Genomic DNA, 55,687 nt, shown 5'->3' with positions numbered 1-55,687 from the left:
CTTGATTGTGTTGTGATAGGTGACGAAGCCGGCGTGGAAGGCCGCGGAGGAGCCCGGCACCTGGGTCAGCAGGCTGGCGATCCGGCCGCCGGTACAGGATTCCGCCGTGGTCAGGGTCTCGCCGCGGCCGGCCAGGAGTTCCAGCACCCGGCTCGCCAGGCTGGCGTCCCCCTCGCCGATGATGTGATCGCCGAACAGGCTTTCGAGCTGCTCGAGGCAGCGCTGGCGCAGGGGCAGATACTCCGAGCGGTCTACCGCCAGCTTGAGCTCCAGCTGCGGCGCGCCGGCGCGAAATCCCAGTTCCACTTCCGGGGGCCAGTCGGGGCAGGCATCCGCGATCATTTGCTGGGCCGTGGATTCGCCCAGGCCGAAGGTTTGCAGGCGCAGTATGTGGCGTTTGCCCTGGAGCCCCCAGCGCTGCTGCAGGTCCACCAGAATGTCGTCGAGCATGGCGGTGAGCTCACCCGGCACACCGGGTGTGCAGACCACTCGGCAGCTGCCCAGGGACAGGGCGAAACCCACGGCGCTGCCGATGGGGTTGGCCACCACATCGGCGCCCGCGGGCAGCATGGCCTGCTTGCGATTGGCGTGGTTGAGGGGCAGCTGGCGCCGCTGGCACCAGGTTTCGAGGTGCGCCAGCGCTTCCGGATGCTCACTCAGGGGCACGCCGGCCGCCCGCGCCAGTATCTCGGCGGTGAGGTCGTCCACGGTGGGACCGAGGCCACCGTTGACCAGCAGAAAATCGGCGTTGTTCGCCATCTCCCGCAGCTCGCGTTCGAGAGCGCCGGCGTCGTCCCCGAGGGTGACCTTGCGGGCGACGGGCAGGCCGAGTTCGCCCAGGCGCCGGGCGATCAGGGCGGAGTTGGAATCGATGGTGTCGCCGCTCATCAGTTCGTTGCCGGTCAGGAGTAGCTGGATGCGGGGGAGGCGGTGGCTCATGGGCGTTCCTTGCGGGTTGGAGGCCACAGGATAGCGCCAATGCTTTTGAAACGGCAAAATGCTATGTTCATTCAGTCAGTCGGCGCGCAGGGAGAGCCAGGCGCTTGAAAACCAGGTATTGTCCGGAGTGCGGCGCGACTCTGAAGCGCCATGTCGTGGGTGGGGAGGTGCGCAACCACTGGCAGTGTACCCGCTGCGGCCGCCTGCACCACGATTTTCCCATGGTCGTGGTTACCTGTTTTGTCGCCTGTGGCCAGCGCCTGCTTTGGGTGCAGCGCGCGCTGCCGCCGAAGCGGGGGCACTGGGCCATTCCCGGCGGTTTCCTGGAGCAGGGAGAGACACTGGCCGAAGGTGCCGCGCGGGAGTTGCGCGAGGAGAGCGGCGTCGCCCTGCCGGCCTCACAGCTGCAGCTCTACATGACCGGCACCATCACCTTCATCAATCAGGTCTACGTCGCCTTCCGGGCGGCGGTGGATACCGAGTTCGTGCTGCCGGGTGTGGAATCCCTGGACTGCGGCTTCTTTTCCCGGGAGGAGTGTCCCTGGGACCGGGTGGCCTATCCGGAGGTGAACGACGTCATTGTGCGTGCCTACGACGATCTGGCATCGGGGGAATTCGAGGTCTGGCACACGGAAATGACCGAGCACACTTATCTCAGCCGCCGGGTTTCACCTGGCCAGCCCGGCGAGCCCCGCGGATGAGCCGCGAGACATCGGGAGGCAAGGCATGAATGCGACCGTTCTGATGCCCGGTCTGCTGCATATCGGCGGCGGTTGCCGCGAGCGTCTGCTGGAGACGTTGAGCCAGCTGGGGCTGCACCGGCCGCTGCTGGTGACCGATCCTTTCCTCGCCGCGCAGGGTCTGCACGAGCCCCTGTTGCGCGCCCTGGGGGAGGCGCAGGTGCCCTGTGGCGTGTTTGCCGACTGTGTCCCGGACCCGACCACTGACAGCGTCGGCGCGGGGCTGGCGGTCTGCGCGGAAGGAGATTACGACTGCCTGGTCGCGCTCGGCGGCGGCAGCGCCATCGACACCGCCAAGGCGATTGCCGTGCTCGCCCGCCACGGCGGCGAGATGCGAGACTACCGGGTGCCCGCCAGCGTGCCGCCGGGGCTGCCGGTGATTGCCGTCCCCACCACCGCGGGTACCGGTTCAGAGGTGACGCGAGCCGCCGTGATCACGGATTCCCGGGATGGCGAGAAAATGCTCTGCATGGGGCCGGGCCTGGTGCCTGCGGCGGCGCTGGTGGACTACGAACTGTCCCTGAGCATGCCGCCGCGCCTTACCGCCGATACCGGGCTGGACGCGCTGTGCCACGCCCTGGAGGCCTATGTCAGTCGCAAGGCCAACCCCTTTACCGACAGCCTGGCGCTGGCGGCCCTGACCGCCATCGGTCGGTACCTGGAGACCGCCTGGCGGGAGCCCGGCAACTGCGCCGCACGGGAGGCCATGATGCTGGCCGCGACGCAGGCCGGCATCGCCTTTGCCAATGCCTCGGTGACCCTGATCCACGGCATGAGCCGACCCTTGGGGGCGCATTTCCACGTGCCCCACGGCCTGGGCAATGCCATGTTGCTGGCCGAGGTCACCGCCTGGTCGGTGCCTGCGGCGCCAGGGCGCTACGCCGACTGCGCCCGGGCACTGGGCCTGGCGGCACCGGGTGAGTGTGACGAGCGGGCCGTGGAGCGGCTGGTCAGCGGCCTGCGGGCCCTCACCGTCAGGCTGGAGGTCCCCGGCCCCGAGGCCTGGGGCATTGCCGAAGCTGACTGGCGGGAGGCACTGCCCTTGATGGCCGAGCAGGCCCTGGCATCCGGCTCCCCGGCCAATAACCCGCGGCTGGCCAGCGCGGCGGAGATCGAGGCTCTTTACCGCCGACTCTGGGCCTGAATCCGGGTGCCTATTCAAGCCCCTGGCCATTGGCTACACTGATCAGCCCTGTGACAGGTGGAGGTCTCCGCATGAAACGCGTGGTATTCAACCAGAAAGGTGGCGTGGGCAAGACCAGCATCACCTGCAATCTCGCCGCGATCAGCGCCGCCCGCGGCCTGCGCACCCTGGTGGTGGACCTGGATGTGCAGGGCAATACCACGCACTACCTGGTGGGCGAGATCGACGCCGAGGCTTTTCCCGCCGAGGCCCAGGGTGCGGCCGGGTTGTTCAAGCAGACGGTGGGCTCCAAGCGCATGCGCAAGAACCCCGATGCCTTTGTCTGGGAGACGCCCTGGGAAAATCTCTACCTGCTGCCCTCCAGCCCCTATCTCACACAACTGGAGCGCGAGCTGGAGGCCCGCTACAAGATCTACAAGCTGCGCGACGCCCTGGAAAAGCTGGATGAGGTCTACGATCGCATCTATATCGACACCCCGCCGAACTTCAACTTCTTCTCCAAATCGGCGCTGATTGCCGCCGATGCGGTACTGATTCCCTTTGATTGCGACAGCTTTGCACGCCAGAGCCTGTATGCGCTGATGGACAACATCGCCGAGCTGCAGGAGGACCACAATCCGGACCTGGAGGTGGAGGGCATCCTGATCAACCAGTTCAACAGCCAGGCGCGCTTGCCGGGGGAGCTGGTGGCCGAGCTCGAGGAGGAGGGCTACCCGGTGTGTGCCACCTACCTGAGTGCCTCGGTGAAAATGCGCGAATCCCACCGGGAGCACCGCCCGCTGATCGACCTGGCGCCCAGCCACAAGCTGACCGGGCAGTTCCTCGACCTCTACGACGAACTGGAGTCGCGCTGAATTCCGCACCGGGCGCGGCCCCGCTGGCCGGCCCGGCAGGCTGCCAAGGCCTGTCTACACCTCCGGCAGCAGGCTGCCCGCCTTGCCCACTGCCTCGACGTACTCGTCGAGGAGGCGGAACATCACCTGGCGTACGGATTCCACTTCGTTGATCTGGCCGATCACCTGACCGCAGGGGTTGAAGGCCACCTTCTGGCAGTCGCCGTGGCTGGCGTAGACCGCGGTGCGTCGAATGCCGTCCGAGGTCACCATGCCCTGCAGGGGCATGCCCAGCGGTTCCGGCGTGTCCGCGCGCTCCCAGGCCTCGGTCCACTCGTTGCGCAGCATGCGGCAGGGCTTGCCGGTCCACGAGCGCGAGCGCACGGTGTCTTCGCTGGTGGCCTTGAGCAGGGTGGCCTTCTGCGCCGGTTCCATGTGGGCCTCCTCCACGGTCAGCCAGAGTGAGCCGGTCCACACGCCGGCGGCCCCCAGGGCCATGGCCGCCGCGACCTGCCGGCCATTGCCAATGCCCCCGGCGGCCAGCATCGGCAGGTCGCCGATGGCATCGACGATCTGCGGCCACAACACCATCGAGCCGACGTCGCCGGTGTGCCCGCCGCCTTCACCGCCCTGGGCCACCACGAAATCGAGCCCGGCCTCCTTGTGGGCCACGGCCTGCTTGACCCGGCCGCAGAGTGCGCCGATCAGGCGGCCCGATTCCTGTACCCGGCGAATCTTGTCCGCGGGCGGGGTGCCCAGCGCGTTGGCGATCAGACGGCATTTGGGCCGCTTCAGCGCCTCTTCCAGCAGCGGCGTGGCGGTGGCTTCGGTCCAGCCCAGCAGACCCATGCTCTTGCTGCCGTCGGGCCATTCCGGCACGCCGGCGTCGGCGAGCAGTTTCTGGGCGAAGTCGATATGTTCCGGGGGAATCATTTTCCACAGCTGGGCTTCCAGTTCCTCCGGGCTCATGTCCCCCATGCCCTCGTACTTCTGGGGGATCACGATATCCACGCCGTAGGGGCGGTCGCCGATGTGCTCGTCGATCCAGTCCAGCTCTTCCTTCAGCTGCTCGGGCGTGAAGCCCACTGCGCCGAGTACGCCGATACCGCCGGCCTTGCTGACGGCGACAACCACGTCGCGGCAGTGGGTGAATGCGAAGATGGGGTAGTCGATACCCAGGCGTTCGGACAGGGTCTGCGTCATGGTGTGCTCCCGGACTGACAGTGGATTGCCGCAGTATTGGCGCGCCCGGGGCGCGCTGCAATGGTGCCGGGGTGTCAGGGCGATTGGCCGATCCGCTCAAAGCCCCTGATGTCGGTGCACCGGGGGCCGGGGGGCTGCATAACGATATGCAAGTAAGTTATTTGGCAAGGCTGTTTTGATTCTTTAAAGTGCCTCGCTCATCCTGTTCTGTGTGACGCGATCTGTAGTGGATATTGATATTGCCAAGGCCAACGCCGCGCTCCGCCACGCCAGTGCCGGCGAGGTGGTTAGCTGGGCCCTGGCCCAGGGCCGCCGCACCATTGCCACCACCAGCATGGGGCGCAATGCCGCCGTGATGCTGCATCTGGTCAGCCAGGTGGATCCCTCCGTGCCGACGATTTGGGTGGATACCGGTTACAACCTGCGGGATACCTACGTGGTGGCCGAGCGTCTGATCCAGGATCTGGCGCTCAACATCCATGTCTACTCACCGCTGATGACCTCCGAACGCCGCAATGCAATCATGGGCGGCATCCCCACGGTGGACGACGAAGAGCGCCACCGGGAGTTTACCCGGCAGGTCAAGCTCGAGCCCTTTTCGCGGGCGCTGGCGGAGTTCCAGCCGGAGATCTGGCTCACCGGTATCCGCCGGGAAGAGACCGAACACCGCAAGACCCTGGACGTCGTGTCACTGGATGACCGCGGCATTCTCAAGGTGGCGCCCTTGTTCTACTGGTCGGAGGCCGACGTGGAGGCCTACATGGCCGAGCACCACCTTCCCACCTGCCGTCACTATTTCGATCCCACCAAGGTGCACGACGGCCGCGAGTGCGGGCTGCATACGGCGGCCTGAACTCAGCCCATTACCAGGCCGATCACCACCGCCATGACCGCGGTCGCCACCAGAAAGCCCGCGGTGACTGCCGCCAGGCGCTTGAGTGTGCGTTCGTCTTCCCGGGTGTCTTCCGGGCGCATGTGTTGGGTCATGTCAAACCTCCCTGATTCGGGTTGCCGATACTTCCCAGTGTGGAAAAGCCGCGGCCTTTCCGCCTTGATGCGGGTCAAGAAAACCGCGATCCCGGCGCTGAACGACGCTGGCCGGGCGACGGCAGATCGCCGCTGAACGGTCTATACTTTGACCAACGCTAAAGGGAGAGGGGCCGGTATGACAAGCCCGTTCCGCGGTATCCGGGTCGCAAGGCTGATCATCACCCTGGCGCTGATCACGGTGGTGGGCTGCAGCCACGCGCCACGCTTTGCCGATGCCGTGCGTGACCTGCCGCCCCTGCCGGGCATTGAGGCATCTGCCGCAGCGGATGAACCGGCTGCCGACCTGCTGGGGCTGGATGAGGCGATGCGCCGGTTTCTGGTCCATTACGCCCCCCGGGACGCGCATCCCCAGCGTCGTCTGACCAGCCTGCACGAGGCGCTGCGCGGCGCGGGAACCCTCGGCCTCCAGTACGACCCCTTTGCCGACGGCAGTGCCCGCGAGGTGTTCCACCGCGGCACTGCCAATTGCCTCGGATACGCCAACCTGTTCGTGGCCCTGGCCCGCGAAGCGGGCCTGGATGCGCGCTTCCAGTGGCTCGAGGTCCGTCCCCAGTGGTCACATCTGGGCGATCGGGTTGCCCGCGGGCTGCATGTGAACGTGGTGGTGCGGCTGCCGGATGGCAATCGCTACATGGTCGATATCGACCCCTTGCAGCCCGGGGACGTGGCCGGTACCCACCTGCTGCGCGACTACCAGGCGGCGGCGCTGCACTACAACAACCTGGCCGTGGAGGCCATGGAAGCCGGCGATATGGGCTTGGCCTGGCGGGAATCCCTGCGTGCCCTGCGCCTTGCGCCGGACATGGCGCAGCTGTGGGTGAATGTCGGGGTGCTTTACCGGCACGCGGAGCGGGAGGATATTGCCGAGGAGGCCTGGTTGCGCGCCCTTGAGCTGGATTCCCGTGAGCGCTCCGCGATGAACAACCTGGTGTTGCTCTACAGTCGGCAGGGGCGGGACAGCGAACGCCAGCGCTGGGAGTACGCCTTGAGGCAGCACCGGGACAGCAGCCCCTGGTATCACGCCTCACTGGCCCAGCACGCGGGGGCACAGGAAAACTGGACGGCTGCCCTTGTCCATTACCAGCGGGCACTGAAACTGCTCCCGGATGACAGTCAGTTGCTCAAGGAGGCCGCTCTGGTGGAGCTGCGCCTGGGGCACAACCGCCGCGCCGAGGCACTGCTGGAGCGCGCCCTGGCGGCCGCCAGCCTGGACAGTGATGTGCGCGCCCTGGAAGGAAAGCTGCGGGTACTGCAGCAGGCCCGGGCTCAGCCCCCCGAACGCGGCAGTACGCGGATGTAGGCGCGCTGCTTGAGCCGGCCGCTCAGCCGTGACAGGAAGTTGATGAGGCGCATCTGCCAGCCATACTTGTGTTGCAGGGCCTCGAGCGCGCTGCGTATTTCGGCGGGGTCCTCGATCAGCTGTGCTTTGGCTTCCACCCAGCCATCGGTCAGCTTGCCGGTGACTGTGCAGGGGGCAATACGGGCATCGCTGAAGTTGCGCAGGCGCTTGACCTTGCCTGCATCGCCCGAGGAAAACACATAGTAGGCTCCACCCTGCGGCGCAAACCACACCGGTGTGGGTACAAATTTGCCGTTGCGGCGGCGGGTGGCCAGACTGATGTACTGCGCCGTGTCGATCTGTGCCATCAGTTCCCTGTTCATTGGCCTTCCGGTAGAGTCGTGTTCCGGTGCGGAGTGCGGGCGAAGACGCGCGCCCCGCGTGCCGTGCATGATAACAGCTACAGGAGCGAATGAATGGCCTTCGAAACGACGACCGATGAAGTGCTGCAGGGCGTTTCCCTGGCGGGGAAGGTGGCGGTAGTGACGGGGGCCTCGGCGGGGCTGGGTGTGGAGACCGTGCGCAGCCTGGCCGCCGCGGGTGCCGAGGTGGTGATGCTGGCCAGGGACACGGCAAAGCTGGAAACGGTGCGTGAGCGTCTGGCCAATGAGGTGCCCGCGGAGCGGCTGCACAGTGTCCGGCTGGATCTGGCTGATCTCGACCAGATTCGCCAGGCTGCCCAGGGTATCCTGCACGACTGGCCCCGCATTGATCTGCTGATCAACAATGCGGGAGTCATGGCGACTCCGCTCGGCCATACCCGGCAGGGCTTCGAGATGCAGCTGGGTACCAATCACGTTGGCCATTTCCTGCTTACGGTGCTGCTCGCACCCGCTCTGCAGGCCGCCGCAGAGCCGGGAAGGGCGGCGCGGGTGGTCAACCTGAGTTCTGCCGGTCATCGCATGGGCGGCATGCACTTCGATGACCCCAACTACCGGCAGCGGGCCTACGACAAGTGGGACGCCTACGGGCAGTCGAAGACCGCCAATGTCCTGTTCACGGTGGCCCTGGACGCCCGCCTGCGCGAGCGCGGCGTGCGCGCTTTTGCGGTACACCCGGGTGCCATCAATACCGAGCTGGGCCGCCACATGGATGCTGACGACATGCGCGCCATGACCCGCAACTTGCCCGAGGGCACCCGGCTGCAGTTCAAGACCCCGGCCCAGGGGGCGGCGACGTCGGTCTGGGCGGCCACGGCGCCTGATCTCGAGGGCTGCGGGGGCTTGTATCTGGAGGACTGCCATGTGGCGGCCGCGGCGGGCCCGGACGACTTCGAGGGCGTGCAGTCCCACGCCACCGATCCACAGGCCGCCGAACAATTGTGGGCGCTGTCGGTGGAGTGGACCGGGGTGGATCTGACGTGAGCGCCTGGCGCCGGCTCACGGGTCTGTGGTGCCTCCTCTGCCTGCTGTCGGTGGCAAGCGGATCAATCCGGGCCGAGTCTCCGCCGCGGGTGGATACCCTGGAGCAACGGGCCAGTCGCGTGCTGGACCGGGTCACACACGGTTCTCCCGACCTGGCCCGCCTGATTGACAGCGCCCGGGCGGTGCTGGTGTTTCCCGAGGTGGTGCCGATGACCTTCGGCGAGGGCGGCCAGTACGGTGAAGGGGCTCTGCTGGTTGCCGGCGCGGTGGTGGCCCACTACGCCTCCACCAGCGCCGAGCCTCCCCTGTTGCCCCCGGGGGTCGCACACCGCACGGATGTGTTGTTGTTCATGACCGATGAAGCGCTGTGGGACTTCCGCAACCGCCCGGTCTGGCGGCTGGGCCTGGACGGACGTGTCAGTGTTCTCGAGCACAGGCGCCCCCCGCGCTGGTCGGCTGCGGGTGGGCAGTCGCCGGTGCTGGGCTTCAGCCTGGCGGGCCCGGCGCTGCGAGAGCCCCTGCGGCTGGCCAACAATACCCTCAGCCGCATTCGCTGAGGCTGGCCGAGCCCGGCGGCTTTTGGGTATCCTGCGGGTCTTTCCGACTCAGGCCCAGGGAGTTCATCCATGCCCCGTTCCACCCCCGTCGCGCACATCCTGTCAGGCGCCCTCGCCATTGGCAGCCAGGTCACCGTCAGTGGCTGGCTGCGCAGCAAGCGTGACTCCAAGGCCGGCATCTCTTTCCTCGCCGTGCACGATGGCTCCGCCTTTGATGCCCTGCAGGCGGTGGTGCCCAGTGAGCTGGAGAATTACCACAGCGAGGTCCTGCACCTGTCCACTGGCTGTGCGGTGACCGTGCACGGGGAGCTGGTGGCCTCCCAGGGCAAAGGGCAGAGCGTGGAAATCCAGGCCAGTTCGGTCGAGGTCCACGGCTGGGTCGAGGACCCCGAGTCCTACCCCATCGCGAAAAAGCGGCACAGCTTCGAGTACCTGCGCACCCAGGCGCATCTGCGCCCGCGCACCAACACCTTCGGGGCGATTACCCGGGTCCGCGCGACCCTGGCCAACGCCATTCACAATTACTTCCATCAGCACGGCTTCTACTGGGTCAATACACCGATCATTACCGGCAGTGACTGCGAGGGTGCGGGGGAGCTGTTCCGGGTCAGCACCCTGGATTTCGCCAACCTGCCGCGCACGCCGGCCGGCGCCGTGGATTTTGCTCAGGACTTCTTCGATGGCGAGGCCTTCCTGACCGTGTCCGGCCAGCTGGAGGTGGAGTCCTACTGCCTGGCGATGAGTAAGGTGTACACCTTCGGCCCCACCTTCCGCGCGGAAAACTCCAATACCAGCCGTCATCTGGCGGAGTTCTGGATGGTGGAGCCCGAGGTGGCCTTTGCCGACCTGCAGGACAATGCCGACCTGGCCGAGGGCCTGCTCAAGCACCTGCTCACCCGGGTTCTTGAAGAACGCGAGGACGACATGGCGTTCTTCCAGCAGCGTATCGACAGCGGCGTTATCGAGCGCCTGCGCGGCGTGATTGAACAGCCTTTCGAGCGCATGGAGTACGCCGAGGCGGTCCGTATCCTGGAAAACTGTGGTGAAAGCTTTGAATTCCCGGTGGCCTGGGGTACGGACCTGGCTTCCGAGCACGAGCGCTACCTGGCCGAAAAACACGTCGGCAGGCCCGTGGTCCTGATGAATTACCCGAAGGATATCAAGGCCTTCTACATGCGCCTGAATGACGACGAGCAGACCGTGGCCGCAATGGACGTTCTGGCGCCGGGTATTGGAGAAATCATCGGCGGCAGCCAGCGGGAGGAGCGCCTGGAGGTGCTCGACCAGCGCATGGACCCCGGCCTGCGTGACGAGCTCTGGTGGTACCGCGACCTGCGCCGTTACGGCAGCGTCCCCCACGCGGGGTTTGGCCTGGGGTTTGAGCGTCTGCTCAATTATGTCACGGGCATGGAGAATGTCCGCGACGCGATCCCGTTCCCACGCACGCCGGGCAACGCGCACTTCTAGCGCACTGCCGGTACAGCGGGCTGGCGGGGAGGGGCGAGGGCATCCGCCATCAGGCGGGCGTAGTCGGCGAATGCGGCTTCAATGTCGCGCTTTTTGTCGTGTTCTCCGAAGGCCCGGTAGAGGCCGGTCGAAAGGGCCGACCACAGCATGTCGGCGAGGATGTCGCTGGCGATGTCGGATCTGACATCGCCCTGGTCCCGCCCGATTTGCAGCAGCTCGGTGAAGGCCTCCCGGTAGGCGTCCGTCACCTGCCGATTGCTCCGGTCCCGGCCGCCGCGTATGCGGGTCAGCTCGGGGTAGATAACCGCGTTGAGTGCGCGATGTCGGGTGAAGTAGTGAGCTGCCTCCCGAAAAATGTCGGTGAGGCGCTCGCGGGTGCTGGCCGGTGAGTGGCAGCTGGCGCGGATGCGCTCCGGGAACTGTTGCTCGAAGCTGCTGGCCATCGCCAGCACGATATCGTCCTTGCTGGGAAAGTAATTGAACAGGGTGGTGCGCGACACGCCGGCATCCCGGGCAATATCGTCCATGCGTGTGCCCTCGAAACCCCGATCACTAAACCGCTGAGCGCTGGCGTGCAGGATCTGTTGACGGGTGTGCCGTTTTTTTTCTTCCCGCAAGCCCATAAGACGTCACTTCCTCTTTTGCTTCACCCCCGGCGGCATGAAGGGGTTCTGTTTCATAAAAGTGAATTCTAGTTCAAAAATGATGTTGAGTACATAATTCTTCTGTGCTCTACTGCCTGGAGACAGGCTGCCCGGGGCAGCGTGCTGTTGCGCCAGTTGGCGTGCCGGGCGGCGAGCCCCTTGAGTCTGGGTTGGTGACGGGAGAATAACGATGGATTTCAGTATTGCGGCATCCGTGCAGGAAGAGCTGGATTGGATGCGACGTTTCGTGGACGAGGAAGTCATCCCGCTGGAGCTGCTGCTGGAGGATCTCAACCAGCAACAGATGGATGCGATGTTTGCCCCGCTCAAGCAGCAGGTCCGGGAGCGCGGCCTGTGGGCGGCCCACCTGCCGCCCGAGGACGGCGGCCAGGGGCGCGGGCAGGTACACCTGGCGCTGATGCACGAGGTGCTGGGGCGCACGGATCTGGCGCCCGAAGTGTTCGGCTGCCAGGCCCCCGACTCCGGCAATGCCGAGCTGATTGCCGCCGGAGCCAATACGGCACAGCGCGAGCGTTGGCTCGCGCCGCTGCTGCGGGGCGAGCAGCGCTCCGCCTTCTCGCTCACCGAGTTCGAGAATTCCGGCTCCGACCCCACCGGCATCGAGACCCGCTGTGTCCGCGACGGCGACCACTGGGTCCTGAACGGGCACAAGTGGTTCACCTCCAATGCCTCGGTGGCGGACTTCCTGGTGGCCATGGTGGTGACGGATCCGGAGGCGCCTCCGCATCGGCGTGCCAGTATGGTGATCGTGCCCCGGGGCACCCCCGGTCTGCGGCTGATCCGCGATATCGGCACCATGGCCCATCCTGCCTACACGGAGGCGGGGGACCTGGCCAGTCGCATTGGCGGCCATACCGAGCTGCGCTTCGAGGACTGTCGGGTGCCCCTGGACCACATGATCGGGGAGCCCGGGGATGGTTTCATCCTGGCGCAGAAGCGCCTGGGTGGCGGTCGCATTCATCACGCCATGCGCATGATCGGCCAGTGCAACCGCGCTTTCGAAATGATGCAGGAGCGGGCGGTCTCCCGGGTCAGCAAGGGCAAGCCCCTGGGAAGGCACCAGATGGTGCAGGCGATGATTGCCGACAGCTACGTGGAGATCGAAATGGCCCGTCTGCTGGTGCTCAAGGCGGCCTGGACCATGGACAGCAGTGGGCCCCACAGTCCCCAGGCGCAGAAGGATATCGCGGCGGCCAAGTTTGCCCTGCCGAACATCATGCTCGGCGTCATCGACCGCGCGATACAGGTGCACGGCTCTCTCGGCTACTCCTGCGATATGCCGCTGGAGAAAATGTACCGCGCGGGGCGCGGGCTTCGGGTCGCCGATGGCGCCGACGAGGTGCACCGGCAGACCGTGGCGCGCCTGGTGCTGAAAGGACTGACGCCCCGGGAGGGCAAACCGCGGGAGTACATTCCGGAGCAGCGGGCGCGGGCCATGGCCCGCTATGGCGAACAACTGGCAAGGGTGCGCAGGGAGTCGGCGGATGGCTGAGGTGAAGGGCATTAATCGAGAGCCGCTGAGCGGCTGGCTGGCGCAGGCACTGCCGGGGCATCCGCCCCCCTACCACTTCGAACTGGTGGCGGCCGGCGGTTCAAACCTGACCTACATTGTCAGCGACGCTGGCGGCGGCGCCTTCGTGCTGCGTCGCCCGCCGGTGCGGGCGCGGATCGCCACCGCCCACGACATGCGGCGGGAGCACCGCATCATGCGTGCGCTGTCGGGGTCCGGGGTGCCAGTGCCCGAGATGCTGGCCTGGTGCGATGACCCGGCGGTCAACGGCGCCGAGTTCTACTGCATGGAAAAGGTCGAAGGGCACATCCTGCGGGACCTCGCCGCTACCGGGACGATGTCCGCCGCCGCCTGCGAGCGCGCCTCAGACAGCCTGATCGAAGGGCAGGTGCGACTGCACCAGGTGGACCTCGAGGCGGCGGGACTGGCGGACCTGGCACGGCACGAGCACTACCTGGAGCGCCAGCTCAAGCGCTGGGCGACGCAAGTGGAGGCGGGCGCCACGCGCGATCTGCCGCTGCTCAATCGCCTGCACCGGGCACTGGCAGCGAGCGTGCCGGAGCCGCAGACGGCACCCGGTCTGGTGCACGGCGACTACCGCTTCGACAACGTGGTGCTGGATGGCGACTGGAACCTGGCTGCCGTGCTGGATTGGGAGCTGTGCACGATTGGCGACCCTGTCGCCGACTTTGTCTGGTCACTGTGTTATTGGGCGGAACCGGAGGACAGCCTGACCTGGCTGATGGATCCACCGACGCGCAACCCAAACTTCCCGCGGCGTCAGGCGGTCCTGGAGACCTACCAGGCCCGAGCAGGCCTGACACTGCGGCACCTGGACTGGTACCTCGCCTTCAGCTGGTGGAAGCAGGCCTGCATCGTCGAAGGGGTCTATGCGAGGCTGCAGAAGGGCGCCGGAGGCGGCATGAAAGTGGAGTCGCTGGAGCGGATTGCCGCCCGCGTCGAGCGCTACCTGCAGCGGGCGGACAGCATCCTGCAGGCCGCCTGATTGGGGCCTGTAGTGCCCCCGCTGATGGCGTGACCCGGCGGGGGAGGAGGGCTCAGGCCGGCGGCCCGTTTGGCGGCGCGGCCTGATCGGTGTGCTCCGCGGGGCCTTTCGGTGGCTTGAGCCCCTCTCCCGCGCGCAGGCCGAACTGCGCCTGGTGCTGGTTTTCGCCATCGGCGCCCTGGTAGTCCACCCGCACCGCCTGGTGCAGCTGGAAGCGACGGGTGGTGCTGGTCAAGCTGGCGGTCCACTTGTCGTAACTGAACTTCTCCGGGTCCTTGCGCAGGTCCACAAAGCCCTCCAGCCCGTAGTCGTCCAGTCGCACGGTAAATCCGGAACTGTTGACGTGGGTAATGTGGGCGGGGAAGCCCTCGCTGTTGTCTTTGGCCAGGCGGGCCAGGTAGCGGCTTGCCAGCCAGCGCTCGGCCTCCAGGGTGGCGGCACGTACATTGAGCAGGCGAGCCTGCAGGCGGGCCAGCATGTCGGCATCGACGCGGTCCGCGGGCTCTCCTCGCAGCACAGCCTTGATCTGCTGGTGTGCCAGAAAGTCCACGTACTTGCGCAGGGGCGAGGTGCAGTTGGTGTAGGACTCCAGGGACATGCCCATGTGCAGTCCCGCCTCGGTGGTGATCTCCGCCCGCGTCAGCAGACGGTTTACCATGGCGCGCAGGGGCAGATCGCCGCCGTCTTCTGAAAGGGCGCGCATGATGTCGCGGTAGCCCTCGCGGCTGGCCAGGTCCAGGGCCTCGGTGGCGGGGGCGTGCAGGGCGAGGAACTGACGCGCCTCGTCGAGGCGGTCGTTGCGAAAGCCGGGGTGGACCACGAAGGGGCCCTTCGCCTGGTGGCGCTGGAGAAAGCTGGCGGCACAGCGGTTGGCGGCGATCATGCATTCCTCCACCAGGCGCTGGGAAAGCAGCTTCTCGTGGGGCTCGATATGATCGATCTGCTTGCGGTCGTTGAGAATCCAGCGGAACTCCTGGCGATCCTCCATCACCAGCTCGCGCGCCTCGCGGCGCCCGCGCAGCGCACGGTAGAGCTGGTACAGGGCCTCCAGGGGCGTGGCGTGGCTCATCAGCTCGTCGGCGTGGCCGTTCAGATAGCGATCCACTGCCACATAGGAGAGCTTGGCGCGGGAGCGGATCGTGGCCTCGATAAACTCGAACTCGCCCAGTTCACCCTCATTGTTCACGCTGAGCTTGCAGACCAGGGCGGGGCGGTCCTCGCCCTCTGCCAGGGCGCAGTGCACCTGGGCCAGTTCCTCCGGCAGCATGGGCAGTACGTCACCGTGGAAATACACCGATGTCGCCCGTGCCGCGATGTCTTCCTCCAAGCGCGAGCCGCGGGGAATCCACGCCGTGGGGTCGGCAATCGCGACATACAGGGTCCAGCCTTCGCTGCTGCTGTCGGCGTAGAGAGCGTCATCGATGTCCAGGGTGCGGCTGGCGTCAATGGAGACAAACTCCAGCCCGGTCAGGTCTTTCCGCGCGCTGTCCTGGAGTGGGCTGCACTGGGTCAGCTGCGTCTGCAGTTCGCCGCGGGCGGGCCCGCTCCAGTCGACCGGCAGCCGGTACTTGCCCATGCAGTAACTGTTTTCGATGCCCGGGGTCTCGTCGTTGCCGTAGACCTGCAGCACCTTGGCCTGGGGTTTGCCGTCGCGGATCGGGTGACGGAGGATCGCGGCGCGGAGATAGTCGCCCTCCTTGACGCCGTTGCGTGCGTGCGGCGGTATGAACAGCCAGCGCTTGAGCCAGGGCAGGTCGGGCTGGACGAAGATGGCCTTGCCCTTGCGCACGCAGCGTCCGGTGAAGTCGGCCAGGGGGCTGTCGAGCAGCTTTTCGATATCGGCGACGGTGCGGTTGTCCTTGCCCGGCCGCACACACACGCGCACCCGGTCGTCGGGAAACACCTTGAGCATTTCGTCGGGTGGAATAAAAACTTCCCGGCCATCGTCAAGCACCGCGAAACCGTAGCGGGACTGGGTCCCCTTGACGGTGGCGTCGGCGCGCTCTTTTTCAGCCTCCATCTGGGATTTGAGGCCTTTCAGCCTGGAGAGCGAGTCGCTGTCTAACATGGTGAACAGGGTCCTTTCAGCAATCCGGCATCGTAGCCGAATTCACCGCGCCTGTCAGGCTCGCCGGGCGTCGCGCTGACGGTAGCAGGAGGGACAGTGCCCCTTCCGGGACCGTCGGAGGCATGGATGCCGACGCCGAGCGTACAAGGATGTACTCGCAGCGTGTCCCGGAAGGGGCACTGTCCCTCCTGCGGGCCGACATCGTGCCAGCATTGACTTTGTGTCCGCCCGGGTGTTCACTCGAAGGCAAGTTGTGGTGTATCCCGATGCGGGTAAGTGCCCTTGAGACGACCGCCGACGCGAGACTGTCCTCCTGCCCACCTCCGTTCCCCCGGAGCCTGGAGGTGCCGCTCGCCGATTCGTCAACACCCCCTCCCGCCCCCTGATTCTCTTCTCCTGTTTTCCGCTACGCCCCTGCCCCAACCCACGAGGACTGCTGTATGGACTCAGGCACTTCCCTGCGCATCGAAAAGACCGCACTGAAAGCGGTCGTCAAGAAAACCTACGTCCTGGACACCAATGTCCTGCTTCACGACCCCACCGCCATTACTGCTTTCAACGAACACCATGTGGTCATTCCCATGACCGTGCTGGAGGAGCTGGACCACATCAAGGACCGCCACGAGAAGACCGTCAGTCGCGAGGCGCGGATAGCCATCAACATGATCGACAAAGTGGTGGACGGCGCTTCGCCGCAGTCCATACAGGCGGGGGTGGACGTCCCGGGCAGCGCGGTCGAGGGGCCTCTGGGAACGCTGGCCATCTACCCCGACCAGCTGCTCACCGATGCCGGCGATGTGCCCTACCTGGATGTCACCCAGGACCAGGCCAATGACAACCGCATCATCAACGTCGCCCTGCGCCTGCAGGCGGAACAGCCCGGGGCCTTTGTCTGCCTGGTGACCAAGGACATCAACATGCGCATCAAGGCCAAGGGCTCGGGCCTGATGCATGTGGAGGACTACCGCCGGGACCGCATCCTCGACGATATCGACCTGCTGGCCAAGGGCTACCAGGTGGTGGAAGGGGATTTCTGGTCGCGTATTCCGGAGGTGGACACCTTGCGCGAGGAGGCGGTGACCCTGCACCGCGTACCCCGGCGCTACTTGCCCGAGGCCTATCCGCGCCTGTTCTACCTCGACGAACGCGACCTGGTGGCGGTGGTGCAGCGCATCGACAGCGACTATGTCTACCTGCGCTGCGACAGTCGGGACAGCCTGATGCACCGGCGCTTCTGGGGCATGTCACCGCGCAACATGGAGCAGGCCATGGCCATGGCGCTGCTAGCCGACGAGAATGTCGACATGACGGTGATGACCGGTCCCGCCGGGTCGGGCAAGACGCTGCTGGCGCTCGCCTATGGCCTGCATGCGATCCTCGAGCAGAAACGTTTCAGCAAATTGATCGTGGCGCGGTCCACGCCACCGATCGCCGAGGATATCGGTTTCCTGCCGGGAACCGAGGAGGAGAAGATGGCCCCCTGGCTGGCTGCTTTCGACGACAACCTGGAAATTCTCCACGGTGCCGACGAGTCCTGCGGTGGCAGTATCGCCTACGTCAAGGAGCGCGCGAATATCCAGTTCAAGTCGCTCAATTTCATGCGCGGGCGCTCCTTCAACAACGCCTACATCATCATCGACGAGGCCCAGGGACTGACCCAGTTCCAGCTCAAGTCGGTGATCAGCCGGGTCGGGGCGGATTCTCGCATCGTGGTGCTGGGCAACCTGGCGCAGATCGACAACAAGTACATCTCCCCCCTCACCTCGGGGCTGACCTACCTGGTGGAGAAGGCCAAGGCCTATCCCCACGCGGGCATCATGCACGTCAACGGGATTGTCCGCTCGCGTCTCGCCGCTTTTGCCGAGGAGCAGCTGTAGAGGGCCGTCAGGTGGGCGGCCGGGTCCGGTCGCTCACCCCGATGCCGGCAGTTCTGGTAAGGTGTGCGCCTGTTTACTGGCCGCTGTTGACCCCTGACGAGTCCCGCCCCCATGAAAGCCCTGTTCATCGCCCTGCAATACCTCCTGCCCCAGCACCTGCTCTCCCGTTCGGTGGGCTGGCTGGCCGGCCTGTACCGCCCCGTGTGGCTGAAAAATGCCCTGATCCAGCTGTTCATTCGCGCCTTCAAGGTCGACATGAGCGAGGCGGAAGAGCCCGACCCGACGGCCTACCCGACCTTCAATGCCTTTTTTACCCGGGCCCTGCGGCCGGGTGCACGCCCCTTGGCGGAGGAGGGCATCCTGTGTCCGGCGGATGGCACCATCAGCCAGATTGGGCGGATTCAGGAGCACAGTCTGATCCAGGCCAAGGGGCGCCGTTATTCCTCCTGGTCGCTGCTGGGCGGTGACGACGAGCGGGCCGCCTGGTACCGCAATGGTCACTTCGCCACCATTTACCTCTCGCCGCGGGATTACCACCGGGTGCACATGCCGGTCGACGGCAAGCTGGTGGCGACACGCTATGTGCCCGGCCAGCTGTTCTCGGTCAACCAGGTGACGGCAGACGGTGTAGAGGCCCTGTTTGCGCGCAACGAGCGCCTGGTCTGCCATTTCGAGACGCCCGCGGGCCCCATGGCCATGGTGCTGGTCGGTGCCATGATCGTGGCGGGCATCGAAACGGTTTGGGCGGGGCAGGTGGCGCCGCCACCGCGGCAGGTGGAGGAGCGGGATTATCTGCAGCTCCCCGAGGCGGTTGACCTAGCGCGTGGCGCCGAGATGGGCCGCTTTCAGCTCGGCTCCACGGTCATACTGCTGTTCCCGGAAGGTCGCGTCGACTGGGGCCCTGGGCTGACTGCCGGCGGTGGTGTCCGTCTGGGGCAGGCGCTCGGTCGGGTGGCCGGCTGAGCGCCCGGCGCCGTCAGCGGTAACCGGCTTCCTCCGGGGTGTTCAGGGAGGCGATGATGTGCCGGTAGCTCTCCAGGCGAGCGGGGTGGATCTGGCCGCTCTCCGCGGCCTCGAGAATGGCGCAGCCGGGTTCCTGCTCGTGGCGGCAGTCGCGGAAGCGGCAGTGCCCCAGTAGCGCACGGAATTCTCGAAAGCCCCACTCCACCTGCTCCCGCTGCATGTGCCAGAGGCCGAACTCGCGGATGCCGGGCGAGTCGATCAGGCTGCCTCCCGCGGGCAAGTGGAAGAGGCGCGCGGTCGTGGTGGTATGCGTGCCCTTGTCGCCCTGGTTGGAGAGCGGTCCGACCTGCAGGTCCACCCCGGGCAGCAGCGCGTTGACCAGTGAAGACTTTCCGACGCCCGATTGCCCGACCAGAATGCTGACCTGGCCCGCCAGGGCGGCCTGCAAATCATCCAGTCCCCCCCGGCGGCTGCTCGCCCTGACCTGCCTGTAGCCGAGGCTGTCGTAGGGGGCCAGCAGCGTGTCCATGCGCTGCCGCAGCGCGGGGTCATCGTCGAGCAGGTCGGTCTTGCTGACCAGCAGTACCGGCTCGATGTCGACGGTCTCGGCCGCCACCAGGTAGCGATCGATCAGGTTGGCGTGGGGTGGCGGCAGGGGGGCAATGACCACGAAGATGCGGTCGACATTGGCGGCTACCGGCTTCAGGCCGCCGTGCTGGGTGGGACGCAACAGTTCACTGCGACGCGGGTGGCGCGCCACCACCACGCCGGTCGGTTCGCCCGGGCACCAGGCGACCTCGTCGCCGGTCACCAGGCTCTCCAGGTTGGCACGCAGATGGCAGCGCTGTGTCCGGCCGTCCTCGCCCTCGATTTCCACCTGGGTGCCGAAATGGGCAATGACCAGGCCGCTCTGCTCCTCGCCCAGGGCGCCGGAATCCAGGGCTTCATCGGAGCGCTCGGCACGCTTGCGCGCGCGCGCACTGCGCTCGGCCTGGATTTTCTCGATACGCCAGGCTTGCTGTCGGGTGAGTTTGCGTTTGCTCATGGCCTGGCATTCTGTAGCGCCGGCGTGGAGCTGTCGAGGCATTTTGTTACACTGGCGACTTCACCGTACAGGGAGACCGGGATGCAGGATGCCAGCCACCTGATCTGGATTGATCTCGAAATGACCGGCCTGGATCCCGATCGGGACCGGATTATCGAAATCGCCACGATTGTCACCGACAGTCAGTTGAACACCCTGGCCGAGGGGCCCGTTCTGGCAGTGCACCAGAGCGATGCGGTTCTGGGCGCGATGGATGACTGGAATACCCGCCAGCACGGGGGGTCCGGCCTGGTCGACAGGGTGCGTGCCAGTCAACATGACGAGGCGGCGGCGGAGCAGGAAACCCTGGATTTTCTCGCCCACTGGGTGCCGGCTGGCGCTTCCCCCATGTGCGGGAACACGATCTGCCAGGATCGCCGCTTCCTGGCTCGTTACATGCCGCGTCTGGAGGCCTGGTTCCACTACCGCAACCTGGATGTCAGTACCCTGAAGATCCTCGCCAACCGCTGGCGTCCGGAGCTGGCGGCGGGACTGCAGAAGGGGGGTACGCACCTGGCGCTCGACGATATCCGTGACTCCATCAACGAGCTGCGTTACTACCGCGAGCACTTTCTGCGCACCGGCTGAACGGGTGCCGCCAAAAATGCAGACTGGTTGGCAGTTTTGCGTTCTCCTGCTTCAATAGGTCCGGGCGGGCATGCCAACCTGTCGTGGGGAAAACAAGTGCCGGTGCCCGCGGGGACCGGGTGAGGGGGGCGGGAATGTCGGGTCTGAAAGCCTTCTACCGTGAACTGCGACGCCGCAAGGTGCTGCGGGCCTGCCTGTGGTACTTGCTGGCGGCCTGGCTCGTACTGCAGTTGGCCTGGGTGCTTCTGCCCATTCTGGGCATGGATCGGGAGCAGGGGCTTCAACTACTGTCTGTGCTGGCGGTGGCGGGTTTTCCGCTGGCCTTTGGCCTGGCCTGGCTGTATGACCTGACCCCGGGAGGCGTCGAGCGCACGCCACCCTTCCAGGAGCGTCGGGTGCTGTCCAATATTCCCCCGCTCAACGATCGCCGCCAGGCGGGCGCCGCCGGGCAGTCGGAACCCGTCTCGCGCTTTACCTGGGTACTGTCTGCGGAGACCGGGCCCCTGGCCGGGCTCAGCTTCGGTATCGATCGCAGCGTGGTCATGGGCCGTTCGCTGGAGTCAGATATTGCCGTGGTCAGCCCCCAGGTCTCACGCCAGCATGCCCGCCTGGACCTGCAGGACGGTGGGCTATTCATTGAGGACCTCAACTCGTCCAATGGCACCGTGATCAACGGGCGCCGTCTGCGTAGCCGCACGCAGCTTCAGCACGCCGACGAAGTGCGCTTCCACGATATCGTCTTCCGTGTGGTGCATCACCCGCCGCCGTCGGCCGAGCGGGGCGTGGCGGAGATGATCAGTGACCCGACGGTCCTGCCGGCGGGCGAGCGGGAAGAGAAGTCCTAGCTCCTAGCGGCCGATTGCCGGGTCGCTGGCGTGTCGCAGGGGCTACAGAGCCCCGTGGCGCGCCAGTGCCCAGGCCACATGCTCGCGGACCAGCTCGGAGGGGTGCTCGAGTCGCGTTCGCAAGGCGCTGACCACGGACTCGCTGGTGGCTGCATTGCCCAGCGCCACGGCGATGTTGCGCAGCCAGCACGCGTGCCCGATACGGCGAATCGCCGAGCCTTCCGTGCGCTGCAGGAAGGTGGTCTCATCCCAGGCAAACAGTTCCACCAGTTCGACGTCATCCAGGCCGTGGCGCGGCTGGAAGTCGTCCTCGGCACTCTGTCGGGCGAACTTGTTCCACGGGCAGACCAGCTGGCAGTCATCGCAGCCGTAAATGCGGTTGCCCATGAGGGGGCGCAGCTCCGGGTCAATGCTGCCGCGGTGCTCGATGGTGAGGTAGGAGATGCAGCGTCGCGCATCCAGCTGGAAGGGGCCGACGAAGGCCTGGGTCGGGCAGATATCCAGGCAGGCGCGGCAACTGCCGCAGTGTTTCTGTTCCCGCGGCGCGTCAGCTGCCAGGGGCAGGTCGGTATAGATTTCGCCGAGGAAGAACCAGGAGCCCGCGCGCTCGTTGATCAGCATGGTGTTCTTGGCGATCCAGCCCAGCCCGCCGCGCTCGGCGAGGGCGCGCTCCAGCACCGGTGCGCTGTCGACGAACACGCGGTACTCCCCCCCTGCGCGCTCGCGCAGCCAGTCCGCCAGCCGCGCCAGGCGCTTGCGCATCAGTTTGTGATAATCGCGGCCCAGGGCATAGCGGGAGATGTAGGCGCGGTCGCTCTGCTGTAGAGTGGCCTCTGGTTCACGGCCTGCGGGCAGGTAGTCCAGGCGCAGGGTAATGACCCGGCAGGTGCCAGGCACCAGCAGCTCCGGGCGGCTGCGCTTGCGCCCGTGGCGCTGCATGTAATCCATGCTGCCGTGGTGGCCTGCCGCCAGCCAGCGCTCCAGGTGCGCCTCGTGCTCGGCGAGATCGATGTCGGCCACGGCGAGCGCCTGGAAGCCGGCATCTCGGGCCTGCTGCTCCAGCGCCTGGCGAAGCTGTTGATAGTCCTGATCCTGGGGCATGGGGCTGGGCTGCGAGCGGTTGGGGAATCTATAATCACGCCGTGTGGCGCCCGGAGCGCACAGTCTAGCAGGATGCAGTGGCAAGTGTTGAAACCCGGAAAGGGCAAGGGGCAAATGTTCGACTGGCGAGAACTCGAGGCACTCTACAGTGCGGAAGAGACGCGGGCGCTGGATGCCCGGGCAACTGGCGAGCTGGGGATCCCCGGTGGCATTCTCATGTCGCGGGCGGCGTCGGCGGCGCTGTCGGCTCTGCTGGAGCGCTGGCCGGAAACGGACCGGCTCCAGGTGCTCTGCGGCAGTGGCAACAACGGCGGTGACGGTTATCTGCTGGCCGAGCAGGCGCACAAGCGCGGCCTGCCGGTGCAGGTCTGGCAGTTGGCGGAACCCGCCCGGTTAAAAGGGGACGCTGCCCGGGCCCACGAGCAGGCGCGCGATGCCGGCGTGCCTATGGCGCCCTGGCGCTCTGGCTGCCTGCAGCCCCCGGGCGTGCTGGTTGACGGCATGCTGGGCACCGGGCTGGGTGGCGAGGTACGTGCGCCCGCAGCGCAGGCCATCGCCGAGTGCAATCAGTCGGGTCTGCCCGTGCTGGCCCTGGATATTCCCTCCGGGCTCTGCGCCAATACTGGCCGGATTCTCGGCGATGCGGTACGTGCCGATCTCACGGTCACTTTCATCGCGTTCAAGCGCGGGCTGTTTACCCTCTCCGGTCCCGAGTGCTGCGGCGCACTGCTGCTCAATGACCTGGCGGTGCCGCCGGAGACTTTCGCCGGGGAGGTGGCACCCTGGCGCCGCCTTTCCCTGGAGGCCTTGCTCGCAGCCTGGCCGGCGAGGTTGCCCTCGGCCCACAAGGGGCATTTCGGCACTGTGCTGGTGATTGGTGGTGACCACGGCATGGGGGGAGCCGCGCTGATGGCGGCGGAGGCCGCCCTGCGCAGCGGTGCCGGTCTGGTGCGGGTTGCCACTCGGGAAGCGCACTTGCCCGGACTGTTGGCCCGCCGCCCGGAAGCGATGGGTCAGGCGGTGCGCAACGGCGCGGACCTGATGCCCCTGCTGGAAGCTGCGGATGTTGTGGTGATCGGGCCCGGCCTGGGGCAGGGGCCCTGGGGGCAGCAGTTGCTGCAGGCCGCCCTGGAGGCCAATCTGCCCACCGTGCTGGATGCGGATGCCCTCAATCTGCTGGCCTCCCGGGCCGACTGGCTGCGCGCCCATGACGCCGGGCATATCCTGACGCCTCACCCGGGCGAGGCGGCCCGCCTGTTGGGCGCGTCGACAGCCGGCCTGCAGGCGGACCGGTTTGCCGCCGTGGCGTCGCTTCAGCAGCAGTGGGGTGGCGTCGCCCTGCTCAAGGGAAACGGCAGTGTGCTGACCGATGGCGAGACAGGTCTGCTGTCCGATTACGGCAACCCCGGCATGGCCAGTGGGGGCATGGGCGATGTTCTGTCCGGGCTGCTGGGCGGCCTGCTGGCGCAGGGGCTCTCCCCGCTGGAAGCGGCGGGCCTGGGCGTGGCCCTCCACGGGGCCGCCGCCGACCAGGCGGCCGCAGGCGGCCAGCGCGGCCTGCTGGCGTCGGATCTCATGCTGCCTTTGCGCAGGTTCCTGGGATGACGAGGTATCAGGAGGGAGGCCGCAGGGCCTGCTGGCTGGCGGACGAAGCGGCGACGGTGGCGGCCGGTGGCGACCTGGCTGCCGCGCTGGCGTCCCGCGCTCTGCTGATTTTCCTCCGCGGTGACCTGGGGGCCGGTAAAACCACGCTGGTGCGCGGTCTGTTGCGGGCCCTGGGCCACTCCGGGGCGGTGAAGAGTCCGACCTATACCCTGGTCGAGCCCTATGACTTGCCCACCGGGCCGGTGTATCACTTCGATCTGTATCGCCTGGGCGACCCCGGGGAGCTGGAGTTCATGGGTATACGCGACTACCTGGATGGCCACGCCCTGTGCCTGGTGGAGTGGCCGGAGCGCGGTGATGGGGTTTTGCCCCGGCCCGACCTGGTCATTACACTGCGCCTCGACGGTGTCGGGCGCAGGTTGGAAACCGTTGCAATTTCCCCGCAGGGGGCCGAGGTCTTGGATGGCTGGTTGGGCCAGGAGGAGTCGCCGGACGATGCGCAGGATCGGCGTTGACATGAGGCGCTTGGCAGGCTTGCTCTTGTGCTGTCTGTGCGGCGCGCTGGCGGGCACCGCCTTCGCGGCCGAGGTGCGCGACGTGCGCCTGTGGCGTGCGCCCGACCACACACGGGTGGTCTTCGACCTGACGGCGCCGGCGGAGCACCGTGTCCTGACCCTGGAGTCCCCGGACCGCGTTGTCGTGGACATTCAGCGCACGACACTGTCGACCGCCGCTCTGGAACAGCTGGAGCTGGCGGATACGCCGGTCAGCCTGGTGCGCTCGGGCATCCGCGAAGGCTATGATCTGCGGGTGGTTTTTGACCTGAAAACCGCGGTGGACCCCCGCAGCTTCCTGCTCAAGGCCAACGAGCAGGCGGGTGATCGCCTGGTGCTCGACCTCTACGATCGCTCACCGCGGCCCGCCGAAGCGGCTCCCGCCGTAGTGAAACGGGCCGACGTCTCGGCCCGCCGCGATATTATCGTGGCGATTGATGCCGGTCACGGCGGCGAGGACCCCGGCGCCATCGGGCCCAACCGCCTGCGCGAAAAGGATGTGGTCCTGGCCATCTCGAAGGAGCTGCACAAACTGCTGGAGCAGGACAGCGGGTTTTCCCCGACGCTGATTCGTACCGGTGACTACTATATCTCCCTGAAGGGGCGGCGGGACCTGGCCCGCCAGCGCCAGGCGGACCTGTTCGTCTCGATTCACGCCGATGCCTTCAAGCGGCGGGAAGCCAACGGTGCCTCGGTGTACATGCTGTCCACCCGCGGTGCCAGCTCCACCACGGCCTCCTACCTGGCCCAGCGGGAGAACGAAGCGGATCTGGTCGGGGGCGTGCGGCTCTCCGACAAGGACGACGTGCTCGCGGGGGTACTCGCCGACCTGTCCATGACCAGCACCCTGGACCACAGCGCTCGCGTTGGCGACAAGGTGCTCCGGCGCATGGATACCATTGCCCGCCTGCACAAGCGCAATGTCGAGCAGGCGGGCTTCGCCGTGCTCAAATCGCCGGACATTCCCTCGATCCTGGTCGAGACCGGCTTTATTTCCAACCCGGGTGAGGCGAGCAAGCTGGCCACCCGGGACTACCAGCGCAAGGTGGCCCAGGCGATTCACGCCGGGATTCGCGACTGGTTCCTCTACAGTCCGCCGGCGGGTACGCTGCTGGCCTGGCAGAAGGAGCAGGGCGGGCAGGAGTATGTCATTGCCCGGGGTGATACACTGTCCGACATCGCCCAGCGCTTCAATGTGTCGGTCAATGATCTGCGCGCCCACAACGGCCTCAACGGTTCGCGCATCCTGGTCGGCCAGACGCTGAAAATCCCCGCTACCTGACAACCACGCCGCAACCGCCCATGCCCCGAATTCATCGCCTCAGCACGAGGCTCGCCAACCAGATCGCCGCCGGCGAGGTGGTGGAGCGCCCCGCTTCCGTGGTCAAGGAAATCCTCGAGAACAGCCTGGATGCCGGTGCCACCCGCATTGATATCGACGTCGAGGCTGGCGGCGTCCAGCTGATTCGCGTGCGTGACAATGGCCAGGGCATGGAGCCCGATGACCTGCCCCTGGCCCTGGCGCGCCACGCCACCAGCAAGATCCGCAGCCTGGAAGATCTGGAACAGGTGGGCAGCCTCGGCTTTCGCGGCGAGGCCTTGGCGAGTATCGGCTCGGTTTCGCGCCTTACGCTGACCACCAACCACCGGGAGGACAGCAGCGAGGGCTGCTCGGCGCTGTGCGAGGGCCGCGACATGCAGGTCGAGGTGCGCCCTGCGCCCCACCCCCGTGGCACCACTGTCGAGGTGCGCGACCTGTTCTTCAATACTCCGGCGCGGCGCAAGTTCCTGCGCACTGAAAAGACCGAGTTCGGGCACCTGGAGGAAGTGGTCAAGCGCCTGGCGCTGTCGCGCTTCGAGGTGGGTTTCACCCTGCGTCACAATGGCCGCGTGGTGCACGCCCTGAAGCCCGCCCTGGATGAAGTCCAGGCGCGCCGTCGCGTGGCGGCCGTGTGCGGGCCAGCCTTCATGGAGCAGTCGATCCACCTGGACAGCGAGCGCACGGATCTGCGTCTCTGGGGCTGGGTCGGTCTGCCCACCTTCTCCCGCAGCCAGGCCGATTCGCAGTACTTTTTCGTCAATGGCCGGGTGATCCGCGACAAGCTGATTGCCCACGCCGTCAAGCAGGCGTATCGCGACGTGCTCTATCACGGTCGCCACCCCGCCTTTGTGCTGTTCCTCGAGCTCGACCCGGCGCAGGTGGATGTCAATGTGCACCCCGGCAAGCACGAAGTGCGCTTCCGGGACAGCCGCGCGGTGCACCAGTGCGTCTTCGGCACCCTGCATCGGGCCCTGGCGGAGGTCCGCCCGGAGACGGCCGCGCCGCCGGTGCGCACCGCGGAAGGGCTGGCGGTGGATACGGAGACCGGGGAGGTGGCTCGCCAGCCGGGCCTGTCCTGGGGGGCGCCGGCGCCGACAGGGCCGGCGGGCTACCGTCCCTCGCCGGCCCCGGCCCCCGGGCTGGCGCTGGAGCAGGTGCGTAGCTATGCCGGGCTGCACCCGCCTGCGGCGGGCATGCCGGAGCAGGCCGCGCCCGAGGAAGTGCCCCCCCTGGGCTATGCCCTGGCCCAGCTCAAGGGCATCTACATCCTGGCGGAGAATGCCCACGGACTGGTGCTGGTGGACATGCATGCCGCCCACGAGCGCATTACCTACGAGCGGCTCAAGGCCTCCCGGGCCAGCGAGGGTGTCCGCAGCCAGCCGCTGCTGGTGCCCCAGGCGATGGCGGTCAGTCAGCGTGAGGTGCGCCTGGCCAGTGAACACGCGGCCCTGTTCAGCGACCTGGGTCTGGTGCTCGAGGTGGCCGGGGAGGAGTCACTGATGATCCGGCAGGTGCCGGTGGCCCTGCGCGATGCGGATATTCCCGCCCTGGTCCGCGACGTGCTGGCGGACCTGGCGGAGTACGGCAGCTCCGATCGCATCGAGGCGCACCTGGACGAGATTCTCTCGACCATGGCCTGCCACGGCTCGGTGCGTGCCAACCGCCGGCTGACGGTCCCGGAAATGAATGCTCTGCTGCGGGACATGGAGGCCACCGAGCGCGCCGGCCAGTGCAACCACGGCCGCCCCACCTGGACCCAGCTGGGCCTGGAGGATCTCGACCGCCTGTTCCTGCGGGGGCGGTAAGCCATGTCATCCAACGACTCGCGGCCGCGCCTGGTCTGCGTGATGGGGCCGACCGCCGCCGGCAAGACCGATCTGGCGATCGCGCTGGCGGAGCGCCTCAACGGCGAGCTGGTCAGTGTGGATTCCGCGCTGGTCTACCGGGGCATGGACATCGGCACGGCCAAGCCGGACTACCCGCATCACCTGGTGGATATTCGCGATCCCTCGGAAAGCTACTCCGCGGCACAGTTTGCCGTGGACGCCGCGCACTGTTGTGCCGAGATCGTCGCCCGCGGTCGGTTGCCGATTCTGGTGGGTGGCACCATGCTCTATTTCCGCGCCTTCCTCGAGGGGCTCGCGGATATGCCCGCCAGCGACCCGGTCGAGCGCGAGGCGATTGCCCGTCGGGCCGAGCGTGAGGGCTGGCCCGCGCTGCATGCCGAGCTGGCGGCCGTCGACCCGCAGGTCGCGGCGCGTATTCATCCCAATCATTCCCAGCGTATCAGTCGCGCCCTGGAGGTCTATCGCGCCAGCGGTATCCCCCTGAGTGCCTGGCAGGCGCGGACCGGTGAGCAAGCCCCTCCCGCTGCCGCCTATCGGGTCAGTCAGCTGGCGGTCTGCCCCGCGGATCGCGGGCTGCTGCACCGGCGCATCGACCTGCGTTTCCGGCAGATGCTGGCGGCGGGGTTGCTGGAAGAGGTCGACGCGCTCTACCGGCGCGGTGACCTGCACCCGGACCTGCCGGCGATCCGCGCAGTGGGCTACCGGCAGCTCTGGCAACATCTGGCCGGCGAATGCACCCTGGAGGAGGCGGTCGAGCGCGGGATAGCCGCGACCCGACAGCTGGCCAAGCGCCAGTTGACCTGGCTGCGCAAGTGGCATGGTCTGACCTGGCTGTTGACCGACAGCGCGGGGAACGTTTCCGTTCCGGCAGGGTCTGACCAGCCGGGTGTGTCGGCAGTGGACGCGGCGGGTAAAAATTCACCAAAAGTGAAAAAACTGCTCGAAGCTGCCTTGAACTCTCTGGATATTGCCCCAACCAACCCGGGTTCCTGATCTATAATAGGCCAGGTGGCAACCGGAGACGGCCCAGACCCTGGTCGCGCTGGCGCGATCAACAGAGGTACGTACTTTTCATTCATCATTTTTTGGCTCATGTTGAGCCGGCCTGAGGAGAGAATCATGTCGAAAGGGCACACGCTACAAGACCCTTATCTGAACATATTGCGCAAGGAGCGGGTCCCCGTTTCCATTTATCTGGTCAACGGCATCAAGCTGCAGGGGCAGATCGAATCTTTCGATCAGTTTGTGGTGCTGCTCAAGAATACCGTGAGCCAGATGGTCTACAAGCACGCCATCTCCACTGTCGTGCCGTCCCGCGTGGTGCGTCTGCCCATGCAGAACCCGCCGGAAGACGATGACGCCGGTAGCTGATCCCCCTTCCCACCGGTGGCGCACCCGCGCCGCCGGGCGCTTTCCTTCCCGAGGCTGACTTGTTTTTCGATCGACCTGCATCCGGCGAGCGTGCCGTGCTGGTGCACTTGCACCTGTCTTCAGAAATTGAGCGCGAGGAGCCCCGCGAGTTCGAGGAGCTGGCGCTGTCTGCCGGCGCCGATCCGATGGCCTGGGTCATGGGCAGTCGCGATGCGCCGCATCCCAAGACCTTCGTCGGCTCCGGCAAACTGGAGGAGATCCTGGACACGGTGCGCGAGCACGAGGCCGAAGTGGTGCTCTTCAATCACGCCCTCAGCCCGAGCCAGGAGCGCAACCTGGAACGCGCCCTGCAGTGCCGGGTGCTCGACCGCACCGGTCTGATCCTGGACATCTTTGCCCAGCGGGCGCGTACCCACGAGGGCAAGTTGCAGGTGGAGCTGGCGCAGCTGCGGCACATGAGCACCCGGCTGGTGCGCGGCTGGACCCACCTCGAGCGGCAGAAGGGGGGTATCGGTCTGCGCGGCCCGGGGGAAACGCAGCTGGAGACCGACCGCCGCCTGCTGCGCGCCCGCATCAAGGCGATTACCGCGCGCCTGGAAAAGGTTCAGCGTCAGCGCGACCAGGGCCGCCGGGCACGGCGCCGTGCGGAAGTGCCCACGCTCTCTCTGGTCGGCTACACCAACGCCGGCAAGTCCACGCTGTTCAATCGTCTGACGGAATCCCGGGTCTACGCGGCCGATCAACTGTTCGCGACCCTGGATCCCACTCTCCGGCGACTCGAGCTGGGTGAGGCGGGCCCGGTGATTCTGGCCGACACCGTGGGCTTTATTTCCCATCTGCCGCACAAGCTGGTGGACGCTTTCAAGGCGACCCTGGAGGAGACGGTCAGCGCCGATCTGCTGTTGCATGTGATCGATGCGGCAAGTGATCAGCGGGAGGACAATATTGCCCAGGTCGAGGAAGTACTGGATGAAATTGGCGCCCGCGAGGTCCCCGTTCTGCAGGTCTTCAACAAGCTCGATCTGCTTGAGCAGCCGCCGCGTATAGATCGTGACGAGGACGGCAAGCCCTGGCGTGTCTGGGTCAGTGCGGTAAGCGGTGACGGCTGTGACTTGCTCCTGCAGGCAATCGCGGAGCGCGTCGGCGATGACATGGTCGAGGAGTCCCTGGAGCTGGCACCAGAACAGGGGCGTCTGCGCGCTGCCCTCTACCGCCTCAACGCCGTCTCGGAGGAGCGTTTCGGCGACGACGGTCGCGCGCGCCTGCAAGTGCGCCTCCCCCGCGCCGAATGGAACCGGCTGATGAAGGCGGAGTCCGCGGCGGAGCAATGAGGCGGTTTGTCCACTCGCAGGGTTAAAATTTGTTAGACTGCGGCGAATCTGATCACAGGAGTGCGGTAATGGCCTGGAACGAGCCGGGTGGCGGCAACAACAAGCCCAGGGATCCCTGGGGCGGCGGCAATCAGGGGCCTCCGGATCTGGACGAGGCCCTGAAAAAACTCCAGGAGCGCCTCGGCGGCCTGTTTGGCGGTGGGCGTCGCGGTGGTGGCAGCGGTTCCGGTCGCGGGGTTTCGGGCAGCCTGCTGGGCGTGCTGGCGCTGGTTGCGGTGGCAGTCTGGGCGCTGCTGGGTCTCTACCAGGTGGATGAGCAGGAGCGGGCGGTCGTGCTGCGCTTCGGCAAGTACTACGACACGGTGCAGCCGGGCCTGCAGTGGAATCCGCCGCTGATTGACGAGGTCATCAAGGTCAACACGACCCGTGTCCGTGCGGCCAGCTTCCGCGAAATCATGCTGACCCAGGACGAGAATATCGTCGAGGTGCGCATGTCGGTGCAGTACGTGATCGACGACCCCACCAGTTTTGTCCTGCGGGTGCGAGACCCGGAGAACTCCCTGCAGCACGCGGCCCAGAGCGCCCTGCGTCACGTCGTGGGCGACATGCGCATGGATTCGGTGCTGACCGAGGGCCGTGCCCGCATCGGTATCGAGGTAGGCGATCGCCTGCAGCGCTACATCTCCATGTATGAAACCGGTATTCGCATCGTCAAGATCAACGTCGACGAGTCCAAGCCGCCCTCACAGGTGCAGGCCGCCTTTGACGACGTGATCAAGGCGCGCGAGGACGAGGAACGCCTGAAGAACGAAGCCGAGGCCTACGCCAACGGTATCGTTCCCGAGGCCCGCGGTCGCGCCCAGCGCGCGATCGAAGAGGCCAGCGCCTACCGGGAGCAGGTGGTGGCCAATGCCCAGGGTGAGGCGAGCCGCTTCAGCGCGCTGCTGAAGGAATACGCACGGGCGCCGAAAGTGACCCGGGAGCGCCTCTATCTGGAGGCGGTGCAGCAGGTACTGGCGAGCACCAACAAGGTGATGGTCGACGTCGAGGGCGGTAACAACGTGATGTACCTGCCCCTCGACAAGCTGCAGAGCCAGTCCACGGGCGGCGTCAGTGGCAGTCTGGCGCCCGGTGGCGTGCCGCGGGTGGATAGCAACGCCCTGCGCGAGCTGACCAACGCGGTCGCCGAACAGCTGCGGCAGGATGCCGACGCCAACACTATTCGCCGGGGAGGTCGCTGATGAGTGGCAGAGGAATGAGCTGGCTGCTGGTCGCAGTACTGGCGCTGTTCGTGCTTTCCAACACCATATTTGTGGTCAAGGAAACCGAGCGGGCCGTCATGCTGCAGTTCGGTGAAGTGGTCAATCCCGACCTGGCGCCGGGTATCCATGTGAAGGTGCCTTTCGTCAACAATGTGCGCAAGTTCGAGGGTCGCCTGCTGACCGTGGATTCCACACCCGAGCGCTTCTTCACCATGGAGAAGAAGGCCCTGGTGGTGGATTCCTACGCCAAGTTCCGGGTTGCCGACACCGCGCGTTTTTACACCGCGACCAATGGCGAGGAGTCCCGTGCCATGGGGCTGCTGGCGCAGCGTATCAACGACGGGCTGCGTAACCAGGTGGCGGTGCGGACGATCCAGGAAGTGGTTTCCGGTCAGCGTGACCAGCTGATGGAGGACCTTACCGAGGAGCTCTCCCAGGTGGCCCTGGACGAATACGGCGTCGAAGTCGTGGATGTGCGGGTCAAGCAGATCGACCTGCCCCAGGACGTCTCCGAGTCGGTCTATCGGCGTATGAATGCCGAGCGCGAGAAGGAAGCCCGGGAGCATCGTTCCCAGGGGCAGGAGCTGGCCGAGGGGATTCGTGCGGCGGCGGATCGCGAAGTGACAGTGCTCGAGGCCAATGCCTACCGGGATGCCCAGGAAATCCGCGGTGAGGGCGATGCCGAGGCGACCCGCATCTACGCCGAGGCCTTTGGCGCAGACCCGGAGTTCTACGCGTTCACCCGCAGCCTCCGCGCCTACCAGGATGCCTTCAGTGGCAGTGGCGACATGCTGCTTCTCAAGCCGGACAGCGAGTTCTTCCGCTATCTGAAAGACCCCAGCGGAGGGGAATAGCACCAAAAAATCACGGGTACCCCCGGGGTGGCCTGTGATAGAATTCTGCAACCGTGGGCATCGGCCTTGCCATGATCAGGAGCCGTCCCCGCGGTTTTTTTATGGCTGAGTGGCATGCCGACTGGGACTTGGCCCTCCGGGGTCGGGGGGGCACGTGGATTTCTGGCAGGTACTACCCGTCGCTCTGGCGCTGGTGCTGGTGATTGAGGGGATGCTTCCCTTTCTCAGCCCGGGACGCTGGCGACAGATGATTGTCCAGGTGGCAGCACTGGAAGATCGGCTTATTCGCAACATCGGCCTCGGCAGCATGCTGCTGGGCCTGCTGCTGTTGTATTGGGTTCATTAGGCGGAACAGGGCTTATGGTGACAGTGGAACGCTGGCAACTGCCGGACGGTGTGGAGGAAGTGCTTCCCGCCCAGGCGGCCGTGGTGGAAAACCTGCGCCGACAGTTGCTGGATCTCTACCACGGCTGGGGCTACCAGCTGGTGATTCCGCCGCTGGTGGAGTTCACCGAGTCCCTGCTGATCGGGTTGGGGAAGGATCTCGATCTGCTGACCTTCCGTATGACCGACCAGCTCAGTGGACGCACCCTGGGTGTGCGTGCCGATATTACACCCCAGGTCGCCCGGATTGATGCCCACAGCCTGGCCCAGCCGGGCATTACCCGTCTGTGCTACGCCGGCTCTGTCCTGCACACGCGGCCGAAGTCGCTGATGGCTTCCCGCTCCCCCATTCAGGTTGGCGCGGAGCTCTACGGCGACGACAGCCTGGCCGCGGATCTCGAGATCATCCAGTTGATGCTGGCGACACTCGCCAGTGCGGGCCTGCGGGGGGTGACTCTCGACCTCGGGCATGTGGGAGTCTACGAAGCCGTGCTCGCCGCCGCCCAGCTGGATGACGAATGCGAGCAGGCGGTGTTCGATGCCCTGCAGCGCAAGTCGCGACCCGACCTGGCCGTGGCCCTGGGTGAGGTGCCGGCGCCGGTCGCGGCGATGATCACCGGGCTGCTGGACCTGCACGGTGATGAGCAGGTACTGGCGCGAGCCCGCCAGCAGCTCGCCGAGCAGGCGCCCGGAGCACTGCAGGCGGTCGAGGCCCTGGAGTCCATCGCCGGCGCCCTGCGCGCGGTGCAGCCCGACCTGCAACTGTATTTCGACCTGGCAGAGCTGCGCGGCTACCACTACCACACCGGCGTGGTATTCGCTGCCTATGTGCCCGGTCACGGCCAGGCCCTGGCCAATGGCGGCCGCTACAACGACGTGGGCCGGGTGTTCGGCCGCGCCCGTCCGGCCACTGGCTTTGCCACCGACCTCAAGGCCCTGATGACCCTGATGCCGCCGACGGAAAGTGCCGGTGGTGCCATTGATGCACCCTCGACACCGGATCCCGACCTGCTGGCCGCTGTCCGGCGCCTGCGCGAGTCGGGTGAGGTGGTCATTGGACGCCTGGGTGACGACCCCGATCCCCGCTGTGATCGCACCCTGGTTTTCCAGGGCGCAACGTGGCAGGTACAACCTCTCAACCGCTGACCAAACCTGAAGAGCAAGACACGCATGAGCAAGAACGTAGTGGTTCTCGGCACCCAGTGGGGTGACGAGGGCAAGGGCAAGATTGTCGACCTGCTGACTGATCAGGCGAGCGCGGTCGTGCGCTTCCAGGGTGGTCACAACGCCGGGCATACGCTGGTGATCGAGGGGCAGAAAACCGTGCTGCATCTGATTCCCTCGGGCATCCTGCGGGAAAACGTGCAGTGCCTGATCGGCAACGGCGTGGTCCTGGCCCCCGATGCCCTGCTGCGGGAGATCGAAACCCTGGAAGCCAAGGGTGTGCCGGTACGCGACCGCCTGCGTCTCTCGCCGGCGTGCCCGCTGATTCTCCCCTACCACGTCGCCCTCGACCAGGCGCGGGAAGCGCGCCGTGGCAATGCGCGGATTGGCACCACCGGGCGCGGCATTGGCCCCGCGTATGAAGACAAGGTGGCGCGTCGCGGCGTGCGCCTGGGTGACCTGCGTGACCCCGAGCGCTTTGCCCGCAAGCTGGAGGAGGTGCTGGATTACCACAACTTCCAGCTGCAGCACTACTACCAGGTGGCGCCTCTGGATTTCCAGCAGGTGCTGGACGAGACCCTGGAGATGGCCCGGCAGTTGCTGCCGATGGTCGCCGATGTCACGTCTCTGCTCCACGAGTACCGCAAGACCGAAGCGAAAATCCTGTTTGAGGGGGCCCAGGGCTCGCTGCTGGATATCGACCACGGCACCTACCCCTTCGTGACCAGTTCCAACACCACGGCTGGCGGCACGGCCACCGGCTCCGGCTTTGGGCCCCTCTACCTGGACTACGTCCTCGGTATTACCAAGGCCTACACCACGCGTGTGGGTTCCGGGCCCTTCCCCACGGAATTGTTTGACGAAACAGGTGCCCACCTGGCCTCCCGGGGGCACGAGTTTGGTGCCACCACCGGGCGCCCGCGTCGCTGCGGCTGGTTCGATGCGGTGGCTCTGCGCACAGCGGTGAATATCAACTCGGTATCCGGCCTGTGCCTGACCAAGCTCGACGTGCTCGATGGCCTGGAGACCATCCAGATCTGCGTCGGTTACACCGACAGCGAGGGCCGGCCCGTGCCCAACCCGGTGGACTCCGACGACTACGAGGGCCTGGTGCCGGTCTACGAGAGCGTGCCCGGCTGGCAGGAGTCCACCCTCGGTGTGCGTTCGCTGGACGGGCTGCCGCGCGCCGCACTCGACTACATTCACAAGATCGAGGATGTGGTGGGTGCGCCCATCGACATCATATCCACCGGTCCCGACCGGGTGGAGACCATCGTCCTGCGGCACCCCTTCGACAGCTGAGGCCGGCGTTACTGCCCGACGTCTTCCTGTCGCTGGCAGGGCGGCCCCGACTGGCGACACGGGGCCGCTGGCGCGGCCGCGCGGGGCGGTCACTCCCAGCGCAAGCGCTCGCGATAGACGCCGAAGTTCTCCCCGGTCCAGCGGCGGAAGGCGCGGTAGAAGCTGTTGACCTCCACATAGCCCAGCTCCACCGCCAGGCACTTCCCGGGTATGCGCGGGTTTTCCCGCATCTGCTGTTCGCAGCGGTACTGCCGCACACGGTCGAGGAGAATCTGGTAGCGGGTGTGATCCTCGCGCAGGCGTCGTCGCAGCGTGGTACTGCTGAAGCCCAGCCGTTCGGCGACCTCGCCGGCGCGTACCCGGGCCAGGTCTGCGCGCAGCAGGATGTGGGTCACCCGGTCGCTCATCCGCTGCCGCGGACGATAGCGGTGGGTGGCAAGCGCCAGCGGGCTGTGGAATACGCCCGGTGTGGGGGAGAGATGTGCTTCCATGGCCTGAACCTCCTTGTTCGGCATGTCTGGGGCGGGTTGCTGCCCGCCGTCCCTGGCGGGCAACGGTGCGTGCTGGCACCGTTGAATTCAGCATAGCAAAGCACGGCAATCGTGCCCGCCAAGGCGGCGAAATGGACGCATTTGCAGGAAGTTGGCTGGTGGTGCTTGATACGCCACCGTCTGCTCACCCCCTCGAGGTGGCCTCAGTTGCCGGTCGCGGCGGGCAGTTGCAAGGCATCCGGTAGCGGGCAATCCATCACCGCGGCGATGCTCGCCAGTAGTTCGCGCTCTACCGGTGTCAATTCGCCATCGCTGCCTGCGGCCGCGGTCATGGCCTTGAGAATCCGCGGTTTCAGCAGCGGGTAGCAGGCTGCGAGCTGGTCCACGGCGCGTCCGAATCGTTGCAGCGAGCAGTCCGCCGGTGGCAGCAGGGTGAGCCGCGGCAGGCCGAGTGCGTCCACCGCCAGGCGGAAGGTATGGTTGGCCTCGCCGCTTCCCTGCCAGGCGAGCATGGACAGTACCACCTGTAGAGGCTCACGCACCCGTTTCAGATGGCGATAGCGCACTGGCGCGGGGCTTGCCCGCACGAACTCGGGGTCGAGGTAGTGGCGCAGCAACTGGTACAGACACCACTCCTGCAGTTCGGTGCGCCGGTCGCTGCGGATCAGCAGCATGAGCAGCTGCTTGAAGTGTCGGTACTGCTGTGGGGAGAGTTCCCGCAGTGCCGGCAGGCAGAGGCTCAGTAGCGGTAGCCGCTGGCCGGGCCCGAGGGCGTTGATACCGGGTGCCAGGGTGTTGACCAGGGTGGCGAGCCCCTGGAAAGTGCTCTCTGACAGCTGGGCCAGTTGCCGCTGGCGCAGGCTGTCGTGCTCGCTGATCAGCAGCGAGAGCATCAGGGCCACCGCGCCGAGAGGGTCCTGGCTCTGCCGGCTGAAGGCGAGGGGCAGACCGGACTGCCGGGCCAGGTCGGTCTCCAGGTCCAGGGTGTCCGCCGGTGGAGTATTCGCGGGCTCGCTGCCGGCGTCCGGCTCGTAGCTTGCGGGCTTGGCGGGGCTTGCCTCGGTCCGGCTGGCGGCGATGGCGGCCGCGGTGACCAGTGCCGCACGTCCCACCCCCACTTCACCGCTCCCGCGTTCCCGCGGCAGTTCCTCGTAATGGCGCACCTCCCGCTGGATCCATTGGCCGTCCCACTCCGGGTCCAGTCGTCGAATTCGCGCCGGCAGGGGCGGGTGGGTGGCGAAGACCTGCCACAGACGGTGTTCGATCTGGCCGAAAAAGATATGCGAGAGCTCGGCCGCCCGCGCCCCGTGTACCAGGGTGCCGGGGACGTAGGCACCGATAACCTTGAGGGCGTCGGCAATGCCCCGGTTGTCCCGGGTGTACTGGACCGCGCAGGCGTCGGCCAGGTACTCCTTCTGGCGGCTGATGGCGGCCTTGATGAAGCCCGCCGCAACCCCGCCCAGCCAGCCGAGTATCCACAGTGCCAGCCCCAGTATCGGCAGCATCGGGCCGCCCTGGCGCCGGTGGCGGTCCAGGCCGGTGCGGTGGTGGCGCCCACTGCGCAGCAGAAAGTGGCCGACGTCGCCGATAAAGGTGATGCCCTTGAGCAGCGCCGCCAGGCGGATGTTCAGGCGCATGTCGCCGTTGAGGATATGGCTGAACTCGTGGGCGATGACACCCTGTAACTCATGCCGTCGCAGCTGTCGCAGTGCACCGCGGGTCACGCCGATCACCGCATTGGCCGGCGCGGTACCCGCCGCGAAGGCGTTGATGCCCCGTTCCCGGTCGAGCACGTACAGGGAGGGTGCGGGCATGCCGGCGGCGAGGGCCATTTCCTCCACCACGTTCAAGGCTCGGCGCTCGTCGGGGTCCCGGGTTTCCGTGAGTACCCGGGTGCCGCCCAGGGCCTCCGCCACCGCCTTGCCGCCCGTGGCCAGTTGCATCCAGCGAAACAGCGACACCAGCGCCACGCTGCCGCCGATCAGCAGGCCAATACTGCCCAGGCGCGACCAGCTGAAATATGTGCCCAGCGCGACATCCGCCGGGCCGCTGCGCCACAGGAAAACCGACACAGCAGCGTGGGTCAGCAATATCAGGCCCGCGACACTCAGCAGGAACAGCAGGGTGAGTAGCCGGGTATTGCGCCGCGCCACATCCTGCCGGGCGAAGAAATCCATGTGGGCGTTCAGAAGCTGACTTGCGGTGCTACCTGGATCTGCGCGCTGTCATCAAACTCCAGCAGGCTGGCGTCCGCGGGATGGCCGAAAGTGCCGGCGAGCACAACCTGGGGAAAGCTCTGCCGGTAACTGTTATAGGCCATCACCGCGTCGTTGTAGCCCTGCCGGGCGAAGGCCACACGGTTTTCCGTGTTGGTGAGTTCCTCGCTCAGCTGCTGCATGGTCTGGTCGGCCTTGAGGTCGGGATAGGCTTCGAGGGTGACATTGAGTTTGCCCAGGGCTGCCTGCAGTGCATTTTCCGCGCCGGCCAGGCGTGTCATTGCCTCGCCGCCACCGGCACCCGCGCCGACCTGCTCGAGGACCGACAGGGCTTCGTTGCGGGCGCGTGTTACCGCCTCGAGGGTCTCCCGCTCGTGCTGCAGGTAGCCCTTCGCCGTGTTCACCAGGTTGGGAATCAGGTCGTAGCGGCGCTTGAGTTGCACCTCGATCTGGGCAAAGGCATTGAGATAGCGGTTCCGGAGAGCCACCAGCCGGTTGTAGATGGCGACCACCCACAGGGCGAGCCCCAGGAGTACCAGCCAGAACACTATTGTGGAAAATTCCATTGCCGGTTCTCCCCGCCGTGTGATGTTTGCATTCTACTCCATGCCGACGAGCGGGCCAGGTATGCTTGGCGAATCCGTGACTGGGGCCACGCTTACTGCCACGCCGTTGAGTGCGGCATTGCCGGAGAGTGCGTCCAGCCAGTGATCGTCGGTAAGGTCGTTGCAGCTGACACCGGCGTGCTGTTGCGCGATACCCAATTGTACGCCGCGGCGCCCGTGGCCGTAGCCGTGGGGCAGGCTGACCACCCCCGGCATCATGTCCTCGCTGGCTTCCGCCGGCACTGTCAGGCTGCCGACACGGGAGCTGACGCGCACGTCCTGGCCATCGCCGATGTCCAGGTGGCGCATGTCCTGCGGATGCATCAGCAGGGTGCAGCGGTCCCGCCCCTTTATCAGCCGGTGATAGTTGTGCATCCAGGAGTTGTTGGAGCGGATGTGGCGGCGCCCGATCAAACGCAGGCCGCTCTCCCGGGGGGCCTGCAGTTCCTGTCGCAAGCGTTCCAGGTCCTGCAGCGGCAGGGGGTGGTCCAGGTGGATGCGTTGGTCGGGGGTACGCAAGCGGCCGGGGAGCTGGGATTGCAGGGGGCCGAGATCCAGTCCCGACGGATGCTCGCGCAGGGTTGCCAGGTCGAGGCCCAGAGGATGGCCCTGGGCCGCGCCATAAGGCCCGTGGCGCAGCCCCTGGTCAACCAGGTCTTCCGGCGGCGGCCACGCCTGCCAGTCATGCCCCAGCCTGCCGGCCACTTTCTCCCCCAGGGCATTGAAAATCTCCCAGTCGTACAGGCTGCCCGCCGGTTTGGGGAAGACGGGGGGCGAGTAGCGGGCCGTGTTGCGCACGGCATTGAGGTGGAAGGCGAGGTCGTAGTGAGCGCTCTCCAGGGGCGAGCAGGGTGGCAGGATCAGGTCGGCGTGGCGGGTGGTCTCGTTCAGGTAGGGGTCCAGGCAGACCATCCAGTCCAGCTGCTCCAGGGCCTGGTCGAGCTGGCGGCCATTGGGTGTGGACAGCACCGGGTTGCCCGCGCCCACGAACAGTGCCCGGATCCGGCCCTCCCCCGGTGTGCTGATTTCCTCAGCCAGGGCCGCGACGGGAAGCTCCCGGTCAAACTCGGGGAGCCCGCGCACACGGCTGTGATTGCGGGCAAAGCCGCCGGGGCCGGTGGCGGCGATCTGATCGACGGCCGGCGAGCTGAACAGGGAACCGCCGGCGCGGTCGAGGTTGCCGGTGACGATATTGATGACCTGGATCAACCACTGGTTGAGGGCACCGAAGTGCGTCGTGGAAACCCCCATGCGTCCGTAGCAGATGGCGGCCTCCGCCGCGGCAAACTCCCGGGCAATCTCGCGCAGGGCCTGTGCCGGAATACCGGTGTGGGGCGCCACCGCCTCGGGGCTGAAGTCCGCCACGGCCTCGCCCACCGCTTCCACCCCTGCGGTGAGAGCCGCCAGCGCGTGTGGCCCGGTGCGTTCCTCCCGCAGCAGTGTGTGCAACAGCGCGGCGAGGAACAGGGCATCGCTGCCGGGGTGAATGAAATGGTGCCGGTCGGCGATGGCAGCGGTCTCCGTGCGCCGCGGATCGATGACCACCAGCTGGCCACCCCGAGCCTGCAGGTCGCGGATGCGGCGGCGAACATCGGGCACACTCCACAGGCTGCCGTTGGAGGCGATCGGGTTGGCCCCGAGCATCAGGAAGTACTGGCTGCGGTCGATGTCCGGGATCGGCAACAGGAACTTGTGGCCGAACAGCCACAGGGCGGCTAGGTGGTGGGGCAGTTGGTCGACGGAGGTGGCGGAAAAGCGATTGCGGGTACGCAGCAGACGGAACAGGGCGCCCTGGTGGGTCATCATGCCGAGATTGTGCACGGTGGGGTTGCCCAGGTAGACACCCAGGCTGTCGACGCCGTGGCGCGACACCGTGTCGGCGAGGCCGTCGGAGGCCAGTGTCAGGGCCGTCTCCCAGTCAATTTCTTCAAACCGGGGTTCCTCCCCCCTGGCCGAGATACGACGCAAGGGGCGGCGGAGGCGGTCGGGGTCCGTGTGGATGTCCTGCAGCGCCACCGCCTTGGGACAGATATGTCCCCGGCTCAGCGGATCCTGGGGGTCCCCCTTGATACGGCGAATCTCGTCGCCGTCGGTTTCTATCACCAGACCACAAATGGCTTCGCACAGGTGGCAGGCCCGGCGGTGCGTTGTTATTGGCATGGGCGGCCTTCCCCTAAAGGGTTTCAGCACAGTCTACTGCCTTTGCGCGGCCATCGCGACGCTGGTGGCACCGCCGCGGTGCGACCGAACCAATGCAGTGCAGCGCCCTGCTGGCGCTGGCGGCGGCCTGGGGGCTTGTGTAATCTCGGGCTTTGGACAGTCTGGCAGGCAGCGGCGATGAATGAATGCTGGGCCGCGTATCAGAGCGGCGAGTTCTACGATGAACTGATTAGCGAGCGCGGCAAGGCGCGGGTCCCCGCCCGGGGTGTGGTCAACCTCCTGCAGAAGCTCACAGCCGAGGAACTGCACGCCCGGCGCGCGGCGGCCGAACTGGCCATTCGCGAAATGGGGATCACCTTCACGGTCTATAGCGAGGGTGCGAACATCGACCGCGCCTGGCCCTTCGATATCATTCCCCGGGTCATTTCCGCGCGCCAGTGGCAGCAGGTCAGCGCGGGACTGGCCCAGCGCAGCCGCGCCCTCAACGCCTTTATCGACGACATCTACAATCGCCAGCGCATCCTCGCCGACGGTGTGCTGCCCGCGGAGCTGGTGCTGGAGTCGCCCAACTATAAGGCTCCCTGTGCCGGCATGTCGCCGCGCTATGGCGTCTGGGCACACATTTGCGGTTCCGACCTGGTGCGCGATGCGGATGGCCGCTTCTACGTCCTTGAGGACAACCTGCGGGTGCCCTCCGGGGTCTCCTACATGGTGGAGAACCGCGAGATCACCAAGCGTGTGCTGCCGGAGCTGTTCGAGAACTACAGCATTCTGCCGGTGGACGACTACCCCTCGCGACTCTACGCGACCCTCGCCTCCCTCTCGCCGCGGGAGCGCAAGCGCCCCTGTATCGTGGTGCTCACACCGGGCATCTACAACTCGGCCTATTTCGAACACGCCTTCCTGGCCCAGGGCATGGGGGCGGAGCTGGTGGAGGGCAGCGACCTGGTGGTCGGGGACGACGATGTGGTCAGCATGCTCACGGTGGACGGGCCGGTGCGGGTGGATGTGATCTATCGTCGGATCGACGAGGATTTCATGGACCCCGAAGCCTTCCGCGCGGATTCGATGCTCGGGGTGCCCGGCCTGATGCGCGCCTGGCGCGCAGGCAAGGTGGCAATTGCCAACGCGCCCGGGAGCGGAGTGGCGGACGACAAGGCGATCTACGCCTTCGTGCCGGAGATGATTCGCTATTATCTCGGCGAGGAGCCGAAAGTCGCCAGTGTGCCCACCTGGCTCTGCCAGCGCGAGGCGGACCGGGAGCACGTGCTGCGGCACCTCGATCAGCTGGTGGTGAAACCGGTCAACGAGTCCGGCGGCTACGGCATCATGGTGGGCCCCCATGCCAGCGCCGCGACACGCCGCCGTTTCGCCCGCCTGATCGAAGAGAATCCGCGCAACTACATTGCTCAGCCAACCCTCTCGCTGTCCACCGCGCCAACCTTTATCGACGGCAGTGTCGAGGCGCGACACCTGGACCTGCGCCCCTTCATTCTCCAGGGTAGGGAGACCTGGGTAACTCCCGGAGGGCTTACCCGGGTGGCGCTGGTGCGCGGTTCCCTGGTGGTCAATTCCTCCCAGGGGGGCGGCAGCAAGGACACCTGGATTGTGGAGGGCCGGGTATGACCATGCTCTCGCGGGTGGCCGAGCGCCTCTACTGGACCACCCGGTACCTGGAGCGCGCCGAGGATACCGCGCGGCTGATCGCCGCCTACAATCACCTGATCATGGACCTGCCCCGGGGTAACGAGCCCGGCTGGGATATCCTGGTGCGCATCCTGGATGCCGAAGCGCAGTTCTACACGCGTTTCCGCGTGCCGTCGGAGCAGAATGTCCTGCGCTTCCTGATTGCGGATGGAGATAGCCCCTCGTCTATTCCCCACGCTCTGCGCTGGGCGCGGGAAAACGTGCGCACCACGCGGGATGTGTTGCCCGAGGATACCTGGGAGCTGGTCAACGAGTTGCACCTCTATGCCGAGGAGGCCGCGGAGCGATCCGTGGGCCGTCGGCAGCGCCAGCAGTACCTGGAGGAAGTGGTCAATCGCTGCCAGTTGATCAATGGTCTGCTGGCGTCCACCCTGCCGAGGGACCACGCCTATCGCTTTCTCAAGCTGGGCCAGCTGCTGGAGCGCTGCGACATGACTACGCGTTTGATCGACGTCGGGGTACGCGAACTGCTGGGTCGGGACCCGCATTCTCTCGCCCTGCAGCCACCGCTGTGGAGTGCGCTGCTGCAGTCGCTCTCCGCCCTGGGTGCCTACCGCCGCATGATTGCGCCAGTGGTGGACGCCGAGCAGGCAATTACCTTTGTCTTTCGTGAGCCCTGTCTGCCGCGGTCGGTGGATTTCTGTTTGCGCGGTATCCGCGAGGAGATACGCCCACTGCACGAGCCCCAGGCGGCGCTTGCGGTGGTGGAGCGGGCCCGCCGCAAGCTGGCGCGGCTGAATGTGGAGCAGATGAGCCCGACGCAACTGCAGCGCTACATCGACCAGTTCCAGGGGCTCCTGGGCGAACTGCACGCCGCGCTGAGCGAGACCTGGTTCCGGGTCAGACCACAGTGAAACGCCACTACTGCGACTGTGGAACCCAGGCCTTCTTCGAGAGCCGCGAATGCCTGCATTGCGGGGCGCGCTTGGGCTTCGATCCCGACAGCCTGTGCATGCGCGCGGTGTATCCTGAGCCGGATGGGGGCTGGGCCGACAGTGCCGGCCGCCCCCTCCGCTTCTGCGATAATGGCGAGCGCTGGCAGGTCTGCAACTGGCTGTGTGCCGAGGACTCGGGACACCCCCTGTGTTTTGCCTGCCAGTTCAATCGCGTCATTCCCAACCTGTCGTTGCCGGGTAACCTGCATCGCTGGTGGGTCCTCGAACAGGGCAAGAAGCGGCTGTTCTATACCCTCTTGACGCTGGGTTTGCCGCTGGTGGATGGCTGGCGCGACCCCCGCCACGGACTTCTGCTGGACTTCCTGGAGGACGGGCGCAGCCGGGAGGAGTACGCCGAGACCTTCGCCAGTACCGGCTTCCTGGGGGGCGTTATCACCATCAACACACTGGAAGCCGACGACGTGGCGCGTACCGCCGTGCGCGAGGAGATGAACGAGAACTACCGCACGGTGCTTGGGCACCTGCGCCACGAGTCCGGCCACTACTACTGGTCGCGTCTCGACCCCGATGCGGCACTACGCGCCGCTTTCCGCCAGGTGTTTGGCGACGACAGTCGCGACTACGCATCGGCCCTCTCCCTGCACTACAGTCAGGGGCCACCGGAGCACTGGCGGCGTCACTACATCAGCGCCTATGCCAGCGTTCACCCGACCGAGGATTGGGCGGAGACCTGGGGCCATTACCTGCATATCCACGACGCCCTGGAAACCGCCGCGGCCTACGGTCTGGTCCCCCAGGATACGCCGGCGCGGCCGATTGCCGAGCGAATCAACCTGTGGCGGGACCTGAGTGTCACACTGAACGAACTGAACCGCAGTGTCGGGCGCGGGGACGCCTACCCTTTCGTGATCAACAGCCAGGTGGCCGACAAGCTGGCCTTCGTGGAACAGATCATGGCGCGTCTGAGAACACTGTCTCCAGCGAAGGCAGGCGATTGAAGGCGTCGCGGATGTTGTCGTCCCAGGACTGGCGCAGTTCCGCCAGGTAGGGGTGGTGCTCCTCCAGGCTGAAATAGCGCTCGAAGGGCTTCAGGCTGTCCCGCCGGTAGAACAGGCACTCCAGGGGCGGCCCCACGGTGGCATTGGAGCGGGTGGTGGAGTCCATCGAGACCAGTGCGCAGCGCATCGCGGTTTCGTGGGGCGTGTCCGGGCGGATGATGCGGTCCAGGATGGGCTTGCCGTACTTGGTTTCGCCGATCTGGAGGTAGGGGTAGATCTCTGAGACGGTAATGTGGTTGCCCTCGGGGTAGACCAGGTACAGGGCCGGCGGGTGACCCTTGATCTGCCCCCCGAGGATAAAGGTCGCCGCGGCGTTGAAGCCGGCCCCCGGCGCACTGTTGCCACTGTATTTCTGCTGCTCGCGCACATTCAGCTCCCCCACGTAGTCTGCCACGTCCGCGACGTAGCGCGCCTTGAGGATGTTGAACTCGGCGTCCTCCTCCAGATCCCGTTGAATCTGCGCCACTACCGCCTGGCTGGTGGCCAGGTTCCCCGCGCTCAGCAAGACCAGGGAACGATCGTAGGCGACCGAGAAGCGGTGCATCTTGCTGTAGGTGCTGACGCGATCGGGGCCGGCATTGGTGCGGGAGTCGGAGCAGAAGACCAGGCCGTCTTCCACGGCGATGGCGAGGCAGTAGGTCATTGAGGGTTTTCCGGGCTGGGCCGTTGTAACAGCAGTGGTGGCGGGCAAGCATACTGCGAGGCCTGCCGGAATGCCACTGTAAGCCCACCCCCGTCCGACTGCCGCGGGTCAGTGCCAGTGGCGAGGCGGGCCGCAAAGCGTGCGTATGACCGCAAATTCACGGTCTCTGCCGGTTTCACCCCCGTGGACGGGGGCGTATCATTTCGCTTTCGCCATGTGTGGCAGTCAGGGGGCTTTGCCCGCGGCACCAGCGCGTATCCGCTGCGCTTCGCCCGGCCCCTTCCGATGGATCACGGGAAACGAGACTCTATGAAGAAAGTTCTGTTCGGCAAGCGCATGTGGCTGATGCTGATCTTCACGCTGCTGGTGTTCGGGGGCGTGCTGGGCATGCAATGGTACGGCAGCATCAAAATGAACGAGTTCATGGACAACATGCCCGTGGAACCCGCCACTATCACCACGGCGGAAGCGGGCACGGCCCTGTGGCGCGACGCGGTGGACTCGGTGGGGACCCTGGTGGCCATTCGCGGCGCGGAACTGGCCACGGAAGTGCCCGGCACGGTGGAAGCGATCCACTTCGACAACGGGGCGCAGGTGGAAGCCGGGGCCGTCATTCTCACCCTGGATTCAGCCCCCGACCGCGCCGAGCTGGCGGCGCTCGAGGCAGCCCGCGACCTGGCCGAACTGGAGCTGCGCCGGGCCAACAGCCTGGTGGCGCAGCGCAATATTTCCGAGGCGGAGCTCGACCAGCGCGCCAGCCAGCTGGAGCAGGCCCGGGCCCGGGTGGAAGCGCAGAAGGCGCGCATCGAACAGAAATCCCTGCGGGCCCCCTATGCCGGCCGGCTGGGTATCCGCCGCTACAACGTGGGTGACTATGTCCAGGCGGGCGACCCGATCATCGAGTTGCAGGCCCTGGACCAGCTCTATGTCAATTTTACCCTGCCCGAGCAGCTGAGCCAGCAGGTGGAGCAAGGGATGTCCGTGGAGGCCCGCCTGGAAGCCCTGGATGGCAGTACCTTCGAGGGCGAAGTGACGGCGATCTCCCCGGTAGTCAACCCGAATACCCGCAATTTCACCGTGCAGGCAACCCTGGCCAATCGCGACGAACTGCTGCGGCCGGGCATGTTTGCCCGGCTGAAGCTGCCCATCGGGCTGCAGATGGAGCGGGTGATCGTGCCGCGCACCGCCATTGCCTACCGTCCCTATGGCAATTCCGTCTATGTGGTACAGGACAAGGACGGGAGCAAGACGGTTTCCCAGCGTTTCGTGACCCTGGGGCAGGCACGCGGTGACATGATTTCGGTTGAAGAAGGCCTGGACCCGGGTGAGGTGGTTGCCAGCAGTGGTCTGCTGAAGCTGGACAGCGGTATGCCGGTGAACATCAACAACAGCATTCAGCCTGCCTCCAGTCTGACCCCGCAACCGGATAACGGCTGACCATGAAATTTACCGACCTGTTTATCCGCAAGCCGGTGCTGGCCACCGTGGTCAGCCTGTTCCTGGTGGTTCTCGGGCTGCGCGCCGCCAGTGAACTCAACGTGCGTGAGTACCCGATGATCGAGAACGCGGTGATCACCGTGTCCACGGCTTATATCGGTGCCGATGCCGAGCTGATCAAGGGCTTTATCACCACGCCGCTGGAGCAGGAGATCGCCACCGCGGAGAACATTGACTACCTCACCTCCGACAGCACCGACGGCCTGTCGACCATCTCCGCCTACGTGCGCAACGATGCCGATCCCGACGAGGTGCTCACCCAGGTGGTGACCAAGGTCAACAAGCTGCGCAACGAGCTGCCGCGGGAGGCCGAGGACCCGGTCATCAACCTGTCGGTGGGGCAGCAGGTGGGGACCATGTATATCTCCTTCACCAGTGACCAGCTGCCCACCAACCGGGTCGCCGATTACGTCAAGCGCGAAGTGGAGCCCAAGCTGTCCACCCTGCCGGGTGTACTGCGTGCCAAGGCGGAAACCTTCGCCGTATTCGCCATGCGCATCTGGCTGGATCAGGAGCGCATGACGGCCCTGGGCATGACCGCCAGTGACGTGGGCGCCGCCCTGCGGGCCAACAATGTGCTCTCCGCGGTGGGCGGCACCAAGGGCAGCATGATCAAGGTCAGCTACAAGGCCGGGACCGACCTCAATTCGGTGGAGGAGTTCGAGCGCCTGGTCCTGCGGGAGGACGGCGGCACCATCGTTCGCCTGGGTGATATCGCCGAGGTGGAACTGGGCAACGAGAGCTACGATGCGTCCTCCATGTTTATCGACGAGGAAGCGGTCTTTATCCAGATCGACGTGGCGCCGGACGCCAACGCCCTGGACGTGATCGCCCGGGTGCGCGAGGTCTACGAGGGTGTGATCGATCCGCGTTTGCCGGAAGGCATCGACGGCAACATCAACTACGACGCCACCGTGTACATCGAGAACGCCATCAGCGACGTGCAGGCAACCATCATCGAGGCGATGCTGATCGTTATCGTGGTGATCTTCCTGTTCCTGGGCTCCATGCGCTCGGTATTGATCCCCGCGGTGGCGGTACCCCTGTCCCTGATCGGTGGTCTGTTCCTGATGCAGCTGATGGGGTTCAGCATCAACCTGCTGACCCTGCTCGCCTTCGTGCTGGCCATCGGTATCGTGGTGGACGACGCCATCATCGTGCTGGAAAACATTCACCGGCATATTGAGCACGGCATGGAACCGATGGACGCCGCATTGAAGGGCGCCCGGGAGCTGGCCTGGCCGATTGTCGCGATGACCACCACCCTGGTGGCGGTGTATCTGCCGATTGGCTTTATCGGCGGTCTGACCGGGACGCTGTTCACCGAGTTCGCTTTCACCCTGGCGGGCAGCGTGCTGATTTCCGGTATCGTGGCCCTGACCCTGTCGCCGATGATGTGCGCGCGCATGCTGCGCCGGGATGCCGGCGATAGCAGCAATCGCCTCGAGCACTGGCTGGACCAGCGCTTCGAGTCCCTGCGTCGGGTTTACCAGCGCGATCTGGACCGGGTCCTGGACGATCGCGCCGGGGTGCTGGTGTTCGGTGCCATCATCCTGGCCTCCTGCTATTTCCTGTTCCTGCGCGCACCTTCCGAACTGGCGCCCGCGGAGGACCTGGGGCTGATTTTCTATCCGGCGGACTCCGACCCCTACGTCACCCTGGAGTACATCGAGGCCTTCTCGGCGGAGATCGGCCGCATCACCCGGGAGACCCCGGAAATCGACGTCAACTTCCTGTTCAATGGCATGAGCCCGGGCTCCGCGGGGGCCTCCAATGGCGCCTTCGGCGGCTTCATCTTCAAGCCCTGGAGTGAGCGCGAGCGCTCCTCCGAGGAAGTGTTGCAGCAGGATATTCTGCCGCGGGTAAAATCCATCGCCGGTTTGCAGGTGAATGCGCTGAATCCCTCGCCCCTGCCCACCAGCGGTTTCATGCCGGTGGAGTTCGTGATCACCACCACCCTGGATTTCAATATTCTCTACGAGGATGCCCAGGAGGTACTGCGGCGGGCGCGGGAGAGCGGCAAGTTCATCTTCATCGACCAGAACCTGCAGATCGACATGCCGCGCGAGCGTGTCCATATCGATCGCGACAAGGCGGCCCTGCTGGGGGTCGACATGCAGACCCTGAGCGCGGACATGGCGGTGCTGCTCTCCGGTGGTTACGTCAACCGCTTCTCCATGAACAACCGCTCCTACGAGGTGATTCCCCAGGTACGGCGCCAGCAGCGCCTGGAGCCCGCGGACCTGATGAATTACTACACCCGCACCCGCAGCGGTGACCTGGTGCCCCTGAGTACGCTGGTTACCCTGGAGCGGGAAGTGGTGCCCCGCTCCCTCAAGGGCTTCCAGCAACTCAATGCGGCGACCTTTAACGGTATCCCCCGCCCGGGTGTTGCCCTGGGGGACGCGCTGGAGACCCTGGAACAGATTGCCGACGAGGTGCTGAGCCGGGAGTACAGCGTCGACTACGGTGGCGAGAGCCGTCAGTTTGTCACCGAGGGCAGCTCCCTGCTGATGACCTTCTTCTTCGCCCTGTTGTTGATCTACCTGGTACTGGCGGCCCAGTTCGAGTCTTTCCGCGACCCGATCATCATGCTGGTAACCGTGCCCATGTCGGTCAGCGGTGCGCTGTTGTGCCTGAATGCCCTGTCGATATTCCAGGTCACCGGGGCCACCCTGAACATCTATACCCAGGTGGGCCTGGTGACCCTGATCGGGGTCATCTCCAAGCACGGCATCCTCATCGTGGAATTTGCCAACCGGCTGCAGGAAGAGGGCATGGCCAAGCGCGAGGCGATCGAAGAGGCCGCCTCGGTGCGGCTGCGCCCGGTACTGATGACCACCGCGGCCCTGGTGATCGCCATGGTCCCGCTGCTGCTGGCATCCGGCCCGGGTGCCTCGGCGCGCTTCTCCATGGGCCTGGTGATTGCCTCCGGGATGACCATCGGCACGCTGTTTACCCTGTATGTGCTGCCCGCCGTGTACCTCTACCTGGGGCGCGATGTGGCTGCGCAGTCGGCCGCGGGGGAGACCGCCGCGGCCTGAACGAGGTTTGCGTCCGCGGGCCATGTTCTATACTCGTTGCAGGAAGCCATCCTGAAACGCGTATGGGGGAAGCATGCATGCACGCAGACAGTGGCTGCTCAGGGTTCTCGACAGTGTTCCCCGCGGTGAGTTGACGCTGCACCTGCCGGACGGTGCTGTCAGGGTCATCGCGGGCGGCCAGTCCGGCACCCGTGCCGAGCTGGTGTTGAAGCGCTGGACAGTGCTCGACGCCATCCTTATCCAGGGTGACATCGGATTTGGCGAGGCCTTCATGGCCGGCGACTGGGAGACGCCGGACCTGATAGCGCTGATGCGCTTCGCGACTGAAAATCTCGCGGTCTTTGATGCCGTCACGCGCCGCTCCCGCTGGCTGCGCGCCCTCGACTGGCTGCGGCACCACCTCCTGCGCAATACCCTGCGCCGCAGCCGGGTCAATGTGCACCGCCACTACGACCTCGGCAACGACTTCTATCGTCTCTGGCTGGATGACAGCATGACCTACTCCGGTGCGCTGTTCGAGTCGGAAGCGATGTCACTGGAGGCCGCGCAGCAGGCCAAGTACGCACGGATTGTTCGTCGCCTGCAGGCGCCCGAGGGCGCCCGGCTGCTGGAGATCGGCTGCGGCTGGGGGGGCTTCATGGCACATGCTGCCGAGCAGGGCCTGCAAATCGCGGGGGTTACTCTCTCCACCGAACAGGCGGCCTACGCGCGGGCGCGGCTGGCCGCCGCGGGCCTCTCGGGGCAGACCGATGTGCAGTTGCGGGATTATCGCGAAGTCACGGGGGAGTTCGACGGCGTGGTGTCCATCGGCATGTTCGAGCACGTGGGCGAGGACTATTGGCGGACCTATCTGGCCGACGTGCTGGCCTTTCTGAAGCCCGGTGCGCGCGCGGTGATCCAGAGCATCTTCATCCGCGAGGGGCGCTTCGAGCGCTACCGCAACGGCAACGATTTCCTGCGCCAGCACATCTTTCCCGGGGGCATGCTGCCCACCCAGCCGGGCTTTGTCGCCCTGGCGGAGCAGGCGGGGCTGGCGGTCAACGACGTCTTTACTTTCGGTCACTGCTACGCCCTGACCCTGGAGCACTGGTATCAGCGCTTCATGGCGCAGCTCGATGCGGTTCGCGCCCTGGGTTACGACGAAACATTTGTGCGCAAGTGGCGCTTTTACCTCGCCGCCTGTGCCGGAATGTTCCGCGCCGGCGAGATCAACCTGATGCAGGTGGAGTTGCAGCGTCCGGCTGGTTTTCCGGCCGGGCGCGTTTGAAGGCCTCCAGCTGCTGGCAGGCTTCGCAGACAGCGCGAATGCGCGGGAAGGGGGCCATGTCGAAATGGAAGCGCCTGGCGTTGAAAACCTGGGGGATCAGGTAGACATCCGCCAGCGATAGCTGCTCGCCGGCGCAGTAGGGTGTCGCCACCAGCTGTTGTTCCAATGCCTCGAAGCCGAGCTGCAGCCAGTGGTGATACCAGGTGGTCTTCGCGGCCTCGTCCAGAGCCAGGGTGTTCTTCAGGTAGTTCAGCACCCGCAGATTGTTGAGGGGATGGATGTCGCAGGCGATCGTGTTGACCCAGCCGCGGATCAGGGCGCGTTCCGTGGAACCCCCGGGAAGCAGGGCGGGTGACGGACAGGTCTCCTCCAGCCATTCGATGATAGCGGTCGACTGGCTAATCACCTGACCGTCGTCCAGGCGCAGGGCGGGCACCAGGCCCTGGGGGTTGAGCGCGAGGTAGTTGGCCCCGCGCTGCTCGCCGCCTGCGAGGTCCACCGGGCTCAGCTGGTAGTCGAGGCCCTTCAGGTTGAGGGCAATGCGTACCCGGTAGGCGGCGGTTGAACGGAAATAGGAAAACAGCTCCATGTGCAGCCTCCTTACACCGGTGAATGTGCCGGCAGCACGGTTCCGTGCACTTCGCCGAAGCCGATGGGAACGGCATCGCCGCCCTCGCAGTGGCCGCGCAGTATGACGGTGTCGCCGTCCTCCAGGAAGGTACGGGTTTCACCATTGGGCAGGCTGATTGGCTGCTTGCCGCCACGGGTCAGCTCAAGGATCGAGCCCCCCGCCTCGGGCTCTGGCCCCGACTGGGTGCCACTGCCCAGCAGGTCGCCGGGCTGCAGGTTGCAGCCATTCACGCTGTGGTGAGTGACCAGCTGGGCCACCGTCCAGTAGGAGTCGCGAAAGTTCGAGCGGGAGAGTGAAACGGGCGCTTCACCGCGGCTTCGCATGGCCTCGGTCTGCAACAGCACCTCCAGCCGGATGTCGAAAGCCCCCTCGGCACTGTTTTCGGGGCTGCTCAGGTAGGGCAGGGGTTGCGGGTCCTCGGCCGGCCGCTGGAAGGGGCGACGCCAGGGCGCCAGGGCCTCCAGCGTGACCACCCAGGGGGAGACCGTGGAGGCGAAGCTCTTGGCCAGGAAGGGCCCCAGTGGCTGGTATTCCCAGGCCTGGATGTCCCGTGCCGACCAGTCGTTGAGCAGACAGATACCAAACACGTGGTCTTCCGCATCGCCGATGGGAACGGGTGTGCCCAGCGGGTTGCCCGGGCCGATGAAAACGCCCATTTCCAGTTCGTAATCCAGTCGGCGGCAGGGGGTCAGGGCGGGGGTGTCGCTGTCGGGTGCCTTGGTCTGTCCCACGGGCCGGTGAAAGGCCTGCCCGGAAATGCCGATGGAGGAGGCGCGGCCGTGGTACCCGATCGGCACCCATTTGTAATTCGGCAGCAGTGGGTTGTCCGGCCGGAACAGGGAGCCCACAGCGGTGGCGTGGTGGATCGAGGTATAGAAATCGGTGAAATCATGAATCCGGCAGGGCAGCCGATACTCGGCGTCCACCTGCGTCACCAGGCAGGCGCGCACGGCCGACGCCTCCGGGGCGCCCCGGCGCAGCAGGCGCGATAGCGCCAGGCGCAGCACCGACCAGGCCCGCGGGCCCAGCGCCATGAGGGCGTTGAGCTCGGGCAAGGCACCGGCTTGTGCGGCCTCGTGGGCGGGGCCGGAGAGCAGGCCGGTTTCGCTCAGCGCGTGCAGGTCGACAATGCTGTCGCCAATCGCCACCCCGCCGCGGAAGTGCTCTTCGGTGCCGGCGACGCGAAACACGCCAAAGGGCAGGTTCTGGATGGGGAAATCCGTATCCGGCAGGTTGGCGGTTTCCAGCCAGCTTTGCAGAGCCGGATCGTGGGTTTCATTCAGTGTCGGCATGGGGGCTTCCTTGGGGGCTGCCATCGAAGTGTTTGCTCAACCCGTCCCAGCAACGCAGGTAGTCCCGTTGCCGCAGTGGGCTGTGCATGGCCCAGGGGGTGACCTGATAGGGATAGCGCGACTCCAGCATGAAGGCCAGGGTATCGCGATAGCGCTCGGGGGCCAGGCTTGCCTGGCTGGCCCGCTCGAACACGGCGGCCTCCGGGCCGTGGGGCGAGAAACAGTTGTGCAGGCTGCTGCCCCCGGGCAGGAAGCCCGATTCCTTGGCGTCATAGAGCCCTTCGATCAGCCCCATGAATTCACTCATGACATTGCGGTGATACCAGGGGGGGCGAAAGGTGTCCTCGGCCACCATCCAGCGCGGCGGGAAGATGACGAAATCCAGGTTGGCGACCCCGCTGGTGTGCGAGGGCGAGGTCAGCACGGTATAGATGCTGGGGTCGGGGTGGTCATAGCTGACCGAGCCCATGACATTAAAGCGGGACAGATCGTATTTGTAGGGTGCGGAGTTGCCGGCCCAGGCCACCACATCCAGGGGGGAGTGGCCCATGCTGACCCGGTAGATCTGGCCCCCGAATTTGGCCACCAGCTCGAAGTCGCCCTCGATATCCTCGTAGGCGGCCACGGGGTACTGGAAGTCCCGGTCATTGGCAAAGCCATTCGCGCCTACCGGTCCGCGTTCGGGCAGGGTCAGCGGTGCGCCGTAGTTTTCGCACAGGTAACCCCGCGCGGCTGCTTCCTGCAGGTCGACGGCGAACTTCATGCCGCGGGGTATCACGGCGATTTCCCCCGGCGCCAGGTCCAGCACGCCGCACTCGGTGCGCAGTCGCAGTGCGCCCTGCTGGGGGATCAACAGCCACTCGCCATCGGCGGAGTAAAAATAGCGGTGATGCATCGAAACGCTGGCCGCGTACAGGTGCACCCCGAGCCCGCGCTGGGCCAGGGCATCGCCACAGGTGGCCAGGGTGACCAGCCCCTCCAGCAGGTCGCGGGGTTCCGTGGGGGAGGGCAACGGGTCCCAGCGCAGCAGGTTGGGCGGTACGGAGCCCGCCAGCGGGCCAGTCTGGAAAGACTCGCCCAGCTGCTCGCAGGGCACATAGTCTCCCTGCACGACGGAGGGGCGAGTGCGGTAGAACCAGCTTCGGCGGTTGTCGGCCCGCGGGGCGGTGAAGGCGGTGCTGCTGAACTGCTCCGCGTACAGGCCGTACTTGACCCGCTGAGGATTGAAGCGCCCCACGGGCAGGGCGCCGGGCAGGGCCTCGCTCTCGTGCTGGTTGCCGAAACCGGTGAGGTAGGTGCGGCTGCCGCTCTGGTGGCTGGTCATGATCTGCGGTGCTCGGGCGCCATAGTTGCAAGTGAAACCAATATAGCGGAGAGCGCGCCCGGGAACAAATTCGCGTGGACAGGCAAATGTGAGCCGGCGGTGGCCGGAAGCAGTCTGCTTACTAACAAAAAGCCCGGCGCAGGGGCCGGGCTTCGGGAGGCGGGATCGGCCCAGTTCTACTGGCGGCGCAGCTGGCGCAGGCCCACCAGGCCGAGAATGCCACCGAGCAGGCCCAGCAGCCCCAGGGGCAGTGCAGGCACCGGTGCCACGCTGACCGGGGTGAAGCGTGCGGTGATCATGGCGCCGAACAGGCTGCGGGAGGCGTCGGTGTAGACGGCCTCCCCGTCCTGCCAGTCGGCACCCGCGAGGAACAGGACGCCACTGCCCTGATTGCGATAGGCCAGAGACACGGTGCCTTCCGGATCCCTGCCGCCGAGAGCGATGACGGTGCCACCTTCGCCGCTCACTACATCCTGCAGGTCAGAGCCGCAGCTGTCTTCTGCTGGGCCGACGGGCGTTAGGGGGTTGGCCACCCAGAAGGGGTCGGAGGGGTTGAGAATGACCGACGGCATGACGTTATCTTGGCAGTTGCCGCCGCCCTCGTTGGTATAACTTGTGCCGTAAATTTCGTTGTACACAAGCTCTGGGTTATTGTATTCAGTGATGATAATCCCACCGTTGTTGAGATAGGCCAGCCAGTCTGCGCCGTTGCCGGCGATGGTGCCGCTGCGGGTAATCAGCAGGGCCTGGGTGTCCGAATCTGGCGTACAGCCGGAGACTTCATTCAGTGTGCCGATGCCGGAATAGAGCTCCGCGCCCGTAGCGCTGCTACTGCCGCAAAACATCAAGTTTGGACGCGCCTGGGCGGCGGCCTCGAGAGCTCCCCCCAGCGTGAAAACCAGGCCGGCAAGCGCCGGCAGTGCAAGCTGCTTGATCATTGGAATGTTTCCCCTGTGTAATACGATTAAAGTTAATGCCGAAAAATTACGACATGTCGGGAAGGGCGACAAGAAGAAGATCAGATCGCGGGATCAAAGCACCAAAAGTGTGACGTGTATCACGCTTTTGGGGCCGCTGACCTTTGATGGCTAGCCGCGCGCTTTCGCCGCCTCTTCCCATGCCCTTCCCGGGTGCTACCTTGCGGCGCATTAGAGGTCCTCAAGGCGCCAGACATCGAAGGCCGGTTCCTCGTAGGGATGGGCCTGGCGCAGTGCCGCCAGGGCGTCGCGAATCAGGGCATCCTCACAGACCAGCTCCACCTTGAGCTCGGCCACACGTTCCAGGGCGCCCACGCTGCCGATATGCGGTATGGCGCCTTGCAGCGGGCGGAATTGCCCCGTACCCGGTGTCTCGAAGCAGCAGGCCTCGTAGTCGCCGATGCGACCGGCACCGGTGGCAAAGACGGCCTCCTTGACAGTCTCGGCATCGTCCACGGGTACGAAGAAAGCCAGTTTGTACATGAGTGCGACTCCTTTTTGCGGCAGGATAGAGCCTGCTGTTTTGCCATATTCGAGCGCT

At 66.0% G+C, this 55,687-nt stretch carries 50 protein-coding genes (1 of these 50 cut by a window edge); 32 read left to right on the top strand and 18 right to left on the bottom strand.

Annotation, left to right across the window (positions count from 1 at the left end; genetic code table 11):
* A protein-coding gene (locus tag ACYVGS_RS16505; RefSeq protein ID WP_460589787.1) for a competence/damage-inducible protein A crosses the window boundary here: on the bottom strand, positions 1-939 show its 5' portion. It extends 351 nt beyond the left edge of the window; 939 of the gene's 1,290 nt are visible here — the first part of the coding sequence; its start codon is at positions 937-939; its stop codon lies off the left edge, out of view.
* A gap of 104 nt (positions 940-1,043) precedes the next feature.
* Here ACYVGS_RS16505 and ACYVGS_RS16500 point away from each other — a divergent pair, with 104 nt between their 5' ends.
* The 3 genes from ACYVGS_RS16500 (at position 1,044) to ACYVGS_RS16490 (ending at position 3,677) form a co-directional block, all read left to right on the top strand.
* A complete protein-coding gene (locus tag ACYVGS_RS16500; RefSeq protein ID WP_460589786.1) occupies positions 1,044-1,640 on the top strand; it encodes an NUDIX domain-containing protein in 597 nt (198 codons plus the stop codon).
* 25 nt (positions 1,641-1,665) lie between these two features.
* Positions 1,666-2,823, top strand: coding sequence for an iron-containing alcohol dehydrogenase (locus ACYVGS_RS16495; RefSeq protein ID WP_460589785.1), 1,158 nt, complete (start codon positions 1,666-1,668; stop codon positions 2,821-2,823).
* Between the two features lie 71 nt (positions 2,824-2,894).
* Complete coding sequence (locus ACYVGS_RS16490; protein ID WP_460589784.1) at positions 2,895-3,677, top strand: ParA family protein; 783 nt, start codon at positions 2,895-2,897, stop codon at positions 3,675-3,677.
* Between the two features lie 54 nt (positions 3,678-3,731).
* Here the strand turns inward: ACYVGS_RS16490 and ACYVGS_RS16485 are convergent, their stop codons facing one another.
* Positions 3,732-4,859 (bottom strand): nitronate monooxygenase, encoded by a 1,128-nt coding sequence (locus ACYVGS_RS16485; protein ID WP_460589783.1) that lies wholly within the window; start codon positions 4,857-4,859, stop codon positions 3,732-3,734.
* A 226-nt stretch (positions 4,860-5,085) separates the two neighbouring features.
* On the opposite strand from ACYVGS_RS16485, the gene ACYVGS_RS16480 reads away from it, so the two are divergent.
* Positions 5,086-5,712, top strand: coding sequence for an adenine nucleotide alpha hydrolase family protein (locus ACYVGS_RS16480; protein ID WP_460589782.1), 627 nt, complete (start codon positions 5,086-5,088; stop codon positions 5,710-5,712).
* A 2-nt stretch (positions 5,713-5,714) separates the two neighbouring features.
* Here ACYVGS_RS16480 and ACYVGS_RS16475 read toward each other — a convergent pair whose 3' ends face one another.
* Positions 5,715-5,846 carry a hypothetical protein gene (locus ACYVGS_RS16475; RefSeq protein WP_460589781.1) on the bottom strand — a complete coding sequence of 44 codons (132 nt, stop codon included), beginning with the start codon at positions 5,844-5,846 and terminating at the stop codon, positions 5,715-5,717.
* Between the two features lie 178 nt (positions 5,847-6,024).
* Here ACYVGS_RS16475 and ACYVGS_RS16470 point away from each other — a divergent pair, with 178 nt between their 5' ends.
* Positions 6,025-7,209 carry a tetratricopeptide repeat protein gene (locus ACYVGS_RS16470; protein WP_460589780.1) on the top strand — a complete coding sequence of 395 codons (1,185 nt, stop codon included), beginning with the start codon at positions 6,025-6,027 and terminating at the stop codon, positions 7,207-7,209.
* Here ACYVGS_RS16470 and ACYVGS_RS16465 read toward each other — a convergent pair.
* Positions 7,176-7,571, bottom strand: coding sequence for a PPOX class F420-dependent oxidoreductase (locus tag ACYVGS_RS16465; RefSeq protein ID WP_460589779.1), 396 nt, complete (start codon positions 7,569-7,571; stop codon positions 7,176-7,178). The two genes, ACYVGS_RS16470 and ACYVGS_RS16465, sit on opposite strands and share 34 nt — an antisense overlap.
* Before the next feature lie 93 nt (positions 7,572-7,664).
* On the opposite strand from ACYVGS_RS16465, the gene ACYVGS_RS16460 reads away from it, so the two are divergent.
* From ACYVGS_RS16460 to asnS, 3 genes are all read left to right on the top strand, one after another.
* Complete coding sequence (locus ACYVGS_RS16460) at positions 7,665-8,612, top strand: SDR family NAD(P)-dependent oxidoreductase (protein ID WP_460589778.1); 948 nt, start codon at positions 7,665-7,667, stop codon at positions 8,610-8,612.
* Positions 8,609-9,169 (top strand): lipid-binding SYLF domain-containing protein, encoded by a 561-nt coding sequence (locus tag ACYVGS_RS16455; RefSeq protein WP_460589777.1) that lies wholly within the window; start codon positions 8,609-8,611, stop codon positions 9,167-9,169. The genes ACYVGS_RS16460 and ACYVGS_RS16455 overlap by 4 nt, the downstream gene beginning before the upstream one ends.
* 69 nt (positions 9,170-9,238) lie before the next feature.
* Positions 9,239-10,636: an asparagine--tRNA ligase gene (gene asnS / locus ACYVGS_RS16450; protein ID WP_460589776.1), complete on the top strand. Its 1,398-nt coding sequence runs from the start codon at positions 9,239-9,241 to the stop codon at positions 10,634-10,636.
* Here asnS and ACYVGS_RS16445 read toward each other — a convergent pair.
* Positions 10,633-11,259: a TetR/AcrR family transcriptional regulator gene (locus tag ACYVGS_RS16445; protein WP_460589775.1), complete on the bottom strand. Its 627-nt coding sequence runs from the start codon at positions 11,257-11,259 to the stop codon at positions 10,633-10,635. The genes asnS and ACYVGS_RS16445 overlap by 4 nt on opposite strands.
* Before the next feature lie 211 nt (positions 11,260-11,470).
* Between ACYVGS_RS16445 and ACYVGS_RS16440 the strand changes: the two genes are divergently transcribed.
* A complete protein-coding gene (locus ACYVGS_RS16440) occupies positions 11,471-12,793 on the top strand; it encodes an acyl-CoA dehydrogenase family protein (RefSeq protein ID WP_460589774.1) in 1,323 nt (440 codons plus the stop codon).
* Positions 12,786-13,817, top strand: coding sequence for a phosphotransferase family protein (locus tag ACYVGS_RS16435; RefSeq protein ID WP_460589773.1), 1,032 nt, complete (start codon positions 12,786-12,788; stop codon positions 13,815-13,817). Before ACYVGS_RS16440 ends, ACYVGS_RS16435 begins: the two co-directional genes overlap by 8 nt.
* Positions 13,818-13,869: 52 nt before the next feature.
* Here ACYVGS_RS16435 and ACYVGS_RS16430 read toward each other — a convergent pair whose 3' ends face one another.
* Positions 13,870-15,885 (bottom strand): VacB/RNase II family 3'-5' exoribonuclease, encoded by a 2,016-nt coding sequence (locus ACYVGS_RS16430; protein ID WP_460589772.1) that lies wholly within the window; start codon positions 15,883-15,885, stop codon positions 13,870-13,872.
* 440 nt (positions 15,886-16,325) lie between these two features.
* Between ACYVGS_RS16430 and ACYVGS_RS16425 the strand changes: the two genes are divergently transcribed.
* Together ACYVGS_RS16425 and asd are read left to right on the top strand one after the other, a co-directional pair.
* Positions 16,326-17,762, top strand: a complete 1,437-nt coding sequence (locus tag ACYVGS_RS16425; protein WP_460589771.1) for a PhoH family protein — start codon at positions 16,326-16,328, stop codon at positions 17,760-17,762.
* 111 nt (positions 17,763-17,873) lie between these two features.
* A complete protein-coding gene (asd, locus tag ACYVGS_RS16420) occupies positions 17,874-18,725 on the top strand; it encodes a phosphatidylserine decarboxylase (protein ID WP_460589770.1) in 852 nt (283 codons plus the stop codon).
* Positions 18,726-18,738: 13 nt separating this feature from the next.
* On the opposite strand, the gene rsgA is transcribed toward asd, so the two are convergent.
* Positions 18,739-19,770 carry a ribosome small subunit-dependent GTPase A gene (rsgA, locus tag ACYVGS_RS16415; RefSeq protein ID WP_460589769.1) on the bottom strand — a complete coding sequence of 344 codons (1,032 nt, stop codon included), beginning with the start codon at positions 19,768-19,770 and terminating at the stop codon, positions 18,739-18,741.
* Between the two features lie 81 nt (positions 19,771-19,851).
* Between rsgA and orn the strand changes: the two genes are divergently transcribed.
* Complete coding sequence (gene orn / locus ACYVGS_RS16410) at positions 19,852-20,397, top strand: oligoribonuclease (RefSeq protein WP_460589768.1); 546 nt, start codon at positions 19,852-19,854, stop codon at positions 20,395-20,397.
* 134 nt (positions 20,398-20,531) lie between these two features.
* A complete protein-coding gene (locus tag ACYVGS_RS16405) occupies positions 20,532-21,242 on the top strand; it encodes an FHA domain-containing protein (protein WP_460589767.1) in 711 nt (236 codons plus the stop codon).
* Positions 21,243-21,284: 42 nt separating this feature from the next.
* Here the strand turns inward: ACYVGS_RS16405 and queG are convergent, their stop codons facing one another.
* Positions 21,285-22,343, bottom strand: a complete 1,059-nt coding sequence (gene queG / locus ACYVGS_RS16400) for a tRNA epoxyqueuosine(34) reductase QueG (RefSeq protein WP_460589766.1) — start codon at positions 22,341-22,343, stop codon at positions 21,285-21,287.
* A gap of 84 nt (positions 22,344-22,427) precedes the next feature.
* Between queG and ACYVGS_RS16395 the strand changes: the two genes are divergently transcribed.
* The 12 genes from ACYVGS_RS16395 (at position 22,428) to ACYVGS_RS16340 (ending at position 35,338) form a co-directional block, all read left to right on the top strand.
* Positions 22,428-23,948, top strand: a complete 1,521-nt coding sequence (locus ACYVGS_RS16395) for a carbohydrate kinase family protein (protein ID WP_460589765.1) — start codon at positions 22,428-22,430, stop codon at positions 23,946-23,948.
* Positions 23,945-24,463 (top strand): tRNA (adenosine(37)-N6)-threonylcarbamoyltransferase complex ATPase subunit type 1 TsaE, encoded by a 519-nt coding sequence (gene tsaE / locus ACYVGS_RS16390; protein WP_460589764.1) that lies wholly within the window; start codon positions 23,945-23,947, stop codon positions 24,461-24,463. Before ACYVGS_RS16395 ends, tsaE begins: the two co-directional genes overlap by 4 nt.
* A 1-nt stretch (position 24,464) precedes the next feature.
* Positions 24,465-25,784 (top strand): N-acetylmuramoyl-L-alanine amidase, encoded by a 1,320-nt coding sequence (locus ACYVGS_RS16385; protein ID WP_460589763.1) that lies wholly within the window; start codon positions 24,465-24,467, stop codon positions 25,782-25,784.
* Between the two features lie 20 nt (positions 25,785-25,804).
* Complete coding sequence (gene mutL / locus ACYVGS_RS16380) at positions 25,805-27,628, top strand: DNA mismatch repair endonuclease MutL (protein ID WP_460589762.1); 1,824 nt, start codon at positions 25,805-25,807, stop codon at positions 27,626-27,628.
* 3 nt (positions 27,629-27,631) lie between these two features.
* Entirely contained in the window at positions 27,632-28,663 is a 1,032-nt protein-coding gene (miaA, locus tag ACYVGS_RS16375; RefSeq protein WP_460589761.1) for a tRNA (adenosine(37)-N6)-dimethylallyltransferase, read from the top strand.
* A gap of 126 nt (positions 28,664-28,789) precedes the next feature.
* The gene (hfq, locus tag ACYVGS_RS16370) at positions 28,790-29,041 is read left to right on the top strand and encodes an RNA chaperone Hfq (RefSeq protein WP_460589760.1); all 252 of its coding nucleotides are present in this window, start codon (positions 28,790-28,792) and stop codon (positions 29,039-29,041) included.
* A 59-nt stretch (positions 29,042-29,100) separates the two neighbouring features.
* Positions 29,101-30,372, top strand: coding sequence for an HflX GTPase family protein (gene hflX, locus ACYVGS_RS16365; protein WP_460589759.1), 1,272 nt, complete (start codon positions 29,101-29,103; stop codon positions 30,370-30,372).
* Positions 30,373-30,440: 68 nt separating this feature from the next.
* Positions 30,441-31,613 (top strand): protease modulator HflK, encoded by a 1,173-nt coding sequence (hflK, locus tag ACYVGS_RS16360; protein WP_460589758.1) that lies wholly within the window; start codon positions 30,441-30,443, stop codon positions 31,611-31,613.
* Entirely contained in the window at positions 31,613-32,488 is an 876-nt protein-coding gene (gene hflC / locus ACYVGS_RS16355; protein WP_460589757.1) for a protease modulator HflC, read from the top strand. The genes hflK and hflC overlap by 1 nt, the downstream gene beginning before the upstream one ends.
* 154 nt (positions 32,489-32,642) lie before the next feature.
* The gene (locus tag ACYVGS_RS16350) at positions 32,643-32,834 is read left to right on the top strand and encodes a DUF2065 domain-containing protein (protein ID WP_460589756.1); all 192 of its coding nucleotides are present in this window, start codon (positions 32,643-32,645) and stop codon (positions 32,832-32,834) included.
* A gap of 14 nt (positions 32,835-32,848) precedes the next feature.
* Positions 32,849-34,018 carry an ATP phosphoribosyltransferase regulatory subunit gene (locus ACYVGS_RS16345; RefSeq protein WP_460589755.1) on the top strand — a complete coding sequence of 390 codons (1,170 nt, stop codon included), beginning with the start codon at positions 32,849-32,851 and terminating at the stop codon, positions 34,016-34,018.
* Between the two features lie 24 nt (positions 34,019-34,042).
* Positions 34,043-35,338 carry an adenylosuccinate synthetase gene (locus ACYVGS_RS16340; protein WP_460589754.1) on the top strand — a complete coding sequence of 432 codons (1,296 nt, stop codon included), beginning with the start codon at positions 34,043-34,045 and terminating at the stop codon, positions 35,336-35,338.
* A gap of 89 nt (positions 35,339-35,427) precedes the next feature.
* Here the strand turns inward: ACYVGS_RS16340 and ACYVGS_RS16335 are convergent, their stop codons facing one another.
* The 4 genes from ACYVGS_RS16335 to ACYVGS_RS16320 all read right to left on the bottom strand — a co-directional run bounded on the left by ACYVGS_RS16335 (position 35,428) and on the right by ACYVGS_RS16320 (position 40,810).
* A complete protein-coding gene (locus tag ACYVGS_RS16335; RefSeq protein WP_460589753.1) occupies positions 35,428-35,829 on the bottom strand; it encodes a helix-turn-helix domain-containing protein in 402 nt (133 codons plus the stop codon).
* A 203-nt stretch (positions 35,830-36,032) separates the two neighbouring features.
* Positions 36,033-38,006 carry a M48 family metallopeptidase gene (locus tag ACYVGS_RS16330; protein WP_460589752.1) on the bottom strand — a complete coding sequence of 658 codons (1,974 nt, stop codon included), beginning with the start codon at positions 38,004-38,006 and terminating at the stop codon, positions 36,033-36,035.
* Between the two features lie 8 nt (positions 38,007-38,014).
* Complete coding sequence (locus tag ACYVGS_RS16325) at positions 38,015-38,611, bottom strand: LemA family protein (RefSeq protein WP_460589751.1); 597 nt, start codon at positions 38,609-38,611, stop codon at positions 38,015-38,017.
* Between the two features lie 33 nt (positions 38,612-38,644).
* Positions 38,645-40,810 carry a molybdopterin oxidoreductase family protein gene (locus ACYVGS_RS16320; RefSeq protein WP_460589750.1) on the bottom strand — a complete coding sequence of 722 codons (2,166 nt, stop codon included), beginning with the start codon at positions 40,808-40,810 and terminating at the stop codon, positions 38,645-38,647.
* 177 nt (positions 40,811-40,987) lie between these two features.
* On the opposite strand from ACYVGS_RS16320, the gene ACYVGS_RS16315 reads away from it, so the two are divergent.
* Genes ACYVGS_RS16315 through ACYVGS_RS16305 form a run of 3 tightly spaced genes read left to right on the top strand, consistent with a single transcriptional unit; the run spans position 40,988 to position 44,411 of the window.
* Positions 40,988-42,436, top strand: a complete 1,449-nt coding sequence (locus ACYVGS_RS16315; RefSeq protein WP_460589749.1) for a circularly permuted type 2 ATP-grasp protein — start codon at positions 40,988-40,990, stop codon at positions 42,434-42,436.
* Positions 42,433-43,371 (top strand): alpha-E domain-containing protein, encoded by a 939-nt coding sequence (locus tag ACYVGS_RS16310; RefSeq protein ID WP_460589748.1) that lies wholly within the window; start codon positions 42,433-42,435, stop codon positions 43,369-43,371. Before ACYVGS_RS16315 ends, ACYVGS_RS16310 begins: the two co-directional genes overlap by 4 nt.
* Positions 43,368-44,411, top strand: coding sequence for a zinc-binding metallopeptidase family protein (locus ACYVGS_RS16305; RefSeq protein ID WP_460589747.1), 1,044 nt, complete (start codon positions 43,368-43,370; stop codon positions 44,409-44,411). Before ACYVGS_RS16310 ends, ACYVGS_RS16305 begins: the two co-directional genes overlap by 4 nt.
* On the opposite strand, the gene ACYVGS_RS16300 is transcribed toward ACYVGS_RS16305, so the two are convergent.
* Positions 44,365-45,114 (bottom strand): proteasome-type protease, encoded by a 750-nt coding sequence (locus ACYVGS_RS16300; RefSeq protein WP_460589746.1) that lies wholly within the window; start codon positions 45,112-45,114, stop codon positions 44,365-44,367. The two genes, ACYVGS_RS16305 and ACYVGS_RS16300, sit on opposite strands and share 47 nt — an antisense overlap.
* Positions 45,115-45,423: 309 nt before the next feature.
* On the opposite strand from ACYVGS_RS16300, the gene ACYVGS_RS16295 reads away from it, so the two are divergent.
* The 3 genes from ACYVGS_RS16295 (at position 45,424) to ACYVGS_RS16285 (ending at position 50,922) form a co-directional block, all read left to right on the top strand.
* Positions 45,424-46,551, top strand: a complete 1,128-nt coding sequence (locus ACYVGS_RS16295) for an efflux RND transporter periplasmic adaptor subunit (RefSeq protein WP_460589745.1) — start codon at positions 45,424-45,426, stop codon at positions 46,549-46,551.
* A 2-nt stretch (positions 46,552-46,553) separates the two neighbouring features.
* Positions 46,554-49,655 carry an efflux RND transporter permease subunit gene (locus tag ACYVGS_RS16290; RefSeq protein ID WP_460589744.1) on the top strand — a complete coding sequence of 1,034 codons (3,102 nt, stop codon included), beginning with the start codon at positions 46,554-46,556 and terminating at the stop codon, positions 49,653-49,655.
* Positions 49,656-49,728: 73 nt separating this feature from the next.
* The gene (locus ACYVGS_RS16285; RefSeq protein WP_460589743.1) at positions 49,729-50,922 is read left to right on the top strand and encodes a class I SAM-dependent methyltransferase; all 1,194 of its coding nucleotides are present in this window, start codon (positions 49,729-49,731) and stop codon (positions 50,920-50,922) included.
* On the opposite strand, the gene maiA is transcribed toward ACYVGS_RS16285, so the two are convergent.
* From maiA to ACYVGS_RS16260, 5 genes are all read right to left on the bottom strand, one after another.
* Positions 50,864-51,511, bottom strand: a complete 648-nt coding sequence (gene maiA / locus ACYVGS_RS16280; RefSeq protein ID WP_460589742.1) for a maleylacetoacetate isomerase family protein — start codon at positions 51,509-51,511, stop codon at positions 50,864-50,866. The two genes, ACYVGS_RS16285 and maiA, sit on opposite strands and share 59 nt — an antisense overlap.
* An 11-nt stretch (positions 51,512-51,522) precedes the next feature.
* Positions 51,523-52,845 (bottom strand): fumarylacetoacetase, encoded by a 1,323-nt coding sequence (fahA, locus tag ACYVGS_RS16275; protein ID WP_460589741.1) that lies wholly within the window; start codon positions 52,843-52,845, stop codon positions 51,523-51,525.
* Positions 52,829-54,169 carry a cupin domain-containing protein gene (gene hmgA, locus ACYVGS_RS16270; protein WP_460589740.1) on the bottom strand — a complete coding sequence of 447 codons (1,341 nt, stop codon included), beginning with the start codon at positions 54,167-54,169 and terminating at the stop codon, positions 52,829-52,831. Before hmgA ends, fahA begins: the two co-directional genes overlap by 17 nt.
* A gap of 176 nt (positions 54,170-54,345) precedes the next feature.
* On the bottom strand, positions 54,346-55,107 hold the full coding sequence (locus ACYVGS_RS16265; RefSeq protein WP_460589739.1) for a hypothetical protein: 762 nt from the start codon (positions 55,105-55,107) through the stop codon (positions 54,346-54,348).
* Positions 55,108-55,317: 210 nt separating this feature from the next.
* Complete coding sequence (locus tag ACYVGS_RS16260) at positions 55,318-55,629, bottom strand: YqfO family protein (RefSeq protein WP_460589738.1); 312 nt, start codon at positions 55,627-55,629, stop codon at positions 55,318-55,320.
* Between the last annotated feature and the right edge of the window lie 58 nt (positions 55,630-55,687).

The sequence above is a fragment of the Haliea atlantica genome (genome assembly GCF_054779855.1).
This window is presented reverse-complemented; position numbering and strand designations above follow the sequence as displayed.

What these genes read in the sequence shown, in the direction of transcription:
- ACYVGS_RS16495 (WP_460589785.1), top strand. Translation starts at nt 1,666, where the DNA reads ATGAATGCGACCGTTCTGATGCCCGGTCTGCTGCATATCGGCGGCGGT.
- ACYVGS_RS16490 (WP_460589784.1), top strand. Translation starts at nt 2,895, where the DNA reads ATGAAACGCGTGGTATTCAACCAGAAAGGTGGCGTGGGCAAGACCAGC.
- ACYVGS_RS16485 (WP_460589783.1), bottom strand. Translation starts at nt 4,859, where the DNA reads ATGACGCAGACCCTGTCCGAACGCCTGGGTATCGACTACCCCATCTTC.
- ACYVGS_RS16475 (WP_460589781.1), bottom strand. Translation starts at nt 5,846, where the DNA reads ATGACCCAACACATGCGCCCGGAAGACACCCGGGAAGACGAACGCACA.
- ACYVGS_RS16470 (WP_460589780.1), top strand. Translation starts at nt 6,025, where the DNA reads ATGACAAGCCCGTTCCGCGGTATCCGGGTCGCAAGGCTGATCATCACC.
- ACYVGS_RS16465 (WP_460589779.1), bottom strand. Translation starts at nt 7,571, where the DNA reads ATGAACAGGGAACTGATGGCACAGATCGACACGGCGCAGTACATCAGT.
- ACYVGS_RS16460 (WP_460589778.1), top strand. Translation starts at nt 7,665, where the DNA reads ATGGCCTTCGAAACGACGACCGATGAAGTGCTGCAGGGCGTTTCCCTG.
- asnS (WP_460589776.1), top strand. Translation starts at nt 9,239, where the DNA reads ATGCCCCGTTCCACCCCCGTCGCGCACATCCTGTCAGGCGCCCTCGCC.
- ACYVGS_RS16445 (WP_460589775.1), bottom strand. Translation starts at nt 11,259, where the DNA reads ATGGGCTTGCGGGAAGAAAAAAAACGGCACACCCGTCAACAGATCCTG.
- ACYVGS_RS16440 (WP_460589774.1), top strand. Translation starts at nt 11,471, where the DNA reads ATGGATTTCAGTATTGCGGCATCCGTGCAGGAAGAGCTGGATTGGATG.
- ACYVGS_RS16435 (WP_460589773.1), top strand. Translation starts at nt 12,786, where the DNA reads ATGGCTGAGGTGAAGGGCATTAATCGAGAGCCGCTGAGCGGCTGGCTG.
- ACYVGS_RS16430 (WP_460589772.1), bottom strand. Translation starts at nt 15,885, where the DNA reads ATGTTAGACAGCGACTCGCTCTCCAGGCTGAAAGGCCTCAAATCCCAG.
- ACYVGS_RS16425 (WP_460589771.1), top strand. Translation starts at nt 16,326, where the DNA reads ATGGACTCAGGCACTTCCCTGCGCATCGAAAAGACCGCACTGAAAGCG.
- asd (WP_460589770.1), top strand. Translation starts at nt 17,874, where the DNA reads ATGAAAGCCCTGTTCATCGCCCTGCAATACCTCCTGCCCCAGCACCTG.
- rsgA (WP_460589769.1), bottom strand. Translation starts at nt 19,770, where the DNA reads ATGAGCAAACGCAAACTCACCCGACAGCAAGCCTGGCGTATCGAGAAA.
- orn (WP_460589768.1), top strand. Translation starts at nt 19,852, where the DNA reads ATGCAGGATGCCAGCCACCTGATCTGGATTGATCTCGAAATGACCGGC.
- ACYVGS_RS16405 (WP_460589767.1), top strand. Translation starts at nt 20,532, where the DNA reads ATGTCGGGTCTGAAAGCCTTCTACCGTGAACTGCGACGCCGCAAGGTG.
- queG (WP_460589766.1), bottom strand. Translation starts at nt 22,343, where the DNA reads ATGCCCCAGGATCAGGACTATCAACAGCTTCGCCAGGCGCTGGAGCAG.
- tsaE (WP_460589764.1), top strand. Translation starts at nt 23,945, where the DNA reads ATGACGAGGTATCAGGAGGGAGGCCGCAGGGCCTGCTGGCTGGCGGAC.
- ACYVGS_RS16385 (WP_460589763.1), top strand. Translation starts at nt 24,465, where the DNA reads ATGAGGCGCTTGGCAGGCTTGCTCTTGTGCTGTCTGTGCGGCGCGCTG.
- mutL (WP_460589762.1), top strand. Translation starts at nt 25,805, where the DNA reads ATGCCCCGAATTCATCGCCTCAGCACGAGGCTCGCCAACCAGATCGCC.
- miaA (WP_460589761.1), top strand. Translation starts at nt 27,632, where the DNA reads ATGTCATCCAACGACTCGCGGCCGCGCCTGGTCTGCGTGATGGGGCCG.
- hfq (WP_460589760.1), top strand. Translation starts at nt 28,790, where the DNA reads ATGTCGAAAGGGCACACGCTACAAGACCCTTATCTGAACATATTGCGC.
- hflK (WP_460589758.1), top strand. Translation starts at nt 30,441, where the DNA reads ATGGCCTGGAACGAGCCGGGTGGCGGCAACAACAAGCCCAGGGATCCC.
- hflC (WP_460589757.1), top strand. Translation starts at nt 31,613, where the DNA reads ATGAGTGGCAGAGGAATGAGCTGGCTGCTGGTCGCAGTACTGGCGCTG.
- ACYVGS_RS16345 (WP_460589755.1), top strand. Translation starts at nt 32,849, where the DNA reads ATGGTGACAGTGGAACGCTGGCAACTGCCGGACGGTGTGGAGGAAGTG.
- ACYVGS_RS16340 (WP_460589754.1), top strand. Translation starts at nt 34,043, where the DNA reads ATGAGCAAGAACGTAGTGGTTCTCGGCACCCAGTGGGGTGACGAGGGC.
- ACYVGS_RS16335 (WP_460589753.1), bottom strand. Translation starts at nt 35,829, where the DNA reads ATGGAAGCACATCTCTCCCCCACACCGGGCGTATTCCACAGCCCGCTG.
- ACYVGS_RS16330 (WP_460589752.1), bottom strand. Translation starts at nt 38,006, where the DNA reads ATGGATTTCTTCGCCCGGCAGGATGTGGCGCGGCGCAATACCCGGCTA.
- ACYVGS_RS16325 (WP_460589751.1), bottom strand. Translation starts at nt 38,611, where the DNA reads ATGGAATTTTCCACAATAGTGTTCTGGCTGGTACTCCTGGGGCTCGCC.
- ACYVGS_RS16320 (WP_460589750.1), bottom strand. Translation starts at nt 40,810, where the DNA reads ATGCCAATAACAACGCACCGCCGGGCCTGCCACCTGTGCGAAGCCATT.
- ACYVGS_RS16315 (WP_460589749.1), top strand. Translation starts at nt 40,988, where the DNA reads ATGAATGAATGCTGGGCCGCGTATCAGAGCGGCGAGTTCTACGATGAA.
- ACYVGS_RS16310 (WP_460589748.1), top strand. Translation starts at nt 42,433, where the DNA reads ATGACCATGCTCTCGCGGGTGGCCGAGCGCCTCTACTGGACCACCCGG.
- ACYVGS_RS16300 (WP_460589746.1), bottom strand. Translation starts at nt 45,114, where the DNA reads ATGACCTACTGCCTCGCCATCGCCGTGGAAGACGGCCTGGTCTTCTGC.
- ACYVGS_RS16295 (WP_460589745.1), top strand. Translation starts at nt 45,424, where the DNA reads ATGAAGAAAGTTCTGTTCGGCAAGCGCATGTGGCTGATGCTGATCTTC.
- ACYVGS_RS16290 (WP_460589744.1), top strand. Translation starts at nt 46,554, where the DNA reads ATGAAATTTACCGACCTGTTTATCCGCAAGCCGGTGCTGGCCACCGTG.
- ACYVGS_RS16285 (WP_460589743.1), top strand. Translation starts at nt 49,729, where the DNA reads ATGCATGCACGCAGACAGTGGCTGCTCAGGGTTCTCGACAGTGTTCCC.
- maiA (WP_460589742.1), bottom strand. Translation starts at nt 51,511, where the DNA reads ATGGAGCTGTTTTCCTATTTCCGTTCAACCGCCGCCTACCGGGTACGC.
- fahA (WP_460589741.1), bottom strand. Translation starts at nt 52,845, where the DNA reads ATGCCGACACTGAATGAAACCCACGATCCGGCTCTGCAAAGCTGGCTG.
- hmgA (WP_460589740.1), bottom strand. Translation starts at nt 54,169, where the DNA reads ATGACCAGCCACCAGAGCGGCAGCCGCACCTACCTCACCGGTTTCGGC.
- ACYVGS_RS16265 (WP_460589739.1), bottom strand. Translation starts at nt 55,107, where the DNA reads ATGATCAAGCAGCTTGCACTGCCGGCGCTTGCCGGCCTGGTTTTCACG.
- ACYVGS_RS16260 (WP_460589738.1), bottom strand. Translation starts at nt 55,629, where the DNA reads ATGTACAAACTGGCTTTCTTCGTACCCGTGGACGATGCCGAGACTGTC.